Here is a 57135-nt window from a genome sequence, read left to right on the forward strand (position 1 = left end):
CGCCAGGGTTTTATTCCTTATAGCGGCTTTCATGCCGCTTTTTTTTTATATTACATAACCTTTTCTACTTCAAATGCATGTTAGCTAATTTGCCTTTTAAATCTGAAAATGAGTAAGTGATAACCTAATATGTAAGATATTTATCCTTTAATCTTATATAATGCCCTGCAGAATATTCAATTTGCTCTATCTCTTTTGTGGTCAGTTTTCTGATGGCTTTAGTCGGGCTTCCCAAATACAAATATCCACTTTTAAGTATTTTTCCCGGTGGTACAATGCTACCTGCAGCAATCATGACATGTTTCTCTATGTGCGCTGAGTCTAAAATTATAGAGCCCATGCCAATTAAACAGTAATCATCGATAGTACAGGCATGTAATACTGCTTTGTGGCCTACTGTGATTCCTTGCCCTAAAATTAATGGCCTACCGCCTGGAGTATAAGGACCATCATGAGTGACATGAAGCACTGCACCATCTTGAATGCTACAGGAATGGTCTATTTGAATATAATTGACATCACCACGGATAACAGCCATAGGCCATACGGAGACATCATTTCCCAAGGTAACGTCGCCAATAACAGTGGATTGCGGATCAATATAAACTCGTTCACCAAATTTGGGGTGCTTGTTTTCAAATGTTCGAATGGAATCACGCATGTTTATTTACACCATAGTTACAAATTCTTCAGCGCTGGTTGGATGAATGGCTACTGTATTATCAAAGTCTTTTTTATGTGCGCCCATTTTTATGGCGACCCCAAAACCTTGCAACATTTCATCGGCGCTGTATCCGACGACATGCAAACCAATAATTTTCTCTTTTTTACCCAAGGTAACTAATTTCATTGCAGTAGGAGTTTTATCAATACTTAATGCATCATACATAGGGATGAAACGGGTTTGATATATTTTAATTCTATTCTTACCATATTTTTCAATAGCTTCATGCTCGGTTAAACCAACAGAACCTGCTGGAGGATGGGAGAATACTACTGAACAAATATTATCATAATTTAGACAGGCATCAGGTTGATTCCCAAAAATTCGGTCTGCTAAACGCCTCCCTGCCGCTATTGCAACAGGAGTCAATGCGGGAGCATTAGTGACATCCCCAATTGCATAAACACCTTTAACTGAAGTATTTTGGAAAGCATCAACCAGGATCAATCCTTTGTCATCCATGTTAACTTTTATTTTATCAAGATTTAAATTGCCAGTTCTTGGCTTTCGACCTACAGCAGATATGATGACATCAATATTTTCAATAACAGAACCACTTTGGCACAAAATACTTTTTCTACCGTCGCTGTGCAGATGGATCCCTTGGGCTTTATGGTTTTGATGAATACAGATTCCTTGTTTTTGCATAATTTCCATTAAGGTATCACCAATCATATGATCAAAGCGACTTAGTGGTCGAGAGCCCCTCATTAGCAAGTGCGTTTCACTGCCTAACGAGTTAAGGATTCCTGCTAATTCAACACCAATATAACCGCTGCCAATAACCGCTACTTTAGCTGGTAATTTGGTTAATGAAAAAAAACCATCGGAATCAATAGCATGCTTTATGCCATTAATTGCCGGTAAAGCTGGTTCACCGCCAGTTGCGATAATAATATGTTCTGCTTGATAAATGGTATGATCTATTGTGATAGAACTTTGATCGTGAAAAATACCTTTGCCTTGGATAAGAGTAATTTTGTGCTGTGAAAATCGTTTCTCATAATTTTCTCTTAACCGTTCAATATACGCATTGCGTTTATTCACTAGCCGCTTCCAATCCAACTTGGCATTATTTTCGAGGAAAAACCCGTAATCAGGCGACTTATGGAGTGTTTCTGCAATGGCTGAAGCATTATACATAATTTTTTTAGGGACGCACCCTAAATTAACACAGGTTCCTCCCAAGTGGTTTTGCTCAATAACCGCCACTTTGGCTCCGTACTGAGCGGCACGAACAGCACTGGCTATTCCACCACTTCCTCCTCCAAGAACTATGAGGTCAAAATGTTTTGTTTTCATGGTCAATTGATAGGAAAATAAAATAATAGTAGCAGGTCGTCCTTGAGCAACCAAGTGATTTCATAAAAATGAATTTTATAAAAATAGACAATAGCTTGCGATTTCAGTCCGGTGGCTTTAATTTTGGTTGGTCTTGAAGTAATGTATCAAAGACCAACCTGCCGAAATAGTGCAGTATCCGTTATAAACTCCAGTCAATAGGGCATTAGTACTGACAATAGGAATATAATAATAGGATTATTCTTCTAATTTTGTTAAAAGTTCCTTTCTGGTTTTTTCATCAACAAAAGCAGCTTCGATAGCCATACGGGTAATATCATTCATTGTGTCATCGCTATAGCCATAAGATTTTTGAACTCTTTTGTATTCTTGAGCAAGTGTAGTACTCATAAAAGGAGGATCATCGGAGCTAATACTCACCTTAATTCCTGCTTCGTAAAGCTTAGGGAAAGGATGATTATTCATGTCTTTGAATAATCCCAAAAATATGTTACTGGTAGGGCACACTTCCAATGCGATACCCCGGTCTTTAACCATGGCCATGATATCAGGCGAGTCAATCACTCGAACCCCATGTCCAATTCTTTTTATTGGCAAGGTTTTCATTGCTTCTTCCATTCCTTTGGCTGAATCAAATTCGCCAGCGTGGACAGTGCATTCCAGTCCGGAATCTGCTGCTATCTGGTAAGCTTTGGTAAATAATTGAGGAGGAAATTTTGCCTCATCCCCACCTAGTCCAAATCCCGTTACACAAGGAAACTTATCTATTGAAGCTTGCTTTGCAACGCGTTCGCATGCCTCTACACCAAAATGGCGTACAGCAGTAATAATAATACGTCCAACAATATCAAATTGACTTTTAGCATCATCAATCGCTTGTTGAATTGCCGCTAAATGTTCCTTGGAAGGAATCCCACTGGATTGCTCTGCATGATCCGGGGAATACATCATTTCAATATAGATAGCGTGTTCTTGAGCATTTGATTTAAGATAATCAAAGGTAATATCATAATAATCTTGTGGATTTTTAATTACGGATGCCAACGTATCATACACCTTAAGAAAATCGAGAAAGTCTTTTGATAAGTAACTTTTTTCATCTGGTGCAATAAGACCATTAGGGAGAGTTAATTGATTTCTTTTTGCCAGTTTTTTAGCCAGGTCAGGAGAAATAGTCCCTTCTAAATGCACATGTAATTCCGCTTTTTTTAAATTCATGATGTAACCTATTATTGTACTTGCAAGAAGAACAATGGTAACTTAGATAAAAAAACGATAAAATATATTTTTTTAAATAAAGTTATTTTGGATTGAGTATGAACACAGATGATATAAATAAAGCTTATGTCAGTCCTTACGATAAGTTTTTATATGAATTTGACGCAACCCATAAAAAATCAGCATCGCAACTGCAAGAAATTAAAAAGCATGAGCGTCTATTCAAAATGAGAGACGACAAAGACTATAAGATCGATCAAAGTGACATTTGGGAAGGGTTTTAAGCTTCCCAATTTAACAATCCTCATCGTTTAAAACAAACTTGCCATGCTAAATACTGATTCTCTCGGGAAATTGTATTCTGTGATCGAAGTAAGAAAAACCCATGATTTGTTCGAGACTTTCAGTTTAAAATCCATCCAACTAACTTTCTTATTTTGCAGTTGGAGTTGCACTTACATGAGTCTTTTCAGTTATTAGCTTACCCCAACAAAGCATGCAAAAGTTTATAGGATAAAATCGTTAAAATTGAGGCAGCGGGTAATGTCAAAACCCAAGACATAAAGATATTACGGATGACAATGAGATTTAAAGCACCGATACCTCTTGCCAAACCTACGCCTAAAACAGCACCAACCAGTGTTTGAGTAGCCGAAACCGGGATTCCGGTGCTGGTTGCAACTACTACGGTTGTTGCTGCAGAAAGTGTTGCAGCAAAAGCACGGCTGGGTGTTAAAGCTGTAATCGAACTCCCTACAGTTTCGATGACTTTTCTTCCATACATGAGAAAGCCAATTACTACTCCGAGGCAGCCTAATAAAATAATCCAGGAAGGATAATTATCTGCATCAAATATTTGATTGGAGTGCATGACCAGGCTGTGGACAATACTTAATGGTCCAACCGCTAAGGCAACATCGTTGGAGCCATGAGCGAAAGCCATGGCGCACGCTGTCATTGCCATAAGCACAGCAAAATATTTTTCTACCTGAATAAATCGCTCCCTGCGCCTTATTTTATGATATTCTGGAATACGTTTGATAAAGATCATGCCTAGAATAGTAATTACTATACTGGTTGCCAGAGTTACTGCCAAATCCTGTTTTAAATTCAAGTGAATATCAAAATGGTTAAGCCCTTTAAATACAGTGATAAACGATAAGATAAAACCAATTAAAAAAAGATAAATAGGGATATATAGTTTGGCTTTAGTCAACGGGTTGCTTTTTACAAATATCGTTTGCTGTATACTAATGAACAAGGCGTAGGCTGTAATTCCAGAAATCAAGGGGGATGAAACCCATCCAATAGCGATTCGAGTCACCTGATTCCAATGTATTGCATCTGGACCCAAAACTATAGTACCAAAGCCAACCATGGAGCCTACCAATGCGTTGGTTATCGAAACAGGAACTCCCAGGTAACTCGCAAGATTCATCCATATTGTGCAGGCGAACAAAACGCATAACATGCCTTCGATGAGGATTAAAGGTTCATTAGAAAGCTGACTGGTATTGATAATCCCATCTCGCATGGTTTCAGTGACTCCTTCACCCCCTAAAAAAGCGCCTGCAAATTCGAAAATAATAGCAATAAGCATGGCTTGACGGACGGTTACTGCCTTTGAGCCCATAGTGGTACTCATGACATTAGCCAAATCGTTGGCGCCGACCCCCCAGGTCATAAGAAAACAAAGAATAAGAGCAGCAAAAAGTAAGTAAATTGAATAATCCATGAGTGATAACTACCGGGCAATAAGAATTTGAAGTCGACCACCAACTGTCTGGGCATGGTCAGCCAATTCGCCAATCCATTGGACCAGTTTGTATAGAAAGATGACATCTATAGCAGGGAGTTCCTTTTCTAATTCAAAGATTTTATGCCTAATATCGGCAAGTTTTTCATCGCAGTCATGCTCGATTTCGTCTAATTTTACTATCATTTCTTCAACGATTTTGACTTCGCTGCCTCTGAATCCGGTTTCAAGCAATTCATCCAATTCATTAATTGCTGTGCAGGCTTGTTTAGAGGCATCAAGACATCGACTTAAAAAAGGCATAAAAGACGGGATTAATTTTTTAGGTATGTTCATTTGCCTGCTTATAATTAAACCAGCTATATCTTCTGCTTTATTGGCAATTCTATCTTGAGCGCTGAGCAACTCTAATATATCTGTGCGAGCAACTGGTAAAAATAAGCCAGTAGGTAGATGAAGACGCAAATCACGTTTAATCAGATCTGCTTCTTTTTCAATAGTGATGATTTTATCCTTGATCTTGTTTGCAGTATCCCAATCATTTTTGAGCACTGCTTCAAAAAAAGGGTACAACTGTTTGGCACACTGATGTGCTTTACGTATGTGTTGTTCAATGGGCTTTATTGGAGAAGGCCCGAACATATTGAATATACTACCCATAATTTTTGATCTCAGATAACAGAGTTTGAGGATTATACCTAAACTTTTTGAGGAACAAAACTACTACTTATCTATAGTGAGTACAGATTAAGAATTAAAGGAGGGACATTTGTAATCTTGTGAGTCCATCCATTAGTGCTACAATTCAATAAAGGATTATATAACTCAATTGGAACAACAGGAGTGTTTCTATGATTAAGCGGTGGCTATTAGTGATATTGTTAATTTCTGGCAACGCTTTTTCCCAACAGATGATAACCAAGGTCATCGAATTGAATTATTTGCAAGCAGATAAAGTTATTCAATTAATCCAGCCATTATTGCAGACTGATGAGAAAGTGAGTGGATCGGGGCAAACGTTAATTGTCAATGTAAGTCCTCAAACTTTAACACAAATCAGAAATGTATTACACAAGATAGACGTCCCGCCTGTTGTTTTTAACATAACTGTTTACCAAGGGGATCCTGAATGGTTAAGCTCACAAGATGGCAATGATGTTGTTTATAGCACACAACCACAATATGAAGTGCAGCGTAGTCAATCCGTTAAAGTCATGAGTGGGGAATCTGCTTTTATCGCTACCGGTGAACAAGTGCCAGTAGTCACTTCAGTTGGTGTTGGTCTTTTAGCCACAGGAGTGTCTTATGAGCAGCATAATATTCAAAATGGTTTATTAGTACATCCTGTTTTGCAAGGTTCACAGGTCAAATTGACAGTGAGGAAAGTGCGGGAACAGGAAAATGTGGAGAGTGATCAACAATTTGATAATCAACAAATAGATACTACGATCATGGCACCATTGAATAAATGGGTTCCATTAGGTACAGCAGAAGGGGTTCAAAATACAGATTCTTCTTCTACTTCTTATACAGCCGGAAGACCTTTTTCGCAAAATTCAACTTTGTACATTAAGATATCAGTTGTCAAATCCATCCCTTCTGGAGCTACCAAATAAAATCATAGATTTTCTATTTCATAATAATGTTCAATATACAAGTCCTGTTAACATGAAATTCATGGTGGTTCAGTATTGTGAGCATATGCTCGCCCATGTAAGTTTAAATTAAAGACAAAATGCAAAAATTAAAATCACATATGGTATATAATTAAAGTGAGCGGAGAGAATTTTGGGGGGGCTTCTTATGGCAATTATCAGTTCACTAGCCAATCATCTATTGATTGCCATGCCTTCTTTAAAAGATCCAAATTTTGAAAGGTCAGTGGTCTATTTATGTGAACATAACGAGCAGGGGTCAGTAGGTTTAATGATTAACAGACCTTTACAGTTTCCATTATCTATTGTTTTTGAGCAATTGCAAATCGAACCTATTCGCGTAGAAAAAAATGGATTGCCTTTATTGTTTGGCGGACCTGTCCAACCGGAAAGAGGGTTTGTTATTCATAAGCAAATGGGTGGATGGCGCTCCAGCCTGTTTTTACAAGATGAGGTGACGGTTACCACCTCAAATGATATTATTCGTGCCATAGCTTATGACGAAGGGCCTAAAGATGTATTAATTACTTTAGGTTATGCCGCCTGGACAGAGCAGCAACTGGAAAGAGAAATTATGAGTAACACGTGGTTGGTTTGCCCTTATAAATCTGAAATTCTTTATGAAGTGCCCTTTGAAGACCGCTGGGAATATGCGGGATTAACACTGGGTGTCAAAATGAATCAACTCTCTTCTGATGCTGGCCATGCCTAAAGGCGTGTATTTAGGTTTTGATTTCGGTTATAAGCGCATAGGAGTTGCTGTAGGGCAGCGGCTAACTTGTAGTGCTTCTCCTTTATCTACTATAGAAGCCAAGGCCGGAATCCCTGATTGGAATGCCATTCAGAAAGTGATAACCCAATGGAATCCACAAGCTTTAATTGTAGGTCTTCCTACCTGTATCGATGACAGTGAATTATACACAACATCAGCCGCTCGCCGTTTTGCAAAACAATTGTATAAACGATTTACTTTACCTGTGCATTTGGTCGATGAACGACTATCGACAGTGGAGGCTAGAGGGTATTTATTTGAGCAGGGAGGGTACCGTCGGATTAAAAAAGCTGAGGTAGATAGTATAGCAGCTTGTGTTATACTAGAGCAGTGGTTACAACAATCAGAATAACTCAAAGAGTATTATTCTTTGGAGCTAAAATAAAATTTGGCGGGGGAACATGAAGCATTTTCTTGAAATTAGTCAATTGTCATCTGAACAAATTGAATCCTTATTGCAACGAGCTTTATATTTTAAACATAAAAAACAATACCCCTCTTATTCCCAAAGTATTATTGCTAATTTATTTTATGAAAACAGTACCAGAACTCGGGTAAGCTTTGAGTTAGCAGAGCGCCACCTGTCAATGTCTGTTGTGAATCTGGAGCTTCAGACTTCATCAGAAACGAAAGGCGAAGCGATTGAAGATACCATTAGAACGTTGGCTGCTATGGGTATCCAATATTTTGTAATTCGTCATAAGCAAGACGGGCTGCAGCAAAATTTAGCCAATAAATTAGGTGATACAGTTCATATAATAAATGCCGGTGATGGAACTCATGCTCATCCAAGCCAAGCGATACTGGATATGGTGACAATAATCGAACAAAGGCCGCAACTAGATAAATTAAAAATTGCTATTTTGGGAAATATTAAACATTCACGTGTTGCTAACTCTTTCCAATGCATTTGCAGTAAATTAGGGGTTGGTGAGTTAGTTTTAATTTCTCCAGAGATTTGGCAACCATCACAAATCCACTTTGGACGAGTAACTGATAATCTCAAAGAAGGTCTAGCGGATGCGGATGTGATAATTTGTCTACGAGTTCAAAAGGAACGTTTGCTGGAAGATGATCATTTGGATTTGAATTTATATAGAGATAATTTTGCCCTTACTCAAAAAAGCCTGTCTTATGCAAAACCTGATGCTATGGTCATGCACCCTGGGCCTATGAATCGTGGAGTTGAAATTGATAGTGAAGTCGCTGATGGCAGCCAATCCTGCATTTTACAACAAGTGACTAACGGTGTTTATGCAAGAATGGCTATCCTTGAGTCGCTGATAGTGGGTTAAATATCTCTATATCCTGTCATGTGTTTTGTTTAGTTTCTCGCAAATTAGTGATTAATTAAAAAAAACCTTCAATAGACAATTCTTGTTCAGGAGTAAGTGGTTTGCCTATATCAGAAGCACAGGCGTTTATTTTTAATTTTTCTCCTGCTGTGCCGATGCAATAAAGCATAACTCCTTTAGCATTTATCATAAAGACTGTTATTTTCCCATGATCAGATTTTTTTGTTTTCGTAGCATGGACGCTAATTTTATAATTTAAAGGATTGGGGATTTTGTTTAGTTTTTCATTAAAGCAATGAGTAATATTTGAATTGATTTCTTCTGATGCATCATAGCATTGTGACAACAGCGATAACGCAGTATCTGTATATTGATCTGCTATTGCAGATTGCCACGGATAAAATACTAAAAACAGGAAATAAATTAGTCTTGCTATTCGCATGGAATTGTATTTTATTTAATCCATATTGTAAATTATAGTGCTTTTTGTTGGATATGTTCGATAATAACTTTTAAAATTTTTAATTTAACTTTTTCTCATTATGATTTGATAAATTTGTATAGGTGTATCTCGAGAGCAATATAATTTTTTCTGTTTGATAATGCTTTTTGTCTATATTGCAAAACCTGATGGTTAGCCACTCTGAACAATAGACAGGAAACGTCAAAATTATTCAGGTAGATCTATAGATAACATTTGGCCTTGTGTGAGTGGTTTTCCCTGTTCCCCGGCACAGGCATTTATGATTAAAGTTTTTCCTGTGGTTACTATGCAGTAATACATATACCCTGTTTTATCGACCATAAAGACTGGTATTCGTTCATTCGTGCCTTTTTCGTCAGTTTTAAAGTTCATAATCAATTGAAAATCCTCTGCGTTAGGCATAGTCTTGAGTTTTTTGGTAACGCAGGGAGTAAAGTCATTGCTGAGGTTTACTGATTCATCATAGCATGATTTTATAATCGCTAGCGCATTATCAGTAGGTCTATTAGCTGTTGCAAATTGCCATGGTATCATTAATAAAATGCAAGGAAACAAGAGTCGTATGCTTCTCATGATGGCCCCGTAATTTATATTTATGTATAATTATAGGACAACTTTGGTGTATATGATTAATACGGAATTGTTATTTTATACACCCCAATACTTGAGAAGAAATTTTATTTAGGCAAATGCAAGATTTGTTTATAGGATAACGCCTGTTGCAGATGGTTTAGCATGACCTTATTACATTCATTCATATCAGCAATTGTCCTGCTTACTTTTAGTAAGCGATGGTAACCACGAGCAGACAGTTTCAGTTTACTCATCACTTCTCGGAGAAACAATTGTTCTTCTGATCCCAATTCGCAAACCATTTCGCATGTTTTGGAATTTAAATTGGCATTGAGACTATCTTGTCGTGCCATTTGTATTTCATGCATCTTTGTTACCTTTTCTCTAATAGCAGGACTTTGTTTTTCTAAATGGGTATTGGGTTTAATTAACTCCTCTTGAGATAATGCGTGAATGGTAACCTGCATATCGATTCTATCTAATAATGGAGCAGAAAGTTTTGCCAAATAGCGGTTGATTCTATCAGGAGTACATAAGCAATTGGCTTGTGAATTACCCCATTGGCCACAAGGGCAAGGATTCATTGCTGCGATTAATTGAAATTTGGCAGGAAACTCTATTTGTGCAGCTGCTCTGGAAATGCAAATATGCCCTGACTCTAAAGGTTCTCTAAGTGTCTCTAATACTTGCCGATTAAATTCAGGTAATTCATCTAAAAATAATACGCCGTGATGGGCTAATGAAATTTCACCGGGTTTCGGTGGGTTGCCTCCTCCGACTAACGCCACAGGTGAGGCAGTATGATGCGGTGCACGAAAAGGAGGCAAACGCCATTCCCTGAAATCAGGTAATTTGCCTCGAATTGAATTAATGGCTGCGCATTCGAGAGCTTGTGTTTCCGATAACTCGGGTAACAAGGTGCTAAATCTTCTTGCCATCATCGTTTTTCCACTGCCTGGGGCACCACTTAGCAGAATACTGTGTCCCCCACAGGCAGCAATGACCATAGCATTTTTGGCATGATGTTGCCCCTTAATATCAGACCAATCCAATTCATGGTTATTTAAGGCAAGATCTGGCTTGCGGGGTAAGTTCTGTAAGGGAGTACCTTGGCATAGATAATCGCAAACTTCGCGTAAGCTATTGGCAGTAAAGACTTTTGGATGTCCGGTTAAAGAAGCTTCGGCAGCATTGGCATTCGCTATAATCAGATGTTGATTGTCTTTATGTGCTGCAAGAACAGCAGGAATAATGGCAGAGACTCCTCTAAGCTCGCCACTTAAAGCCAATTCTCCAATAAATTCGTGATGCGCAAGATTGGTAAGAGGAATTTGTTCTGATGCTGCGAGTATTCCTAATGCAATAGGCAAGTCAAAACCACTTCCCGTTTTAGGTAAATTGGCAGGACCAAGATTAACAGTAATTTTGCGACATGGAAATTCGAATTGGCTATTTATAATGGCGCTGCGTACTCTGTCTTTACTTTCTTTCACTGCGGTTTCAGCAAGTCCTACCATAGTAAAACTTGGCAAGCCATTTGATAAATGGACTTCGACAGATACGGGTTGTGCGATAATACCAATAGTACTTCGCGTTTTGGTAAATGCGAGATTCATAAGATTTTTTCCTTATTATGTTGGACTTAAGTCAGCCAAATTTCCTATTGACGACTAATGGTTATTATTTTTTAATCTCTTGCCGCTCAATGAAGTCTTCAAACTGATGCTGCAATTGTTCCAATTTTTCTCGAGTTCTGGCAAGCACCTTACATTGCACATCAAATTCTTCACGGGTAACAAGGTCCATTCGACTGAATGTTGATTGCAGTACTTCTTTAAATTTTTGTTGAATGTCTTTTTCAAAATTTTGTAGACTGGTAGGTAAAGTAGCGAAAAGCTTATTGGCTAATTCATCAAATTGCTTGGGGTCGAACATAGTGGCTCCGGATTATTTTTTGAATACAGTCTAGCAAAACTGTTGGATTACAACTATACCCAAGATGTCTTGAAAAGCAATAACATAAAAGTTGCATGCCACTAATATCATGGGTGTCTCTGCATTTAACGCGATGGAAAATATATGAAAATGATCACTGCAATTATCAAACCATTTAAACTGGATGATGTACATGAAGCTTTAATGGAAATAGGAGTGCCAGGAATTACCATATCGGAAACTCGAGGATTTGGGCGTCAAAAAGGTCATACCGAATTATATCGAGGTGCGGAATATGTGGTAGATTTTCTCCCCAAAATTAAAATTGAGTTGGCATTGCCAGATAATATGGTTGAAGCAGCCATAGAAGCCATTTGCAAGTCCGCCTACACTGGTAAAATTGGTGATGGCAAGATTTTTGTTTATGCCTTAGAACAGGTAGTGAGGGTTAGAACAGGGGAAGTCGGTACAGACGCTCTCTAGAATGTCATTTTAGGCCAAGGGGTTTCGCCAATAAATAGCTTTTTGAGTTATCACGGCATCCAGGGGGACATCCCAAGGTCGTGATTCAATATAATCAACTCGTTGAAATTGATAGGCGACACCTAAGAGATGCGCTTTTGATTTATTAGCCAAGGTACGATCATAGTATCCTGCCCCCATTCCCAAGCGGGTACAGTAGGCATCGAAAGCAACCAGTGGCATGATAATCAAATCCAACTCATCAACAGGTAAGGCTAATGCAATATCAACATCAGGTTCAGGGATATCGTACCTGTTCATTTTAAATGAAGTGTTGGGAGTAGCCGGTAAAAATGAAAGAGTAGAATCTTTATTTAATACCGGGAAATAACAATATTTACCGTGAAGAGGTGCGCTTTTCCAGAGAGGTGTTAAATCAACTTCTCCATTAATTGCAAAGTACAAGGCTATTCGCTTTGCTTGCCTGTATTGTTCCAGCGAGCGGATACGAGTACAAATTTGATTAGAAGACGTTGTTCTGTAGGATACAGAAAGCTTCGATCTTACCTGTTTTATGGTATTTCTTAGAGCAATTTTATATTGATCTGACATGATTTAGTATCGCTAATATTCTTTTTTATTATTAGATGGATTGGGCTTAAAGTTCAAGTATTTATAGGTATCAATACATTGTATTCTGCATTGAGTGATTGTAAATGCGCGATGTGATCAGTTTATAGCATAAAATAATTAAAAACTACTAGGCAAAAAATTGAAAATGAGGTATATAGCCGTCCTGGAATCCTGTTCCATTTAAGCAATTATTTAATGTTACTTTTAATTCTTTGAGGGAATGTTATGAGTGACTTGTTTGAAGAAGATGAAGAAGAAGTAATCGAAGTTGTCGACGATTTTGATGATGTTGAAGTGGATACTGAAATTATAGAGGCTCCTGGTGTCAGTTTGGACGCGCGCAGGCGACTGGAAAACATGTTGGAGGAAAAGCGATTGCGAGACGAATTGGATGATTTTGTAGATTATTAATTATGAGATCATAATGCCTACTCGTGTTATTGAAGAAAAAGGAGACGTGACGTTATCATTTGGAATTGATGATCGAATTTTTTTAGGTGAGGGATTATTTGAAACAATTAGAGTCAATAGTTCCAAGCCTTCCTATGCTTATAGGCATTGGGAGCGACTGGGCAATTCAGCTCGTCAATTAGGTATTCCTTTTGAAATTTCATTTGATGATTGGTTTGAGCACCTTATTCAAAAAATCCAAAAAGATAACTTGTACCATGGCGGGATTAAAGCCATTTTGAGTGGTGGTCCTGCCTCCAGGGGGTTGGCAGAACGTGGGCAAGTCAGCCAATTAATTTTTCAGACTTTTAATTATTCAATACAAAAGCATCCTGTTCGGTTAATCAGCGTTAATTGGCTAAGGGATAAGGCTAATCCGCTTTATCGATTAAAATCAGTGAATTATTTAGAGGCAATTATTGCTCAACGCCAAGCGATTGCTGTTGGAGCAGATGATGCTTTATTTTTCAATACAGAGAATCATGTTACTGAAACAACTTGTGCCAATTTGTTCTTGATTGAAAATAACGTTTTATATACTCCGCAAATAGAGGATGGTGTCTTACCCGGCATTACCAGGTCACTCCTCATTTCCCTTTGTCAGCAACACAACATTCCAGTGCAGGAAATATCATTAACGAAAAAAAGGGTTGAGGACGCTGATGCTGTTTTTTTAACCAATAGTCTACAGGGTATCAGAAGGGTTCTCTCTTTGGATAGCATTGTTTTTGAAGTCAATCATCCAATTATCGATAAATTGGTTTTTTTATTAAACCAGGATGAATCTTGGTAAACCTCTCTTAGTTAAAAAGACGACTACCTTTTTTTCATTATTCTGATAACAAGTAAGAAGAAAATCGCTAATCCGGTGAGAAAAACTCCGCCATTTCTATAAAAATGGCCTGGTCTTGTCAAGGCATCCATGCCGGCATAGCCGAAATAGGTATAAATAATTTCTGCAGGAATTAGAAAAATAAAAGTAGTTAGCAAATAAAGACGAAATGATATGCCAGTTACTCCTAAGCCATAGTTGACCAGGTTAAAAGGGACTATTGGAAACAATCGCAAGAAAGCCACAAAAACCCAACCTTTCTCATCTACCCCGGCAATCAATTTGTTTAGTTTTTCACCCTTTTTGGTTGAGAACCAATCGTAAACCAGATGTCTTGTAATTAGAAATGCAAACGCAGCGCCACTGGTAGCACCCAGTAAATTAAGCAAGGTGCCAAATACAGGTCCAAACACAGCTCCGCCTGCGAGAGTTAATACCATTGTGGGCAAAAGCAACAAGGTCGCGAGACAGTAGGTTATCAGGAAAAGAACAGGGGCAAGCCAACCCAGATCGTCTATATAATCAATGATCTCTAACGAATGATTATGAAAGACCACTGCGAAAATAATTAAAACTAATATGGCTAAAATGAAACAGAATGTCTTAATGGTTTTTTGTGTTAAAGTAAAGATGCCCCTCACTTTATTACAGGAATTAAGGACTCGCAAGTCCTCTCTCAATATTCTGGGTAAATTATCATAAAAACAGATGTTGCTTTCGCTTAAATTTTTTAAATGAAATCAACATGATTTCATAAACCCATCTATTCAAATCGTTTTGAATCTTGCAGAATAAAAGTCAATATAGAGATAACTGATGCGACATGATGACAAAAACAAATGAGGAAAATTTGACCTGGAAGGAAAAACAAAAACAGCGGGCTAGGGCATGGATAAAAATTTTTCTGGAGAAATGGTTTCGCATAGAGGTTAAAGGACAATATCAGGCCAACAGCCATTCTGTCATTATTGCCAACAGGGCTTCTATAATTGATGTGTTACTCCTTTCTGTATTTTTACCCGAACGATTAACTTTAGCTTTACATCCTGATATGTTTAAAAAAATATGGGTAAAAACGTTATTGCTTTTTGCTGATGTCATAGTAGTTGATCCAGGCAGCGCTCAGGCAACAAGAATTTTAATAAGGGCGATACGGGCTGGCAAGCGTTGTCTTCTATTTCCACAAGGGCTATTAAGACAGGAGGAAGACAGCTTAAAGGTTTTTGAAGGACCTGGATTGATACTCCAAAAGGTTGGCGCCGAGGTAATCCCTGTTCGTATTGAAGGGGCGGAGCACAGTATTTTTTCTAATAGCAAAAATAAACATCGAATACGGATTTTTCCGAAAATTACTCTTCATATATTACCTGCTCAAAAATTGAGTCAAGCTGAAAATACAGGTGTCGACAGAGAAGGTATCAGTTTACGTTTATTTCAACTAATAAGCGATTTATCATTCGCCAATAGTTTTAAGCCATATGTTTTATTTTCTGCTTTAATTGAAGGAGTAAGTATAGGAACTAAAAACAAAACTAAAATAGAAGACAATAATCGTATTCCATTAACTTACAGACAGTTCTTGGCTCGTTGTTTTATTCTGGGGCGCCAAATTAAAAAGCAAACGGCTGTAGGCGAAACTGTTGGAGTAATGATGCCGACTACTGTAGCTGGCATGGTCACTTTTTTTGCTTTACAAGCTTATAGGCGAATACCTGCCATGTTGAATTTTAGCATGGGTTTTTATAACTTATATTCAGCTTGTAATACAGCAAGAATTAAATCAATTTATACCGCAAGACAATTCATAGAAACTGCCAGATTAGAACCCTTGGTAGAAGAGTTACAACAGGTGGGTATAAGAATTCATTATTTAGAAGATTTTAAATCAACCATTCATTTAGGTAATAAGCTTTCCGGGGTATTCAAAGGCTTCTTTCCCACTCTAAGCTACCGTTTTCTTGGCGACAAAATATCCCCTGATACAACAGGCATAATCCTGTTTACCTCTGGTTCTGAGGGAAAACCCAAAGGGGTTGCTCTTAGTCATGCCAATATATTGGCTAATTGTTGGCAAATGACTTCCAGAGTCGACTTTACTCCACGAGATGTTTTATTTAATTCCTTGCCTATATTTCATTGTTTTGGCCTTACAGCAGGAAGTGTGCTTCCTTTGGTTAATGGTTTGAATTGTTTTTTCTATCCTTCCCCCCTTCATTATAAGGTAATTCCTGGATTGGTTTATCAAACAGGGGCTACTATTTTGTTTGGCACAGATACTTTTTTAACGGGTTATGCAAGGGCCGCGGGCAAATATGATTTCAACAGCGTCCGCTATATCTTTGCTGGCGCCGAGAAAGTGAAACCGGAAACCATTAGACACTGGAGCGAATCGTTTGGGGCAAGAATTTATGAAGGCTATGGTGCTACTGAGGCATCGCCAGTCATATCGCTTAATTGTCCGTTGGCATCAGTACCGGGTAGTGTCGGAATGATTTTACCTTTTATGGATTTCAAAGTAGAACCAGTAGAGGGAATTGTACAAGGTGGGCGTTTAAAATTACGCGGACCCAATATCATGTTAGGTTATCTTGATGAGGATAAACCTGGAGTAATTATAGAACCTGAAGATGGTTGGCATGATACGGGAGATATCGTCACCGTGAATGCGGATGGATTCATTACTATAGCGGGTCGCGCCAAACGTTTTGCCAAGATTGCTGGTGAAATGGTATCTCTTACAGCGGTGGAAGGAATTGCATCTTCAATTTGGCCTGAATTATTAAATGCCGCTGTTGTTCAAAAATCTCCAAGAAAGGGGGAGCAAATTTTCTTATTTACTGAAGCAGAGTATGCAGATAAAGTATCATTTATAAAAAAGGTTAAGGAGAGAGGGCAATCAGAATTGCTGGTTCCTCATATGATTTATCCGGCATGCCAAATTCCTGTCCTGCCTTCAGGAAAAATTGATTATATAGCGCTTGAAAAGCAATTTTCAGAACAGAAAGAAACCATGGAAACAGTATAAATGAAATTGATATGGATAGTATTAGCCCTTATTTTAGCCCTTGTTGTCATTCTTTATTTATTTCCTCAAATCAATTTTCGAGAAATGCCGAAGGGGTTAGTTGAGGGGCAATTGCCAGATGATAAGCCAAACTGGGTAAGTAGCCTGGTTAATGAATCGGATTCTCACTATATTGCTCCTTTGAAGGTTGAGAGTATGCCTCAATTGGTAGCATGCATTGAACGCAAGATCCCGGAATTGAAAATCCAGAAACAGGAGGCATCCTTTCTGGTGGGGTATAGACAAAGCCCTTTTTTCCATTTTGTTGATTGGTTATGCATCCATGCGGATGGAAATGTTATTTCAAGTGCCACCATGGGGTATTCTGATTTTGGCAAGAACAGAGAGCTGGTGGAGAAAATCAGATCCCTGTGTTTATGATTTATCTTAATCAATCCATGTCAATGCACCTTGTCCTGGTTATTGCTGTGTGCTTCAACCAGGACATCAGCAGGGAATAAATCGAATTATCTTTTATAGATTTCAGCCACGGTTTTGGATAAACGCTTAGCAGAATAATTCAGCCAACGAGATTGGGCGATGTATTGTATTCCCTCATTCAAACTAAAGCTTCCGGTCGCGATTCTTGCTTTTATACTGTCAACCCCAAAAACAATTTCACAATCAGTGGGGGTATTCGCACAAGCTGCTTCTACGATATCGGAGTTAATACGAATCGAATTATCAGGGGGAATAGCACAACTGGAAGTCAATTCACAGGAATAGGATCCTATTGTCACATACCCCAGATCATCGGACGTATTAACAACCGTCAGATCTTGAGAAGCAAAGGCATTCAGGCTGCCTAGCGAGAATAAACTTGCCAAAAGTAACCTGTTTTTTTTTCTCACAATACAACTCCTTTTATGTTTTAATGTGTGGTTATTGAGTTCAAAATATTATTTTTTTAGTACATAACTCCCTGGAGCATCCATTATAGGTGCGAATGGCAAGTGATTGATGTCAGGGGAATTGATGAGTCTTCCGGAATGCAATTTAAGCCAATTTAACCATTCTGGCCACCATGAACCGGAGTGTTCCTTGGATTTTTCAAACCATTCCTCAGCAGATAAATTCATGTTGTTATTGGTTCTATAACCATATTTTTGCTGGGTAGGCGGATTGATAATTCCTGCAATATGGCCAGATCCACCTAAAACAAAACGTTTTGGCCCCTTCATTAATTCAAATCCTTTATATGTTGTTTTCCAGGGAGCGATATGATCTTTTTGAGTAGACAGAAAGAAAGTGGGTATGTCGATATTTGTTACGTCAATAGGGGTATGATTAAGGCGAATTTTTCCAGGTTTTATCAAATCATTATGCAAATACATCCAGCGTAAATATTGAGAATGCATGGTTGCGGGCATATTAGTGGAGTCAGCATTCCAATAGAGTATGTCAAAAGGAACAGGGTTTTTACCGCGCAGGTAATTTTTGATGAAAAATGACCATATTAGGTCATTTGCTCTTAAGGAATTAAAGCTGGATGCCATAAATTTGCCAGCCAGATAACCTTTGGATTTCATTTCTTCTTCAAGTTTATTAATCTGCTGCTCATCAATAAAAACAGCGATGTCTCCAGGATCGCTAAAATCAATCATTGCCGCTAAAAAGGTTGCACTACGAATGGAAAGATCTTTAGTTGCCTTATTGTAGGCTAAAAGAGAAGCGAGAAGTGTCCCGCCTATACAGAATCCCAGCGTATTGACTTGTTTGACACGCAATTGTTTTCGGATTACTGAAATGGCTTCTCTGGGGCCCTCATTTAAATAATCATAGAAACTTTTATTGGCATACGTTTCGTCAGGATTAACCCAGGAAATAATAAAAACAGTAATGCCTTGTTCAACCAACCAGCGTATTAATGAATTATGCGGGCTTAAGTCCAAAATATAGTATTTATTAATCCAGGGAGGAATGATAAGTAACGGTGTGGATTTTACTTTTGTTGTTCTGGGGCAATATTGGATTAACTCCATCATGGAATTGCGAAATATGACTTTACCGGGCGTTGTAGCCAGATTCTCACCGATTTTAAATGCTTCCGTATCAGTCATTTTAATGATTAATCTGGAAGATCCTGCTTCGACATCGGAAAGCAAATTATGTAATCCACGTAATAGATTTTTACCATGGCTTTGTAATGTTTCTGCCATGAGCTGAGGATTCGTGTGAATAAAGTTAGCTGGAGATAGGGCATCAAGGTATTGTCTGGTAAAAAAACGTATACGTTTGGCGAGATTCTCATCACCGTATTCCATATTCTCCAGTAATGAATTGATATGCTCATTGGCCAAAAGATAATGTTGGCTTAGCAAGTTAAAAAATGGATTGTTTATCCAATCTTCTCCATTAAAACGCTGGTCATTAATAGGCAGTGGTTTTCCTTCAAGCCAATAATTAAATTGTGCTTGAGCCAGGCCTAAGGCATCTTCGAGGTAATTCAACTGCATTTGCCATACTTTTTCAGGATTTTTTAGAATGACGGCAATCAAATTTTGGAAATGCTCCGTGAGATCAATGTATTGACTAACCAGCGATGAAAGCGGGATGGGTTTTTCTTTGAAATCGGTCATAATCTGCAGGCTTTTTTTAGCTACAGCCTGCATCAGTTCGCTTAGTTCAGTATCGTGAGTCATCCTGGCTCCTGAAAGCAAATAATTGAATTGCCTATTTTTATGGGTTTGTTTCTGTTTATCAAGAGTATTCTATATTAAATTCAGGGCTCATTATAGACATATGAATTATTGATAAGCCCATTCTGTTTATTACTAACCTATTGTAAAAAATATTAAAACGCATGAAATTGCCAGGATAGAATAGAAGATTTTATTTGCTTATTTCCTTATCAATAAGGTAAAATCTGTCTTTTATCGGATATAGAACCAAATTAGTACTATATTTATAATAAGGTAATAGAATTTTGCTTTGGATGATTGTGCCAGAAAAGCTCATTTAGAGGATCAGGTGTTATTGAATCAGTAAGCAATTGTATAATCCTTGTTCTTAATAAGATATTCTTTTCCTCTATCTGAAAATAAGACTTATTTGGTACTAGATTATTCGAGTAGGGGGTGTTATGCTGCGCGTCAGTAAATTGGCCGATTATGGAACAGTTGTAATGGTTTATTTAGCCAAGCATTCGCAGGAATTATGCAATGCGCGAGATATTGCTTTACATACGCATTTAACGGTACCTACTGTTAGTAAAATACTAAAACGCCTGACTAGTGCGGGGTTGTTAACTTCGGTTCGTGGTGTATCCGGAGGATATAGACTGCAAAGACCAGCGACTGAAATTTCTGTGTCTCAAATCATATTTGCTTTGGAAGAGCACAGAGGTTTCACAGAATGCAGTATGCAACCTAATGATTGTTTTCTACAGGGAGTATGTACCATTCAGGGAAATTGGCGATTAATAAGCCATGCGATAGAAACTGCTCTTGATAGTGTCAGTTTGGAGGCATTGGCAAAACCAACTCTTCCAACAAGGGATGTTGAGCGAGTTCGGCAATTAGCAAGTGGAGTAAATCGTGGCTAAAAGCAGTGAGCAACTAAATTCTCTGCTCGATAGAGAATATCAACATGGTTTTATAACCGACATAGAAGTTGAAACTTTTCCTCCTGGATTGGATGAGGATGTCATTCGTCGTTTGTCTGCAATAAAAGGTGAACCTGAGTTTTTGCTCGAGTGGCGGTTGAAAGCATTTCAGCACTGGCTCACTATGCCTCATCCTGAATGGTCAAGTGTGCACTATCCTCCAATTGATTATCAATCAATTTCCTATTATTCCGCACCTAAAAGTAAAAAAGATGCACCCAAAAGTCTGGATGAAGTTGATCCTGAATTGTTAAAAACCTATGAGAAACTAGGTATCCCTTTAAGGGAACAGGAAATGCTGGCAGGTGTTGCTGTTGATGCGGTGTTTGATAGTGTTTCAGTTGCGACTACTTTTAAAGCGAAATTAGCTGAAAAAGGAGTAATTTTTTGTCCATTATCTGAAGCGGTACATCAGTATCCGGATTTGGTCAAAAAATATCTGGGGTCAGTTGTTCCTTATAGGGATAATTTTTATGCGGCTTTGAACTCTGCTGTGTTTAGTGATGGATCATTTGTTTACGTCCCTAAAGGGGTGAGATGTCCCATGGAGCTATCGACCTATTTCAGGATCAATGCTGCTTCTACCGGGCAATTTGAGAGAACACTTATTATTGCTGATGTTGACAGCTATGTATCCTACCTGGAAGGGTGCACTGCTCCGATGCGAGATGAAAATCAATTGCATGCCGCAGTCGTCGAATTGATCGCGTTAGATGGGGCTCAAATAAAATATTCAACGGTACAAAACTGGTATCCTGGGGATAAAGAAGGTAAAGGAGGGATATACAATTTTGTGACCAAGCGAGGGGCTTGTCGGGGTAAAAAATCGAAAATTTCCTGGACACAAATTGAAACAGGTTCAGCCATTACGTGGAAATACCCCAGTGTGATTTTGCAAGGTGATGATTCTGTTGGCGAATTTTATTCTGTTGCGTTAACCAATAATTTTCAACAAGCCGACACAGGCACCAAAATGATTCATTTAGGGAAAAATACGCGCTCAACAATTATTTCGAAAGGGATCAGTGCCGGGCGTGCGCATAATGCTTATCGAGGATTGGTACGCATCGCACCAACAGCCACTAACGCACGTAATTATACCCAATGCGACTCCATGTTAATGGGTAATCAATGTTCAGCGCATACTTTTCCTTATATAGAAGTCAAAAATCCAACGGCACAAGTAGAGCATGAGGCCACTACTTCAAAAATTAGTGAAGAGCAATTGTTTTATTGCCAGCAACGCGGTATCGATACAGAAGATGCGGTTTCTATGATCGTGAATGGATTTTGTAAGCAAGTTTTAAAAGAATTACCTATGGAATTTGCGGTGGAAGCCACTAAATTATTAGGTATAAGCTTAGAAGGGGCAGTCGGCTAATATGTTAAACATTAAAGAACTCAATGTTGCTGTCAATGGACAGTCTATTTTAAAAGGTATTAATCTTGAGGTTAAACCAGGAGAGGTTCATGCGATTATGGGACCTAATGGTTCAGGAAAAAGTACTCTCTCCAAGGTATTGGCTGGGCATCCTTCTTATGAAATAACTCGTGGTGATATATCCTATTTGGGACAAGATTTGTTGCCTATGTCCCCGGAAGAGAGAGCGCGGGCCGGTATTTTTATGTCTTTTCAATATCCGGTAGAAATTCCTGGTGTAACCAATATCAATTTTCTTAAAGCCTCAGTGAATGCGGTTCGCAAAGGACAAGGGAGAAATACCCTTGATGCCATAGAGTTTTTAAGTTTTATTCGGGAAAAATGTCAGCTTCTGGATATGGACGAAAGCTTTTTATACCGAAGTATTAATGAAGGATTTTCAGGCGGGGAAAAGAAACGTAATGAAATATTACAAATGGCTGCTTTGGAACCCAGGCTAGCCATTCTTGACGAAACCGATTCTGGCTTGGATATCGACGCATTACGAATTATTTCTCAAGGGGTTAATGCGATGCGCTCTCCTGAGCGTTCTATTATTTTAGTGACCCATTATCAGCGTTTACTGGATTATATTGAGCCTGATTTTATTCACGTCTTGGCAAATGGCCGCATTATTACGTCGGGAGATAAATCTTTGGCGCTGGAACTGGAGAAAAAAGGTTATAGCTGGCTTGAAGAAGTGGAGCAGTTATGAGTGATATTTTGGATTATTATCAACAGCAAGCCCAATCAGGTGTATCGCAAATACCTTGGCTTGCGCAGTTGCAGTCTAAAGCATTAACTGATTTGAAGCGTCGTGGTTTTCCCGGTCGGTATGACGAGGAATGGAAGTATACTCTTGTTGACTCCCTATTACAGCAGCATTTTGTACCACCTGATCCTACAGTAAAGCCTGCTCTTAAAACCGTCTTTGACGATTCACCAGTCAAAAACCAGTTTTTAATACACAATGGATTCATTTCCCAAGAGAACGAATGGATTAACGATCTGCCTGAGAACGTGTTAATTCTGCCTTTATCTCTTGCTTTAATACATTATGCTGATTTGATTAAGCCCCACCTTGGAAAGATTTTAGAGCAGGAACATGGTTTTCATTATTTAAATACAGCGATGATCCAATGTGGAGTCTTTATTTATATTCCTGCGGGAATTTGCCTGGAACAACCCATTATTTTAAAGCATAGGCAAGATCAAATGAACCAGGCTGTGTACTTAAGACATTTGATCCTTATGGAAAAAGAATCCCAGGCTACTCTTATTGAAGAATATCATGGCGAAGAAAACATTTGCTATTTCACCAACGGCATTACCGAAGTGTTTCTGGAGGCAGGTGCGAAACTTAATCATTATAAAATTCAAAGAGAAAGTAAATCAGCTTACCATTTAGGACATTTATCGGTTAAGCAATCCGCATCCAGTCAATTTTCCAGCCACTCGTTAAGTTTGGGTGGGAAGTTAGTACGTAGTGATATAAGCATATCCATGCATGAAGAACATGCTCAATGCCTTATGAATGGAATTTACGCGCCAGGAGATGGACAACATCTCGATCATCATACTGTAGTGCATCATTTGGTGCCTAATTGTCGAAGCGAGCAAGATTACAAAGGGATTTTAAAGGGGCATTCCAGAGCGGTATTTAATGGCAAGGTTATTGTAGCTAAAAATGCGCAACATACCGATGCCAAACAGCAAAATAAAAACTTGCTTCTCTCTGCAAACGCAGAAATTGATACCAAACCGCAACTAGAGATTTTCGCTGATGACGTGTTATGTTCGCATGGTGCTACGGTTGGGCAACTGGATGAAGAGGCAATATTTTACCTGGCAACACGTGGTATTAGCCGGGATGAAGCTTCTCATTATTTGATCCAGGCGTTTGCCAATGATAATTTGCGCCTTATTCCGAATCGTGATTTGGCTGATTGGATGGGTCATTTATTAACTCAACAGTTGGGGTACGCAAATGAGTACTAATCCGTTATTAATGACATCCTTTGATGTCAACAAAATCAGGAAAGATTTCCCTGTATTGCATCAGAAAATCAATGAGTATGATTTGGTGTATTTTGATAATGCGGCTACTACTCAAAAACCCAAGGCTGTGATTGATGCTATTGCTCAATTTTATGAGAAGGATAATTCCAACGTACATCGTGGAGTGCATGCCTTGAGTGTCAGGGCTACGGAAATGTATGAGGCAGCCAGAGCGAAAGTAAAACGATTTATTAATGCCAGGTCGCCGAGAGAATGTATTTTTGTGCGCGGTACCACTGAAGCCATTAATTTAGTGGCCCAGAGTCTTGTAGCCCCTCGCATATTACCTGATGAAGAAATTTTGATAACGCATATGGAACATCATTCCAATATAGTTCCATGGCAAATGGTCTGTAAGAAAATGGGTTGCAAGCTGCAAGTTGCCCCTATTTCTTTAAATGGCGAGGTAATACTTGAAGAGTTTGAAAGAAAGTTAAATGAAAACACTAAAATGGTTGCGATTAATTACGCCTCCAATTCTTTAGGAACCATTAATCCTGTTAAAACAATGATTAAGATGGCACATGAAGTAGGGGCTAAAGTGTTACTGGATGGGGCACAGGCAACGGCTCACCTGATTGTGGACGTTCAGGATCTGGATTGCGATTTCTATGCTTTTTCCGGACATAAAATGTATGGTCCTACTGGAATAGGTGTTTTATGGGGAAAAGAAGAATTATTAAATAGCATGACTCCTTATCAGGGCGGGGGCGAAATGATCAACTCCGTGAGTTTTGAAGCAACAGAATACGCGGCCATCCCCCAAAAATTTGAAGCAGGCACCCCGAATATTGCAGGGGCTATTGGTTTGGCTGCTGCAATTGATTATATTTGGTCATTGGATTTGGATGCGATAGCGGAATACGAAACACAATTGTTAAACTATGCTACCAAGGCTATTGAAGCAGTAAAAGGGTACAATATTATTGGAACGGCTGCCAACAAAGTCCCCATTATCTCTTTTGTCCACGGAAAAATTCATGCCCATGACATTGGAACTATTCTGGATAGTGAAGGTATAGCGATACGCAGCGGACATCACTGCACTATGCCTTTGATGGATTTCTACGATGTTGCCGCAACCTCTCGTATTTCCATGTCCTTTTATAATACGTTTAAAGAAATTGATTATTGTATGGAAGCCTTACAACGAGTTAAAGAGGTATTCGCATGAGTATGGAGTTACGGGAACTGTACCAGGAAATCATCATCGATCACAATCGTAATCCTCGTAACCACCATGCGATGGAGGATGCGACCACCGAGGCGAAAGGGTTTAACCCTTTATGCGGAGATAAACTGACTGTTTACCTCAAATTGCAGGGTGATTTGATTCGTGATGTCAGTTTTGTTGGATGTGGCTGTGCTATCTCACAAGCTTCTGCATCGTTAATGACTGATGCCTTAAAGGGTAAATCAATTAAAGAAGCTCATGAGCTGTTTCATCGTGTTCATCGAATGCTAACACAAGAGGAAGAAGATTCTTTGGTTTCCATGGATAAATTAACAGTTCTTGCAGGGGTTAAAGCATTCCCCGCTCGTGTTAAATGCGCCACTTTGGCGTGGCATACGTTGGAAGCGGCCTTAAACAAAGAATCAGAAGTGGTGAAGACAGAGTAATTTTATGGCGATAGTGGCAGGACTCATGAAAGAGTTTTTCTCTAAATTGCCGAATAGACCAGAGGCAGCTCATGTTTGGTTTTAAGAAAAAACAGAGTAACGAATCAATAAAGGAAGGCGTTATTAGCGCGTTGAGGGGAGTTTTTGATCCCGAAATTCCGGTCAATATTTATGATCTGGGCTTGATTTATGACATTGCCGTTAATGACGAAGGCCATGTTCATATTCAGATGACGCTAACGACCCCGGGGTGCCCTGTGGCGCAAACCTTTCCCGGTACGGTGGAGCAGGCAGTCAATCAGGTTGAAGGAGTCAGTGATTGTACCGTTGAGTTGGTGTGGGAGCCGCCATGGACCCAAGATCGCATGACAGAGGCTGCTCGTCTGGAGTTGGGAATATTTTATTGATCATGTCTGATAACTCCTGGTTGCCCTCAGCTTCAATTCAATTATTACGTGCGCGAGCTGAGCTAATAGGTAAAATCCGTCAATTTTTTACTGAACGCCAATATCTGGAAGTGGAAACCCCTGTGATGGCGCGGCATGGGGTTACTGATGTTTACCTGAGCAATATCAAAGCGATTTTCAGAGGTGAAACATGCTATTTACAAACTTCCCCGGAATACCATATGAAACGGCTGTTAGCTGCTGGCAGTGGGCCTATTTTTCAATTAGCGCGAGTTTTTCGCGATGACGAGTTAGGGCGTTGGCATAATCCGGAATTTACTTTACTTGAATGGTATCAATTAGATATCAATCACCATGTTTTGATGGATGAAGTGGATTTATTATTACAAATTATTCTTAAATCCCGGCCTATGATCAGAAAAACTTATCAACAGGCTTTTGAAGAGGCTTGCGGTATTGACCCTTTTTCTACATCCATAGAACAATTCAACAAGATATTAGCACAGCATGGTTTGGATGGTGTCTTATCTCCGCACGAACAAGACAGGGATCAATATCTGTTTTTATTAATGAGTCATGTTGTGGAGCCTTTTTTGGCACAAGAGCCAAGCCCTGTTGCTGTGTATCACTTCCCTGCTTCCCAGGCTGCCTTGGCGCAAGTCAAAGAGGGCGTGGCTGAGCGCTTTGAAGTGTACTATCAGGGAGTTGAACTGGCTAATGGTTTTCATGAGTTGACTGATGTCGAGGCGCAAAAAAAGCGTTTTATGCTGGATCAGCAACATAGAAAGCAAAAGGGATTGACGGCAATGGAAGCCGATGCCTATCTTTTGGAAGCCCTGGAACATGGGTTACCACCTTGCAGCGGGGTGGCTCTTGGGGTTGATCGATTGTTGGCGCTCGCCTTAAAACAGCCAAGCATAGAAAAAATTCTCTCATTTGATTTTTCAAGGTCTTAAGTCATAGAAAATTAAATATTAGCTCGTCATTATGATATTTTTGCAGACATAATCACTAAATCCTGGTTATGTTTAGACTGGATAAAAAAACGTGACTTCATGTTTGTTATAAAACAGATTGATTACTTTGGAATTAGGTATAGATTGAAATCGTTTGATTGTGTTTAAGTCAGTTTGTCCCTGTAGTTTGATAGTAAAAATCAACTGTTTTGCTTTTTTTGATGCTATCCATTTTTTGATGAGGGTGTAAGCTCTGTCAGGATAGCAGGCAACATCGGAAAGTACCCAGTCATAAGACTCTGTGAGTTGTTCGGGATCTAGGGCAAAGGCGCTTTTCTTTAAAAAACTGACTCTGGGAAGCGCCATGATTTTTGTATCCAGTTCTGCTTTGTCGACCGAAGTGACTTGGGTTCCGAGTGATTGCATCACATATGTCCAACCTCCCGGGGATGCGCCCAAATCTAAAACTGTTTCACCGGGGCGAGGGTATTTATTTAACAGGAACAAGGCTTCCCATAATTTTAAATAAGCCCGGTTTGGGGGATTGACTTTGTCTTCAATAAAATAACATTGTCCATCCGGCCATTTTTTTAGTCGTTTGGCGCTAAAGAGTAGAGTGTTTCTATCAAGAAGGCTAAATACGCCTATGAGTGGAATGTCATGGGCGACTGGAAAATGGGACATGAGTGGTGGGTATTTGCGAAGTTGTTCCTCAATCAAGCGCGATCGGCGAATTTCAGTAACGGGGTGCAAATACCAGAATTTTCCGGCTTGCCGCAATATTTTTGCTGCTTCTGAAATGGATTGAAAGGTTACTGTCTCAGGTTCAAGCCATACATCCAGTGCAAAACAAACATCAAGTTTCTGATGAGGAGAAAAAATGAGAGAATCTATTTTATTGGATACTTCGCCTAACTCCTCACAAAGTGTTTCTATAAATTCTGGTTTTGACACATAGACAGTAGAGAAATGATTGGGCAGTTCCATGATAGATAGTGCTCACAGGTTAATGGCGACAAAGTCAAATGTCGTAATTTAGGCGATTTTGTATTCTTTTTCTATATTTTTGTCTCGATTAGCGCTTGACCTGGCCTCCTGAATAACTTGCCTTGTTTATTTTACTGTCGCAAGCCAAACGTTTCAGCAACGCTCATTCACTGTATATAAACTCCGTGCCCCAAAACATTCTCACTTTGCCCCAAAGCAAAACAATCAGCTTATGCGTGAGATGCATTATTTACTATCGTCCATCAGGGTTATTTCAATGCGTTCAATGGATTTGCCGGGATGCGAGCGTTTGAGACGAATAAAACCCACTTCTGAAGTGGAATGAACATGTGTCCCTCCGCACGGTACTTCAGCAAAGCCGTCTATTTTCCAAAACCGACGTTGATTTGTCACATCATGGTATCCTTTATGGATAACCAGATCTTGTCTAATGATGGCATTATATTCATCAAGCAGCTGGTCAAAAATAGAAGCGATATTAAAATTTGCTTTAAAATCTATTCGAGCTTTGAATTCTGAAATGTGGGCTCCAACTTTTTCAAGCATGCTGGTTCTGGTGACAAGCTCCAGAATCAGTTCCGCTGCAAAATGAAGACGCATCAGCCGGTGTCTTCGAGGCCAATCTATAGTCATTGTGACTGGGTCATTGAGGACAAGATTATGGCCCTCGGGCAAGGTATAATAAATAAGATTTCCATCTATTCGTAAACGGAGTACTTCAAGGCCATTGATGAATGCTCTGTCGCTTTCCTGTCCTCCTGAAAATGAAAACGCGATGGTTTTTTCTAATAGAATCTCGTTGCCATTAATCGAGGTTACCTTGGTATCGAGTGTATACTGATAAGGATTAGACCAAAAAATTTTTTCCATGATTACACTCCTGTCAATGAAGTCTTTTTCATAAACTCTGGAGCTGGATAAGCTCTTGTTTTGATATGAATCAATATAATAAGCAAACTGCCACATAAGGCACAGAATGGAATGAGTGACAAAGCCCATTGATATGAGTCGATTTCATATAATTTAAGTCCATTAGCGCTCATTTGCCCGCCCCAGTTGCTATTCATTAATTTACCAATCAAAGTGTGGAAAAAAGACCCACCTAACATATTGATGCAATTCAAGAAGGCGATGGTGACGCCTAAATATTCATAGGGAACTAAAGCAGAACCTGCGGCGAATACAACAACCTGATAGCAACACAACAGGCCAATTGCAAAGAAGAGGGTACCCAGCTGCCACCAGTAAGGGGTCGAGGAGTAAAGAAGTATCAGGAATAAAAATGCCAAACCAGCACCACAGGCAGCTATTACAAAGTAGTTTCCTAGTTTCTGACTGAGGAAAGCGAGTAATGGACCACCAAATATCATCCCTAGAAAGATAAACGAGATGAGAAAGGCGGCATCAGTTTTGTTCATTGCGTATTTGGCGATAAGATAAGGTACTCCCCATACGTCTGCGAATCCTTCCAAGGCTCCAACCATTAATAAATTAGCAAGAGCAAGAGCCCAGATGATCCAAGAAGAAAATAAAAAGGAACAGTGAGACAAATTCATCGTTTTTGTTTCTGAGTGAGTATTATTTGAGGGAGAGCGCAAGATCAAAAGCGCGCAGCATCCTAAGAGGATGGAGAAAATCGCCAAAGCCAGACCAACCTGTTTTCCATTAAAACTTTGTATCAGGTGGGCAAGTGGTTTCCCTCCATAGATCGCCCCCAATAAGCCCACGCTAAAGGAAAGCCCGATCATTTTGGAATACTGTGAATGGCTGAACCATTCTGATACCACTTTGGAGACACCGAGGAAGCCAGCCGCAGAGCCTACGCCTATCAAAAACCTGCCTAAAAGGGCCCAGTAAAAATTATTGGTACCTATGAAAAGTAAAGTTCCAATGCCACATAACATTGCAAAGGCAAATACAATGAAGCGAGCCCCAAATTTATCCAGCAGCAAGGCCACCGGGATTTGCATTCCAGCGTATCCATAATAATAGAATGCGGCTATAAGGCCAAAGCTTGCGGCATCAATTGAAAATTGCGCCATAATGTCTTGCATGGTTAACCCAGGCCAAAGACGTAATAAGAATTGAAAAGTAAAAAAAGATAATGGCAATGCCCACATCACCAACGAGACATAAGTATTCCTTGATTTGAAGCCGTATTGATTCATGATGCCCTCCAGTTGAAACCAGTTAATGCTAACTCTTTGGAAGCCTCCCTAGAGAGGCAGAGAATTAGCAATAGCTGACCGCTCTAGGGGAAAGAGGGCAAGATAATAATAATGATTGAATGGTTATCGGTAGACACAGAATCACCGCAAAGTAAAACATTGGCATAAGCATTTGCAAACAATTCATGGCATGTTTTGCTGTGTGGATGATTCATAATCTTTTCAGGTTGAGTTAATTTCATCTTTTGATAAATTAAATTAACAAATTGTGTTTCTATTTGTCAATAGGGGCGCTGTTGTTTTCAGGTATTGGATGTCATTTTAAACTCGCCAGGACTGAGGTATTCTATTAACATAAAGGATTGAATCACAATTGTAGAGGAGTTAATGTTTTTAGTGAAGGTACGAGTGAATCTGAAATTAAATCATAAAATGGAATATTTTTAATGTATAACATTCTGTTAATTTTTATTGCATTCCTGTTGGTGCTTCTTAATGCCTTTTTTGTATCGGCCGAATTTGGGATGGTTAAACTCAGAACTACGAGAATTCAAGCCATTAAAGAAAGTTACGGATTAAGAGGCCGTATTCTTGAGCAGGTTCACCAAAATCTGGATGCGTATTTATCAGCATGTCAGTTGGGCATTACTCTTGCCTCATTAGGATTGGGTTGGATTGGAGAGCCTGCCTTTGCGGAGTTATTGGGACCATTATTTGTTGCTTTGGGTATTTCATCGGTGCATTTAGTCACTATATCCTCTTTTTTTATTGCATTTTTTCTTATTTCTTTTCTTCATATTGTAATCGGTGAGCTCATGCCCAAGTCCATTGCCATTCGGCAATCTGAATTGATTTCAATATGGACAGCAGTCCCTTTGTATTGGTTTTATTGGATAATGTATCCCGCCATTTGGTTGTTAAATACCTGCTCCAATTTTTTTCTCAAACTGTTTGGCATGGATGTAAAAAACGAATACGAAGGTTTTTATTCCAGTGAAGAGCTTAAATTAATTTTAAGTGGGCAGCATCTTCAATCGGAATTAAAGGAAGACGAACGTGAAATCCTGGAGCATACTCTCGATTTGGCTGAGTTAAATGTCACTGAAGTGATGCGTCCTGAAGATGAAATGATCATAATAGATATCAATGATCCATTCGAAGCGATTAAAAATAAAATTTTAAAATATCGTTATAGTCGTTATCCTGTGTATGATTCCAAGACTAAGGAAATGATTGGTGTTATCCATGTTAAGGATTTATTTGCCGATCTGTTGCTCCAGAAAGACATCAATACTTTAAAGCCTTATGTACGACCAGTACTTAAAGTCAGCCATAAATTACCCGCTATGGACTTGCTTCGTAAATTCCGAGCAGGTATGCCTCATTTTGCTTTGGTATACAAACACAAATCGAGTTTACTTGGATTTGTAACTCTGGATAATTTGCTCCATATTCTGATTGGGCGGATTAAAGACGAGTTTCATAAAACCCATGACGATTGGGTAAAAAATGTGGACGGTACTATAACGACAAAAGGAGATTGCTCCCTTTATTCTTTAGAACGGGCTCTTGATTGCGATATTACTTTATCGCCAGATGAAGAAGACCTGAATACACTATATGGACTTATCATTACTCGCCATGGAAAATTGCCCAATGAAGGTGAAATTATTCAATTTGTTGAATTTGATGCCTTGATTGAAAAGGTACAGGATTCTTTTATAACCAAAATTAAAGTTTTCCCCAAGATCAAAAACCAGGAATAACATTTGCTCTGTGGTATAAAAGGCCAACTGGAAGCCTTTTATACTGCGCTTATTTAATCCAAAGTTGACATATCGATAACAAATCGATATTGCACATCTCCTTTTAGCAGTCTTTCATAGGCAGAGTTTACTTCATGCATTTTTATTAATTCAATGTCTGCGGTGATCCCATGCGCCGCGCAAAAATCCAAAACTTCTTGTGTCTCTTTAATTCCACCAATTAATGAGCCGCTAATGCTCAGTCTTTTTAAAATAACAGGAAACATCGGAACTTCAAGAGGATCCGACGGAAGTCCAACCTGGGTTAGTTTCCCATCTACTTTAAGAAGGTTTAAATATTGCCCAAGATCATGCTTGGCTGAAACAGTATCAAGAATAAAATCGTATTGATTGGCTAGTGTTTGCATGGCATTGTTGTCAGTAGACAAGACAACATTATTGGCACCCAAATCTTTTGCTGCGTTTATTTTATTTCCCGAAGTTGTAAAAACAGTCACAAAAGCTCCCATGGCACGGGCTAATTTAACAGCCATATGACCTAGCCCTCCCAGACCGACGATGCCTACTTTACTCATTTTACCTACTTTAGCCCGTTTTAAGGGGGAGTATGTTGTTATTCCAGCACAGAGCAATGGTGCTGCGGCAGCAGGGTCGAGAGATTCATCAATTTTTAATACAAAATCTTCAGTAACGACAACATATTTGGAATAACCACCGTAGGTCACACCGCCTAGCTGATTGTCTTGACTATTATAGGTAAAAGTCGCTCCGGTTTTACAATATTGTTCTTCATTCTGATGGCAATAGGAGCATTGACGGCAGGAATCAACCATGCAACCAACGCCCACCAAATCGCCTGCTTTGAATCGGTGGACTTGATGTCCTACTTCCTTGACTCGTCCAATGATTTCATGTCCTGGAACCATAGGATAAAATGCTCCTCCCCAGTCATCATTGACTTGATGCAAGTCTGAATGGCAGATACCACAAAATAAAATATCAATTGCTACGTCCTTTGCGCCAACAGAACGGCGTTCAAAAGTAAAAGGCTTTAAAGGAGCTCCTGCCTTGTAGGCAGCGTACCCAATAGTTTCCGACATTTTTTGTCCTTAAAAAAATTATAATATCTCCTCCTAATAATAGGCGAAGTCCCAAAAGCATTAGCTGATTGGCTTTTTAATCTATCTGCAAAATTGTTCTAGCCAACATTGTCCATAAGGATCACAAACTTCCATTTCCTCACAGGACGGTACATAATACCTTTGAGCTGGTACATTGATCACCACATTCGGTATAATTACGTTGGGAACAATGATGTTTCTTGCTCCATTATAGTAATAAGTTCTATCGTAGTAGCCATAGCCCCATGGGTTATACACTCTGATATCATCTCCGTAATAGTGAACATTTCCTCCAGCAACACCGATAGTGATTCCTGGACCATACCAGGCATGATTGATGGTGCTGGCAAACAGTCCTAAAACTAATAAAAATATCTTGACTATATTATTCTTGTTCTTTTGCATTTTGCTATCTCACCAGGGACTGAAACGAAAGTAATTATCATAATGAAATTGTTGAATTTTGCCAAATAGATTGAGTTTTTTTTAATACGTGAGATCGAAATTTTTTCAATGTTTATTTTGATTAATAATTGCACATTATATTCTATAATTTTATATATATATAATATCGTAGTAGAAGACTGGAAATAAAATGCACAAGTTAATTGAGCTGCAAGGCGTAGGCCCAAAATATGCTGAAATGTTAAAGCGAGTAGGGATTGAAAGTCAGGACGATTTGTTACGTGTTTGCAGTAGTCGCAGAGGACGTTTTAGGGTAGCTGAGCAAACAGGAATCAGTCATAAATTGATTTTAAAATGGACCAATCAAGCTGATCTTGCGCGCGTGAATGGCATTAATGAAGAGTATGCCGAACTTCTGGAGCAGGCTGGTATTGACTCAATTCCTGAGTTAGCGCATTGTAACCCTGAACAACTTTATAGCTCCTTGAAAGAGAAAAATGAAAAGTGTCATTTAGCGCTACACATACCTGGATTATCTCAAGTCGTAACCTGGGTTGAACAAGCAAAAAAATTACCAAGAGCAGTTTATCATTAAAGCCAATTCATAAAGGATAACCTGGATCAGCATTGTTATTTTTTAAGTTTTTTTGCCATGATTTGATCAAATAATTTTCGTTTTTCTTCAGTCAACTCGGCACGACGAATAGTCATCATTTCTTCAATAGTCCCTTGCACACAATCGGGAGTTAAACGATCGGTAATTAACACTCCATTGAGATGATCAATTTCATGTTGTAAAACACGGGCATAAAAGCCATTTTCGATTTGTTGATGAACTTTCCCTTCTTCATCATAGTACTTTAGTTGAATTTCATCATATCTTGGCACTTTTCCAGCTTTACTGGACACCGAATAACAACCCTCAAAATCACTAATAATACGAGTGTTTGGCAAAGGTTCGTAATTCGGATTGATTAAGATATGCATCGGATAAATTTTTGCATTATTACGCAAAAGCTGAGCTTCTTCAGGGATATAAACCGCGATAATTTGTTTGGCGGAATTGACCTGCGGTGCTGCCAAACCAACTCCTCCCAATGCATATAATTTTTTTTTCATTGCTTCAATTAATTCTTTATCTTCTTGATTCAAGGGAAATTGAATATTTTCAGCCCGGGTTTTTAGCATGTGATGGTTTTCTTTTTTTTCTATAGTAATAATTTCTAAAGCCATGACTTGTGACATCCCTAATAAAAAGCTTATGAACATAAGAAATTGTTGAGATTTCTTTTTTATTTTCATTAATTTGGTGGGTAGCAAATACACTATTATTGATTTTCCCAATTGGACAAGAAACTATCATGACTTCGATAAACCCCAATCTCTTTGTTAAGAAAAGTGTTTAATTCAGTCATTTAGTTTATCTAAACTCCCTTAGTAAAAACATTTTTTGCCTCGACCTTGGGATTTTTCGTAAGTCCTAATTATTTTATATTGTTTTAAAAATACTTCAATTCTGCAAAACAAATCGATGTATGTTATAAAGTAAGGTCGGATTTTCAGAGGAGGTATGGATGATTGATGTTGGAAAAATTATAACCGACTTAGCTTGGCCTATCAGTATGTTGATAGCCTGGTTTGCAGGAGAACTTGGATATCGATGGGCAAAATTGCCTCATATTAGTATCTATGCGATAGTAGGATTTTCACTCGCATCAACTCAAATAGGATTATTGCCGTCTATTCAACCACCATCTATTTTACTTTTAGCCAATATTGGTTTTGGGCTAATCTTGTTTGAATCAGGCTACAGAATTAATTTACGTTGGTTAAGTTATAATCCCTGGGTCGCGGTATCCAGTATTACTGAGGCCACTTTAACTTTTTGTCTGGTCTATATTGTAGTGAAATCCGTTGGGTTACAAACTTCGACCTGCCTTTTATTGGCATCGTTGTCAATGGCGACTTCACCAGCCACTGTAGTCAGGGTGATCAATGAACAACGTAGTGCAGGTCAAGTGACAGAACGTGTTTTACATCTTTCCGTAATCAATTGTGTGTTAGCGGTATTTTTATTCAAAGTAATTATTGGTTTAGTTGTTTTTAGAACTTCAGGAAACATTTGGGAAGCAGTGTATGCCAGCTTAACGGTTACAGCCATTTCAATTATTTGGGGCATCATTTTTGGAGTGATAATGCCTATTATGCTTAAAACGGTTAAAAGTACTTGCCAAGACAATACGTTGGCATTTGCCTGTGCTGTGATACTGCTGGTTATTTTAACCCATAACCTAAAATTGTCTCCAGTGTTAGCTACATTGACATTTGGGCTGGTTTCCCGCCATGGACGAATGGTATTCAATCCTTCACAACCAGGATTTGGCACATTAGGTGATTTGTTATCAGTACTATTGTTTCTATTTATTGCAGCAACCATAGAATGGCAAAGGGTTGTAACAGGTGTCTGGATAGGATTATCAATTATAACGATAAGATTCATAGCAAAAATTGCAGGGATTAGTTTATTTGCTCATATCAGTGGTATTTCATTTAGGAAGGGCGTTTTGACTGGTTTGGCTATGACACCTATCTCTGTTTTCGTCATTTTGATTCTCGAACAGAGTCGATATGTTGGTATTAATTTGGTAGATACCTTGGCCCCACTAGCTATGGTTGCCCTGATTTTAGAAATATTAGGTCCAATAATGGTTCAACGCGCTTTAATTAAAGCGAACGAGATCCCTGCAATGAAGGAGTTTTGAAATGCCTTTACAACCATTCAAAACATCGAATTTACTGACTATGGGTGTTGAGCTGGAATTACAATTAATCAGTTTAAGTAATTTTGACTTGACTGCGGCCAGTCCTGATATATTGGAACTTTTAGGACGCTCGTCTTTTCCAGGCAGTTTTACGCCGGAAATCACAGAAAGTATGTTAGAAATAGCGACAGATGTGCATGAAGAATATGATCAATTACTGAAACAACTGTTTCATATACGTGATGCTCTGGTTGCAGTCGGAGATCGATTAAATGTTGGCATTTGTGGTGGAGGAACTCATCCATTTCAAATGTGGTCTGATCAGCGAATTTTTAATAAAACCAGATTTATAGAGGTGTCTGAATTATATGGCTATCTAACCAAGCAGTTTACTATTTTTGGGCAACATATTCATATTGGTTGTGAGGACGGTAATCAAGCGCTTTTTTTACTTCATTCTTTAAATCGTTATATACCTCATTTTATTGCATTGTCTGCTTCATCTCCCTTCGTTCAGAGTAAGGATACCTTGTATAACTCTGCTCGATTGAACTCGGTGTTTGCCTTCCCATTAAGCGGACGGGCTCCCTTTGTATTAGACTGGGATGAGTTTTCTCTCGGTTATTTCGAAAAAATGGAGCATACTGGTATTGTTAAAAGCATGAAGGATTTTTATTGGGATTTAAGACCGAAACCTGAATTTGGAACAATTGAAATGCGAGTGTGTGATAGTCCCCTTACGGTTGAGCGAGCAGCCGCTTTAGCTTGTTATATGCAAGCGCTTTGCAGTTATTTATTGGAAAATAAAGAATCTCCTCCTCACGAAGATGATTATCTTGTGTACAATTACAATCGTTTTCAAGCCTGTCGATTTGGTCTGGATGGAACTCTGGTGCATCCAAAAACTTATGAGCAAATTGTGCTTCGAGAAGATATTTTAACGACACTACGTCGATTAAAGCCTTATGCTAATCGATTAAACAGTACTTTGGCTTTAGAGCATATTTATGAAATCACTCACAAAGGCAGTGATGCCAGTTTTTTGAGAGAAAAATATATAGAAAATAGAACTCTTGAAAGTGTTGTCAATGAATCATTAAAGCAATTCAGGGATACTAAATAATCAACCAGGATTGTAAAAAATCAAATAAGCTATTTTAGGCTACAAAATAGCTTATTGTTTTTCCTAATCTTCTTTATACCCCATGGCGACTAATATACAAGCTCCTCCGGAAATGACATTAAGCTTGTGATCCAAACAATATTGAATGGCCGAGTCACTCTCGGCTCCCGGCTGCATCCATATGTGTTTAATTCCTTTTTTGAAGGCTTCCTTTACAACTTTTTCAGTGATGGATGGAGGAGTGATAATAGAAATACTATGCACATCATCAGGTAAATCGTTTACTGAATGAATAACAGGCAAGCTTTCAATCAGCGTTTCATGTGGATTTACAGGATAGACTTTTTTGCTATTCTGAAGATAGCATCGCAATACTTTGTTGCCGTATTTTGCTCTATTGGAGGAGGCGCCAACTACAGCAAAAGCAGGGGATTGCAAGAATACTTCTATCTGTTGATTAATCATGGGTAAATGGACTCCTTTAAATGGTATTTCCAGTATCTCTCATTAAACCAGGACTTACGAAACACTCCAATCTCTTCGTTAAAAATGTTTTTAATTCGGCCATTTAGTGTATCTAAACTCCCTCATTAAAAACATTTTTTGCCTCGACCTAGGGGGGCGTAAGTCCTGTAAATATGGTTTATTTCATTTTTTTAATAAAATATTGACCCTCACGTAACGTGATAGATTATAATCATTTTGTTTTTTAGAGTTACAAAATGAAATTTTATAAGATTAAAGAAATCAGCAAACTGACTTCATTAAGTATTCGTACCTTACAATATTATGATGAAATTAATTTACTAAAGCCATCAAAACGGTCAGAGTCGGATTACAGACTGTATTCATCGGATGATTTATTACGCTTGCAGCAAATAACTACATTGCGGTTCCTGGGATGTTCACTTGCTTCAATCAAAAAAATTATCCAGCATCCTGATTTTAATCTAAAAACTTCACTTGCTCTACAGGCCAAGGCTTTGGAGAAAAAGGCGGCACAAATTAATGAAGCGTCTTCTTTGTTAAACTATATTGCAACGCAAATTGAAGCCGGGCAAGCAATCAATTGGTATAGCACAGCGCAAATTATTACTATTTTGGAGGCATCAATAATGAATAAGGAACTAGAAAGTACTTATCAGAATATAGCAAATCAGTCGGAGCTTGGGCAAACTTCAAATTATGATGATCACTACAATCCTGAAAGATTGTATCCTATCCCCAGGGGCCCAAAACGCCAGGAAATTAATTTGGATCCCAACTCCATCACTTTCCATGGTTTTGATTGCTGGAATCATTATGAGGTGTCCTGGTTAAACCCCAAAGGGAAACCTGTTGTTGCTATGGCTGTTATTTCTTATGATTGTCATTCTCCATGCATTATTGAATCAAAATCATTAAAACTCTATTTTAACTCGTTGAATAACACGATTTTTCCTGATGTTGAAACGGTTGTTCAAACTATCCGCAAAGATTTGAGTCAGTGCATTGGCTCTGAAGTAGCTGTTAATGTGTACCCGTTATCGGAAATCGCTAATCAAACTATTTATGCTGCATTCAGCGGTATTTGCCTTGATGGGCTTGATATTGAATGCTCTGTCTATCATGTGACCCCTGGTTTTCTTTCAACTTCACCTGAAATAGTTGAAGAAGTACTGTATTCTGATTTGCTCAAGTCAAACTGTCTGGTCACTAATCAGCCGGATTGGGGAAGCGTTCAAATTGCTTATAAAGGTAAAAAAATAAATCATGAGGGCTTGCTTAAATACCTGATTTCATACAGAAATCATAATGAATTTCATGAGCAGTGCATTGAACGCCTATTTGCCGACATTATGCGATTTTGCCAACCTGAATCATTGACTGTTTATGGACGATACACAAGAAGAGGAGGTCTGGATATCAATCCCATCAGGTCAACAGAGCCTTGTGGTTTTGATGGGCAAAATATTCGTTTAATACGCCAATAAAAGAAGGTACTTATCCCCTTAAGGGATAAATTTTAATCCCGCCTGGGAATTTAATAATGAATTTTCAATACATTATATCTTTCCTATGCTAAGATTGCCTGGAAATTTGTACCAATTCAGGCATAAATCTTAAACTTAATTCCACAGATTTACTCATCGCTGTTCGATTGGTCCATCGCTGAAATCCATAGACTAAAGAATAAAAACTTGGTTTTGGAGTTTATTTTGATTGACAGGACTTACGAAAACCCCAAGGTCAAGGCAAAAAATGTTTTTAATGAGGGAGTTTAGATAAACTAAATGACCGAATTAAAAACATTTTTTAACATAGAGATTGGGGTTTTTCGTAAGTTCTGATTGATAGAAATCATGCATTAGGGAGGATTCATTAAATATGAAGAAATATCATCAATTACTTATGGGAATTACTTTACTGTTGTTTGGTGTATGCAATTATGCCGGTGATGCGGGAGCAATTGAAAACAACGACCTTTTCCGAGTTTTCATTCCTAATTTAAAATCCGGGTATGAATTTTCTGCGACTGCTTTTTATCTGCAACCGGGAGCGAATAATTTAGGTTGGGGTGTGATTACTACAGTACTGCCAATACCATCGCCTAATTGGCAGGTCGTTACTTTTAATCCAGATTATCAAGTTGGGTTTAATCTGGGAGGGCGTTATGTATTTGCCAATTCTGGAAGCGATTTGCAGTTAAACTGGTCACATCTGCGGACCAATGATACTGATAATGTCTTTGTGAATCCTACATCGCAATGGATCTCTCCTTTTTCTCAGACTGGTACTCCTCCTACTCCTTCTGGTCAAATCACAGGAGTGGCTTTATTAAAGCTTGCACATGCCAGTCTTGACTTTAATTATGACGCGGTTAATCTCGATGTAGGAAAATTTATTAACTTCGGTTCCAAATTACAGACAAGACTTTTTACAGGATTAAGCAGTGCCTGGATCAAAGAAGAGCTGATATCCACTTTTCGTGGCTTTTCACTCCCTATACTTTCATTAAATAATACATCCACTTACAAAGGTGTCGGGCCGAGATTAGGATTCAATAATAGTTATAATATTTCTCATGGGTTCAATTTGGTTGGACAACTCGCCGGCTCGGTCTTGTATGGCAGAATGCAACCGGCTCAATACCAATTCACAGGAACTTCTCAGCAATTGATTATCGCTGGAATCTATGTAAATCGTGAAGGGCTTGCTAATCCCAGTGTCAATCAACTGGTTCCAGCCCTGGATGCCAAAATTGGGTTAAGTTATCTTTACTCATTGAAACAAAATTGGGATTTGAATTTTGAAGCTGGCTATATGGGGGCCTTGTATTTTAATCCTTTATCCAGTTATGAAACAAATACCAATGTTATTGCTTTGGATACTGGTTCTTTGTCTACATCGAGCGCCAAACACACACAAAGTAATTTTTCTGTAGGCGGCCCTTACATTACCCTCAGCTTAAGAACCTGAACGGAATTGTTTCAGTATCATGGCTTGCTCTAACAACATATTGAAAACTGAATTTCCAATTTATTGTTAGAGCAGGGCATGATAGATAATTGGGTTTTTTTAGAAAGACCCCCGGCCGGGATCCTGGTAAAAAAGGGTCATGTTCAAATTTCAATCTTTAATACCATGCAAGCATAATTATTTTTAGATAATCTGGATATCAAATCCATCAAGCAAATGAATCGCATCTGGCAAACTGAACTTTGCTTTTCTAATATCATTTTGAGTTGGATCAATGGAATAGCTGTGGGCTTCTGTAAAATCAGCCGCATACAATTTTGTGTGGACAAATTGGCTTTTCTCAAAATCAGTTAGTTTAAAGTTGGCGCGCCTTAAATCCGCTTCTCTAAAATCAACATCATGTGCAATACATGCTTCAATCACCAGTTCTTGCAGTTCCAGGCTATAAAAACTTGAGTGCGATATAATGGAATTGTAAAACTGAAACGGACTCGATAGTCGAATATGTGGCCAGTTCAACATAGTCCAATTAACACCTGTGACTTTTGATTTGAAAAAAGTAATGTCGTTAAATGATGAAGCCTTAAATTGAACCGCACTTAGATTGCAACTATTGAACTCACAGTCAACAAATTTACATCGAATGAACTGAGATTCAGAGAAATTTGCACTGATAAATCGGCATCTTTCAAATAGCTTATCCTCAATTATTGTAGAAGGATAACTTAAGCTAGAAAAATTTTGCTCATAAAATTCGGTATTGCTTGAAAAAACAGTAGGTTCCACTGAACTAGGCCTCTAACTTAATATAATCAATAATTTTTTGAACAGACTCATCGACGGTATATCTTGAGGTATCAACCAACATAGATATTGACTCCCAAGGTTCATAATCTCTATTTAGAACATCGTTCCATGTAGGTAACTTATGACCATCTATATCTGCTACTCTCCGTTCTACCCTGTCTTGATGTTCCTTTTTATCAGAACAAATTAATTCAATTTCAACAAAAACAGTATTTGCTTCTTTCGCAACTTGGCGCCAATCATGGCGCGTAATGGCAATGGGATTAACTGAATCAGCAATAACATCTAAGCCCAAGGCTAAATTTTCTTTCGCGATAGCATAGCTTAATAAATAACCCTCAGAACCTATTACTAATGAATCCGGGTAACCCTCTAAATTTTTTAAAGTTTGTTCAATAGTATCCACTCTTAAGTAAACGGCCTTTAAGCGCTTGGCCACTTCTTTTGAAACTGTTGTTTTACCAGTTCCTGGCAGTCCGCCAAAAATAATTAACATTATAATTCCTGTACTTGTGCGGATAAAATTCGTCTTACCGATGTTCGACCAATGCCAAGTCTTTTAGCAATTTCAGACTTGCTCAATCCAGACTCAAATAAATGATTTATTTCAGATTCATACTGTTTTATTGTTGTAGGTCGACCGTGGTTTTTTCCTTTTTGTCTTGCATGAGCAATACCTGATTTGACTCGCTCACGTAGAATTTCTCTTTCAAATTCTGCAAAGATTGCAAGCAGCCCAGCCATTGCTCTTCCGGTAGCAGTAGTAAGATCCAATGCCTCCGTCAAAGAGATAAAGCCAACACCTAATTCATTGAGTTCATTAAGGGTGCGAAATAGGTCATTTACAGAACGACCCCATCGATCTAATTTCCATACAATAATAACATCAACTTGCCTCCGCTTAGCTTGATTGATAAGTTTGTCACGTAGAGGCCTGTTATCTTTTGCTCCTGATCCAATTTCTGTAATTTCACTTTCTATATGCCATTCACGTGCCTGAGCATATTTTTTCATTGCGTCAATTTGTAGATCTAACGTCTGTTGATCATGCGTTGAAACTCTGGCATAAATTCCTGCTTTCATACCTGGCCAAAAACCCATTGAAATTCGTTCATCGAAAACCCTTTAAATATAAGGATCAAAAGTCTTGATTTTCACCTGGCCATAAACTACTGTTTTCGGCCGCCACAAAAGATACCTTAAATTCACAATGACTGCAATTCACGACACCGCTTATCCAAGATTGAAACCAAATCCTGACGAACAGGAACTCAAACAGAATTTTTTGCCAATAAAAGCAGAGCTTGAATTACTCAATAAAAGCACCAGTGAGAAATCACCTCATAGCCGACTTGGTTTTATGCTTTCACTAAAATGTTATCAATGTTTAGGCTATCACATTCCAATCAACACAATTCCGAAACCGATTATCGAATATATTGCAAACTGCATTGATATCAAAGTGGATAAAATAAAGCTACAAAATTACATGCAGCTCAAACAACGCAAGCGCCACAAAACAGTTATACGCAAATTTCTGTCCATCAATGAGTGCAAGCAGCAACGCAAGTCAATAATGAAGTCTGCTGGCTTAAAATCTGCGGCTATTAAAGAAAATTTAGCTGATATTATCAATGATATGCTCGAAGAACTCATCAAAAACAATTTTGAAATTCCGGCATTTTCAACATTGCTCAGATTGGCACGTGCTGCTCGAACTATAGTTAGCTCGGTACTGTATCAAAAAGTTAGCGACCAACTTACCGATGAGACTAAACAATTTTTTGATAAGTTATTGCTATCCACCTCACCAGTCCATGAGTTCACTAGTGGCTGGGAATATCTTAAACAAGAAATGAAAAAACCATCTGTCACAAACATTCGAGAATTTACCGATTACCTGGATCAGTTACGTAAGTGGCGAGATGAAAGCCCAATTGATCTTTCTGATATTCCTGAGCACCGTTTAGATCAATATGTTGCTGAAGCAATGGCTTTAGATATTGCCGATATGCGCCGTATTAAAGAAGCCAAAAGATATGCTTTATCAGCCATGTTGTTATATCATCAGTACGCAAAATCACTTGATAGCATTGTCACTGTGCTGACACGCTGGCTGCGTAAAATAAAAACTGATGCAGCGGAAGCGCTACAGGAAATCAGAAATTCCAACCAAAAAATAACAGATCAACTTATTGGCAGCCTTAAACAAGTACTCGTCGCAAGCAAACAAACTGCCCGAACACCGGAAGAAAAATTAGTGCTTATTGAGCAAAGTTTGCCAAATGATATCGATGCTTCAATTGAAGCCTGCGAACAATATCTGGCTTATGCTGACGATAACGATTTACCTTTAATGTTGAAGTATTATCAAGCAAAAAGACATACTATGTTTCGTTTACTGAAGCAGATAGAGATCAAATCAGCTTCAAAAGATGTGCTAGTAGAAAAGTTAGTTGAATTCATATTGGTACACCAACGAAGCCATGGAGATTATGTTGAAATCAATCCAGAAGAGTTTAGAAATTTAGAATGGCTTGATGACCAATGGTTTCAGTTCATTACCGAGGGCAAGACCAAGCGTTACACCAATCAAATTCGAACCGTTAATAAACAGAAGTTAGAATTGGCTATTTTTAGATTTGCCATGGATGAAATTAACTGTGCCGATGCCTTTGCTCTTAACAGCTATGAGAACGATGATCCCAATAAACAATTTATTCCATGGGACGAATTTTACCAAAACCTAAAGCCTTATGCTGAGCTGATAGGTAAGTCTGACGACCCCCTGCTATTTGTAAAAGAACTAAAGGTAGAGCATCAGAAAGCTGCTGAAAAGGTGAATCAAAATTTTGTCGATAATGAATATTTGAACATTATCAACGGTGAGCTAGTATTAAAGCGAGCTATCAGTAAGAAAGTGAGTCAGCAACAAGAAAAATTTTCAAATTTGGTAGCATCCAAAATGCCATTGACGGATATCGTCTCTGTACTTACTGACGTGGAAAATTGGCTTGGTATCAGTCGCCATTTAAAGCCCTTATCAGGGTACGAACCCAAAATAGATGATTATGATTTGCGGTTTATTGCTACCAGTTTCGCATATGGTTGTAATGTTGGCCCAGTTCAAGCTGAACGATGCTTGAAAAAGTATTCACGTAAACAAATTGCTTGGCTATTCAATCACCACATTACTGAGCTCCGTCTCAATAAAATTAGTGAAGTCATTATCAAGGCATACAAACAGTTTGAGCTGCCTTATATTTGGGGCAATGGTGAAAGTGCTTCTGTTGATGGGACTTATTGGGATATGTATACCAATAATTTACTGGCAGAGCACCATATTCGCTATGGAAAATATGGAGGGATTGGCTATTATCACGTTTCTGATCAGTATGTTGCTTTGTTTGGAAACTTTATCCCGTGTGGTGTTTATGAGGCCATTTACATTTTCGATGGGATTTATGAAAGTGATGAAGCCTTACGTCCAGATACAATCCATGGGGATACACATGCGCAAAACGAAGTGGTATTTGGGTTTGCTTATTTGTTGGCAATAACACTTATGCCCAGAATACGTAGTTTCAAGCATCTCAATTTTTACCGACCAGCTGGAATGAATGAAAAATCATACCAACATATCAGTGATATTTTTACATCGAAAGAGCCCAACTGGCAACTCATAGAGTCAATGTACTACGATATGTTGCGCGTTGTTATGTCAATCCAAAGTGGCAAAATCAAAGCGTCAACTATATTGAAAAAGCTGCGCTCCAATAGCAAGAAGAATAAGCTGCATCAAGCGTTCCGTGAATTGGGACGAGTGGTGCGAACCATTTTTCTTTTAAATTATATTACTGATGTTGCCTTCGTAAAAAGATTCAAGCAGCTACTTGTAAAAGTGAAGAGTTTAATGATTTTATTGACTGGATCACCTTTGGCAAAGACGGCGTTATTCACGAAAACAATAGTATAATTCAGCAAAAAATTATTGCGTTTGGCAGGATGGTTGCTAATGCTGTGATGTTCTACACTGTTGCCAACACAACCAATGTTTTGAACCAGCTTTCTGCTGAAGAAGTCAAATATAGTAAGGATGATTTATCGATTTTATCAGCGTATTTCAGGGAGAATATTAATCGCTATGGTGTTTTTGATTTGTCCAGGTCACGACAGACAATGCCATTACAGTTTGGTATTAATAGGGATTAAAAATTGAACATGACCCTTTTTTACCAGGATCCCGGCCGGGGGTCAGAAACATTCTCAGGAATTTTTATTCTTCTTATTTGGCTCGAAAACAGGTGACGATGTGATCATTTACCATACCAATGGCTTGCATGTAAGCGTAGATGATGGTTGAGCCAACAAAGCTCATCCCTCGTTTTTTTAGATCTTTCGATAACGCATCTGATTCTTTACTGGTTGCTGGTATCGCTCTTATGCTTTCAGGACGATTTATGATAGGTGTCCCATTAACAAACTGCCAAACGTAAGAATCAAATGATCCATATTCTTGCTGAATAGACAGAAAAACCTTTGCATTCTTTCTGGTAGAAAAAATTTTAAGTCGGTTACGGATAATTTCAGGATTAGTTAGTAAGGCACTTAGTTCATCATCTGTCATTTGAGCTACGGCTTGCGGGTTAAATTGTCTGAAAGCTTTCCGGTACCCATCGCGTTTTTTTAGTATCGTTTCCCAATTTAACCCCGCTTGAGCACCCTCCAGAATGAGCATCTCGAAATGTTTTTCATCATCATGAACAGGAATTCCCCATTCAGTATCATGGTATAGCTCATAATGGGGTTTGTTTTGTCCCACCCACTCGCATCGGTTTATAATGATATTTTGACTCATAATGTAATTTTTAAATTGGCTTAAAACTATTTAATCCTGATAATGCTGGTATTTATAGCATTGGTCTACTATTCTTTGTGAACTATTCATTATGTTGTATTCGTTGTCAAGTAATGAAAGTTGTGAGGAAGTAGCTGGTTAACCGTATCAGGCCTTCTAAATAACTTCAATGCAACTCATTGATTTTAAGATTAAAGTTATTTAGAAGGCCTGAGTATAAATCAAATTGTTCTAAAAAAATCAAATTATAGGAGATTCTTATGACACAAGCTGCGTTTGGAGAGTTTTGTTGGAATGAATTAGCTACTTCAGATGTTAAAAAAGCAAAGGATTTTTATGGTAAAGTCTTTGGTTGGCAATTTAGAGAGATTGAGTCAAAGGAAATGACCTACACTCTAATTCAGTGTAATGATAAGGAAATGGCAGGTATATGGCAAATTCCCAAAGATCAGCAAAGTCATATTCCCCCTCACTGGATGGCTTATATTTATGTCCAGGATGTATCAGAGGCTTTAAAAAAAGCAAAACAACATGGTGCTCAGGAAGTGAAAGGAATAACCCAGGCTGGTGAAATGGGACGTTTTGCTATTATAGTCGATCCGACTGGTGCACATGTCGCTCTATGGGAGTCCTTTGAATAATACATAATAGACCTCTTGCATAACCTGATTATTTTGTTTTAGAGCAAGGAGCAAACGTTTTGAGGAGCGGAGTTTACATGGAGCAAATGAGCAAGAAACGTTTGCAACGCAGCAATAAAACGAAAGATACAGGTTATGCAAGAGGACTAATGTAGTTTGTAATGAATTCTTAGAGATTAAAAAATTGTAAAGGCCATTGGGTTTATTCGGGGAATGGTTTTATGAAAAGGGATTATTATTGGGAGGGTGGATTCGATTTTTCTGTTGTTTTCTCTTTCACGGGGGAGTTCAATTGATGTTTGACAAGTAACTCGGTTTGATGGCATGGAGAATAACCCTGTCGAGCAATTTGTTTAAAAATTCTATTACAGGTCTCATAAAGCTCATGATACTTGTTTTGAGAATCCGTTTCTTTTGAACTCAGGTAATTGGCAGTGGCTTGGAACAAGGTCAAACTTGAGATGAATTTACGATCATCAGGAAAACCACCCATCAGATGAGATAGAGGAATGTTCTTTAATTTTTCCTCTGTGAGTTTTATTAACTCAAAATAGCGCTTGAACAGTTCAGGATCTTTTAAATAATCACATGCTTCACTAAAATCTTTAATTCCATACAGCTTGGCAGACGGGCTTTTGCCTAAATTTTCCAATTGAGGAAAAATATACCAGATCCAATGGCTGCTTTTTTTTCCTTCTTGTATTTCTCTGAATGCGTGATCGTAGCCATAAGTATTGCTATTTTGGGCATTGTGAAAACGGTCAAGTCCTTTATTTCCAGCCATGGATTTTTCTCTTAATTGAATTGATTTTTATATTCACTCACCAGGTATGATGCTTTAATTGCTTATTTATAAATCAATTATAACAAAGTTATAAAAATTTATGATATTTGTTAACGAGTTGGTTTTGGTATGGAATCAAACGTTGTGGGTGCTTTTTCATTGGTTGTTTCAGCGGCTTTCTGTTCTGTTACTTTTATCTGCTCTCGAGAAGATGAACCAAATAAAGTAAATCTGGAGTCTAATGAGCTCACAGTACTTTCAGTTGGCGACAAAGCAGGCTTTTTATCGTGAACTGTTAATAAACTTTTCACCTGTCTTGCAGGGTTTGAATGACTGGCTAAATCAAGATTTAATTGTTGCTCATAAACACTTAATGCTTCATCCAAAACTGCGTCTTGGTGTTTCGCAGTTTCTTCTGCTTTTAATTGAGCATCCTCTGTTTCAGCCATTTTTTCAGCGGTCCACTTGATTAAACCAATGATTGCCATAACACTACCTACTGCAAACATGACAGGAACCATAATCGGGGGGGCAGCAATCACGCCAGCTACCACAAGTAAACCGGCTATCGATATTAAAGTACTGGCCGCTGCTATAGCAAAGGTACTGTAACTTAATGGCAAATTAATGGTAGATTTCAAATTGTCCCGTTCTATTTTAGCAAGCGGGGCTATGATTTCTTCTATGCTATCGTCAGTTTTAGTTATTTCTTTTTGTAATGATTTGATTTCATTTAAGAGCTCTTTTTGCTCAGTGCTTTTTATAATTGAATTGATTAAAGCAATTTTATCTACAAGGGTTTTCAATTGCTCAGCGCGTTTAGTATAGAGTTGATTTAGTTTGTAAGCGTCGCTCTCTTTATTGTTTCCAGGGATGATATTTTTTTTCCTAAGTACTGCATTAATGAAGTTCAACTCTTCTTTTAATTGTTGTTGTTCCATTTTATTGGGATAAGATTTCTCAAGTTCATGTTGGAGTTCTATGGCACGAATTTCGAATAAGTCATTATATTTATCATTGTCTGGTTCTATACGTTTCGCTACAAGATTTATAAATTCTTTTTTCATTTTGTAGGAATTTGCCAATTGAAATTTTTCAGCAATTTTTCCAAAGAATCCGAAACCCTCCATGATAGTTACTGTGGAGGCGATTATTGTTCCAATAATCGCGGCAGCCAGTCCACCGAGCGTGATCGCTGTAATAGAAAGAGCGATAATAGCAGCAATTAGAATGGATGATACAATTTTTTCGGCTATCGGTTTTTCCGGATCACTCACAATAGAAATTGATTTGGCTAGTGTGGCCACCAGCTGCAGTATTCCGCCTACCAGTGGAATTTGTCGATAGGCGCTTAAGAAAGAATTAATGACATTAAACACATGGCTAACCCCCGTTGTTATGGTTGATGCTGTGGCTGTTCCAGCATGAATTTGCTCGCCTAACGATTTGGATTGTGCAAGTTGATCCTGAAGATTCTTTTTAAGAGTTTTCATCTTTTCTGACAATGGGATGGGAGTTCGATATTTTTTGGCCATAAAAAGAACCCTAAAGACACATATAAAACTATATGAATTATTTTAATACATAATTTTACTTGTTAATTTTACTTTTGGGAAGATGTTTGTTTAAAGTTTAAACAAAAAAATCCAGAAAATAAGACCTGACTTATATTATTTTTATTGCTTCAGCTAGGCTGTTTTAATTATTGCTGGATAAAATTTTATAATGGATAGTATATTTTGTTTGCCAGTGTGAGGAAGGCACTTGCTTTGAATTAATGGAAAATGAAATAACTTTTTTACCTGCCAGGTAATTATTCTGGCTAAATAACAATCCAAATTCAGCGCTGTTTTCTATGAAAGGCGATAATAGAAAACCGGATTTTGCCATATTGGCAATGAGCCTGTATTGTCTTAGGGTACCATTTTTTAATTCCAAATTAGCTTCAAGCTGATGAGGCTTAAAAAAGGTAGCCGCTAACATCCCCCAAAATGTTGGTTCAATATCTATTTCGACAAAAAGAGGTATATCGGTATCAGGTATTTTAACTTGTTCTCCAAGCGTGTGAATTTCTGTTTTTAATGGCACTAAAGAAGTAAGAGGTTTATTGACTGGTTTTTTTCTTAAAAATAAAAAATCATTATCTAAACGCACCGGTTGATAATGATTAATCAGGGTTGGCCAACTCATACCGTCTTCCATTGAAGGAATTCTATTGTCAATGGGTTCCACTTTAAAAATGATGTTATCCGGTTTGTTCTCACTCAAAAGGTAATTCTTATTGATTTCTGCCATGTTTGCAGTAAAAACAGAATAGCTCTGAAAGATTGGCCTTGGTGACCATTGCATTCCTGATGCGATTAATGACGTTTGATTATAGGAATAAATGTCGGTAGTACCTGGCAATATGGGAAAATTATCCTGGGTTTTCAAATAATTCATAGTTAATGAAAAATTTTCTTTTAACCAATTCTTGTTTTGAATTCTGTTTTTAAGACCATAATAAGCGGCGGTATAGGTGGAAATGAAATTATCGCGAACGGATATTTTGGTATAGTGCCCGTTGATATAACTCGCTGTATAAAGGGATAGAGCTAATAATGGGACTGTTACTTTGTTGTTGGAATTTAAATACGGCAATAAAAAAGAGGCAAGCAAAACAGAGGTGCCGGCAATAAAAGCATGACCAAAATGTCTTGTGAACCCCGTTTTATAAGACAGGAAAAGAAAGACAAAATAGGTACAAAATAGGAATGCTTTGGATAATGGTGAGAGCTTTTTTTGCAGGAGGATGGATAAGAGAATGCAAAAAGAGGTAATCCCAAATACTATTAGTTCTTTATTGTCTCCTTCGGTTGCCATGGCTTCAGTAAAACCTGAGGCAAGCGAGATAGTGTTACTGATATAAGATGGCAGATGGAAAATAGACTGCCCGGATGCTATCCAAAAAAACAACATGGAAACTAGTGGAGATGCCAGAGCGAGCAAAGCAAGTGTGCGCTGTTTATAAAGGCTCAAAAAGAAAGAACATAAAAGCATGGTAATGATGCTTAATATTAAAAGAGAGCCCTTGATCAGAGGAAATAAACCGAATGGGGTAAAAAGCAAAGCAAATAAAGTGAAGAAATTGCTTTTTAAGAAACTCTCTTTTCCATGAATTTCTTTATGAATGAGTAATCCAATAATTAACGAATAGGAAAAAAATAACGAATCCCGAGCATAAATCATACTGAAAAGAAGTATTGCAAAAGCGATACTCCAACGCCATTTAATGCCTTGCATCAAAAAAATAATAGCTATCCAGTAACACAGAGCTAAATACAAACTTCCACCAACCATCATGAAATCGGTAGCAGGGTGGTAGAATTTTGTATAGATGGAAGAATAAGGTCCTAAGGTAAAAAAAATGTCTTTGCCAAAGGCCAAACCTTGGGCAATGGCTTGATTGAGCCCTACTGCCCAAGAGGCATCAAGCCCAGGGGCTGGCATTTTGGGTGAGAGTGGAATAAAAACTGCGATTATAATAATGAGCAAAGCGAATTTTAATAACCAGTTCAAAACGAGTGGAATTATTTTGAGGCTTGAAAAAACGTTCGTTTGATAAGGAAGATGGGCTTGGGCTCTAGTCATTTTGTTATAGGCATATCATATTAAGCATCATATCATAGCATTCCTTGCTGCTGAATTGACAATGCCTTTATCGCTTACTTTCCTTCCCCTAAACAAAATGAGCCACAGTACCCACTCACTCTACGTTTATCTCAAATAAACATAATAGACATTAAATAACAGGAACAAACCTATAATAAAGAATATTACAGCTGCTATTTTTAGTCTCATTGGATTATCGACAAATGATTGGCCTACCTTAACTGCGGTATCTGGGCATAAAAATCTGATTAAACCACCAAGCAAGACTAACCATGCAAAAAGAGTAATAACAACAGGCCAGCCCATAACCCAGATATTATGACTGACGACTAAAAGCAACCCTATAATCAAGGTTACTATAGCCATAATCAATTGCGATCCGCGATGAGCTATAATCTCTGCCATAGCTGATTTTGCATGCTCAGTATGGAATAATAAGAATAAACTTACTATGATTAAATACCAGCCAATCACTGTGGCTAGAAATGTAGTTAACATCTTCAAACTCCTTACAATGACCTCCTACTATAATTATAGCAATTTTGTGAGCTATGTGTCGGAAAGTTAAAGGAAAATTGAGGAATTAGCGGAATGATACGGTTTTATTTTATTTGAAAATGGAGAGTAATCTAACATGATGAAAAAAATTAATTTATTCAAATTGCTTATGATCTTTATTCTGGGTACAAGCGCACTTCAGGCAGCTGGATTATCAACTCAACGTATTGAACAATTATCTAATGCCAGGGTAACGGTGTGGAAAACAATTATCTATCCCTCTTCAAAACAAGTTTTGCCCATGCACAGACATGATAACGATCGGGTTTTGGTCGCGTTGACGGATGGGACATTGAAAATTACAAACAACAAAGGAAAAGTACACTATTTAAAATTAAAGAAAGGTAAGGCGTATTATCTTACCAAAGACGTTCCTGACGAATTACATAATGATGAAAACGTAACTAACCATCCAATTCAGGTAATGGTAATTCAGTTAAATGATAAAGCATGATTCGGGGTAAGTGGCTAATCTGATGTTGTATTAATTCCTGGTCGGGAAAAACAATTTTAGTAAGTGTTCTTGGAGCTTACCGATGCCATCGTGATATCAGATCACATTATCAGCTAATTGGAGAGTTACTTCCGTCCTTGTTGCTTATTATTTGTGCTATCATTTAATCATTGCTTCATTCAGTGACAGGATTTCGAGAATGCATACTCAACGTGGATTGGAAGTAACGACAGGCTCTATAGAGGCATTAGATAGTATCAATTATTTTCATGAACAAGTATTAAGTTCCGGTCAAAACGCAATCCAAATTCTGGATTCAGCAAAAAAACATACTGACAATTTATTAATTCAAACTTATGCGGCTGCTTTTTATTTGTATGCACAAGAAGATGCAGCGAATGAACAAGCCAGCAATTATTTGCAATCAGCATCCAGGTTATTAAAATCAGCGAATGAACGTGAAAAATTAATTTTTGAAGCAGTAACGAATTGGTCTAAGCGAGATTATGCCAATGCCATTAGTTTGTTAGTTACTCTGCTTGAAAGGTATCCCAGAGATACTCTGGCGCTTAAATTTGTGGAATGGCTTTTTTATTGTACGGGACAGGCTTTTAATGCCGAGTATTTTCTTAAAGTATGTGATAGGTGCGCTCCCGAGAATCAGGATGAGTCACATTTTTTAGCGATACATTCCTTTGCTTTGGAGTTATGCAGACAATATTCCAAAGCCAGGGAAATGGCTGAAGAGGCTATCACAATGAATTTGCTCACTCCTTGGGCACATCATACCTTGGCTCATGTGTATTTATTAACAAGTGATATTACTGGTGGTATCAATAGACTTCGAGATTTACAAAAAACCTGGGAGGACATTTTACCTTTGTTGAAAGGTCATAATACCTGGCATTTGGCACTATTTCATTTGGCAAATCGTAATGAAGAGGAAATTAAAAAATTATACCCCCATATTGCAGGGGCAATGCCTGATACTGTACTTGAGCAGTTGGATACTATTTCCCTGTTATGGCGTATGGATATGGCAGGTTTACCGCAGGACAAATTATTAAATCAGATAGTAGAGCATCTGGGGGCTCATCCTTTGGAATATTATACAGGGTTTACTAATGCTCATTTTATTTATTGTCTGGTGAGGGCAGGTTATAAAAACGAAGCGGATGAGTCGTTGAAAAGAATGAAGTCTTATGCCTGCTCACCTTCTTCTGATGCTCTATGGGGCGATGTCGTTTTACCTTTGTGTCAGGGTATTTATGCCTTTGCCGATGCAGATTATAAGACTGCCTTGATGTTGATGGAGCCGGTGATTGGTGAATGTGCACAATTAGGTGGAAGCGATGCACAGATAGAGCTTTTTTTCCAGACTTACTTGTTGGTGTTGATACACACTAATCAAAAGGACAAAGCGTTACAATTTTTTACTGAACATTTAAAGTATTACAATAATACGCCATTGAGCGACTGGTGGTTCTAATTGGCTAATAAGGCTTAGGTATATATAGCATGGGTCAGCCAATCCATTCATTCAGCCTGCATACAGGTTGGTTTGTTAATTTTACCTGATGCAGGTAGTTTGATTCCTGCCATGCCGCAGTCGTCTGTTCTTAAAAAAGTGATACCTAATGTTTTCATGCTTTGCAACGTTTTGACGTGTGGAAATTTGAAGCGATTATCAAATCCCAACGATGCAATCGCATAAAGTGGGTTTACTTCCAGTAAAAATCGATAAGATGAAGAAGTCTTACTCCCATGATGAGGAACAACTAAAATTTCAGATGCCAGCTCACTGCCGTAGTTTCTTACCAGGTAGTCTTCAGCCGCTTTTTCAATATCTCCCGTTAATAAAACTCTGCCAGCTGAATTACTTACTTGTAAAATACAAGAGTTGTTATTTTTTTTAGTGAAAGACTCTTTGATGGGTAAAAAACGAAAACTTACCCCATCCCATTGCCATTGAGGGTATGAATGACAATTGCTTCCACGCTTATAAAAATAGGGATCATTCACTATTAATTGATTGACTTGCATCTCTTTTTCAAGGGAATTTAATCCACCTTTATGATCTTTATCAGGATGGCTTATCACAATGGTATCAATGGTTTTTATTTCAGCTGATCTAAAAAAAGGTATTATTGCCATTTGCCCTAAATCACTGCCTTGAAAAAATGAATCTCCCGTATCGTAGAGTAAAACATGATGTTGCGTTTGTATCGCAACAGCCAGCCCTTGTCCAACATCCAAAACATTAATTAATGCTTCTCCTGGGTAAATTGCAGTACGGGGCGGAAATAAGGGAATGATAATCCAAAGGATAGCCAAGTGTTTGAATGGCTTGACAGGTAATAATACTCTTAAAAACAGACCTGCTGTCATAGCGAGCATCATTGTTCCTGAGGTGATGGACCAGGTGATATTGATCCCTGCTATTTGCTCAACATACGTCAACCCTTGCAGTAACAGGGCAACAAGCCAGGCCAATGGTTTCATTAATATCCATGACCAATCAAATGGACTCATAATCATAGTCATTAAAGCCAAGGGTACTATCAGAAAGCTGACTAAAGGTATGGCAAATAAATTGGCAAGAAATCCATTGATAGAGCCATAGGAGTACCAATGGAGCGTTAAAGGCATCAATCCAATAAGGCAGCTTAATTGTAATGCAAGTGTCTTTTTATAGTTTTTCAGTGGCCAACGTTGGTGAGTCAATAGAAGACAAGCCACCGCAAGAAATGAAAAATAAAATCCTTGCAGGAATACAGCGTGGGGTTCAATGCACAAGACTAAAAATAAGGCATATCTCCATATTTGCCATGGCGTAAAGCGTTGTTTTCCAATGGCGTATATTGTGTAAAGTTCACAACCAATTAAAGCACGCTGTACAGGAGGCTCAAACCCTGCTAAAAAAGCATAGGGCAAGGCGGCTAGTAATCCACCGATACTCGCTATGGTATTGGCTGGTAAGAATAAACAACAGCGATAGCTCATTGACCACATCCATCTTATCACGATAAAGAAAATGCCAGATACCAGAGCGATGTGCTCTCCTGATATCCCAAATAAATGTATTGTTCCCGTTCGTCGGAATAAATTCCAATGTTCTGAACTGATATGGTGAGTTACATTTAACGTCAATGCTTCGATAATGCCTGCTGTTTCCATATCAGGTGCCAGTTTGGTCAGAGCATCCCCTATTTTTTCACGTAGTGTTAACCAACTGAAAGAGGGGGGGTGATTGTTAATTAATTTATTATTCCCATAACGAATATAACCAGCCCAATGGATATGACGAGCCGCCAGGTAGCGTACATAATTAAAACCTCCGGGGTTGCGGAAATTACGAGGTTTTTTTAGTTTTACGGAAAGTTGCCATCGCTGACCGGCTCGTAAGATAGGTGGTTTGTTGTACCAGTTTAATTGGATTAAGCCTTGAGCAGGATTATTATTAATTTTTTCAATTGCAAAATGGAATTGGGTTTTGTTAGGACGTTGCATGGGGATGGAAGCAATTGTTCCTTCCAATTGGACTTGAGTGATTACTTGCGTATCAGGCATTCCCTTGGGTGATACAATCCACTGGTGAATCAGGGCAAAGCCCCACCCGGCCAGGAAGAACAGGACAATTGGATATCTTGGTGTGATATAAAAGAGTAAAGGAATCGCAATAGTTAGATAAATATTATCGGTATAGGCATAAAGTACGCCTATTAAAAAGCAAAAAATTTCCATTTCAAATTAAGTTGGACTTTCCCTTACTGGCCAATCTACTCGAATTGAATCGTTTGTGTAAAGAATTTTTTACTGAGTTAACCGGGATTCCAGCATTCTGGCTGGGCATTAGCAGAGGAATCTACTGCTGTTTTTACATTCGCTTGATTGATTGACATGCTGGCACACTCGGTATCTTTGGCTTGGGTTCCGACAGGGGTTGCCGTTAAGGTATACGTTGTAGCTGTAAGGTTTGAAATATTGATCGTATAGTACCCATTTGGTGTTGTTTGCGGAAATGCCGGTAAGGCGCCACACGCCGCAGCATAGGAAAAATTCTGTGAATAACAGCGTTCTAAAATGATTTGATCTTGTGTCAATGTAGCATGGGCATCGGCACGACGGGACTTTTGGATATATTGTAAATAGGATGGATAGGCAATTGAAACCAGAATTCCCATAATGACCATGCTGATCAGAACTTCAACCAGGGTAAACGCAGATTGTCTCATGCGCTTATTCTTCATAAAATGTCGATTATTGAGCATTTGGGTATCCTCTATTGAATTTGCCACCAGCCTACTTTTCTTGGTGTAATGTTAGGAGCAATTACCGTAGTTTGTGTTC

57 protein-coding genes and 4 pseudogenes (1 of these 61 only partly in view) are annotated in these 57135 nt (G+C 38.3%); 29 read left to right on the forward strand and 32 right to left on the reverse strand.

Going from position 1 to position 57135, the window contains the following annotated elements; genetic code table 11:
• Positions 1-124: 124 nt before the first annotated feature.
• From CC34_RS0115460 to CC34_RS0115470, 3 genes are all read right to left on the reverse strand, one after another.
• Entirely contained in the window at positions 125-661 is a 537-nt protein-coding gene (locus tag CC34_RS0115460) for a gamma carbonic anhydrase family protein (RefSeq protein ID WP_027228397.1), read from the reverse strand.
• A gap of 6 nt (positions 662-667) precedes the next feature.
• Positions 668-2026, reverse strand: a complete 1359-nt coding sequence (gorA, locus tag CC34_RS0115465; protein ID WP_027228398.1) for a glutathione-disulfide reductase — start codon at positions 2024-2026, stop codon at positions 668-670.
• 237 nt (positions 2027-2263) lie between these two features.
• Positions 2264-3244: an adenosine deaminase gene (locus tag CC34_RS0115470; protein WP_027228399.1), complete on the reverse strand. Its 981-nt coding sequence runs from the start codon at positions 3242-3244 to the stop codon at positions 2264-2266.
• 98 nt (positions 3245-3342) lie between these two features.
• On the opposite strand from CC34_RS0115470, the gene CC34_RS0115475 reads away from it, so the two are divergent.
• The gene (locus CC34_RS0115475; protein WP_027223632.1) at positions 3343-3528 is read left to right on the forward strand and encodes a CBU_0585 family protein; all 186 of its coding nucleotides are present in this window, start codon (positions 3343-3345) and stop codon (positions 3526-3528) included.
• A gap of 197 nt (positions 3529-3725) precedes the next feature.
• Here the strand turns inward: CC34_RS0115475 and CC34_RS0115480 are convergent, their stop codons facing one another.
• Both CC34_RS0115480 and CC34_RS0115485 read right to left on the reverse strand, forming a co-directional pair.
• Positions 3726-4979 carry an inorganic phosphate transporter gene (locus CC34_RS0115480; protein ID WP_027228400.1) on the reverse strand — a complete coding sequence of 418 codons (1254 nt, stop codon included), beginning with the start codon at positions 4977-4979 and terminating at the stop codon, positions 3726-3728.
• A 9-nt stretch (positions 4980-4988) separates the two neighbouring features.
• Entirely contained in the window at positions 4989-5660 is a 672-nt protein-coding gene (locus tag CC34_RS0115485; RefSeq protein ID WP_027228401.1) for a TIGR00153 family protein, read from the reverse strand.
• Between the two features lie 191 nt (positions 5661-5851).
• On the opposite strand from CC34_RS0115485, the gene CC34_RS0115490 reads away from it, so the two are divergent.
• From CC34_RS0115490 to CC34_RS0115505, 4 genes are all read left to right on the forward strand, one after another.
• Positions 5852-6616: a type II/III secretion system protein gene (locus CC34_RS0115490; RefSeq protein WP_027228402.1), complete on the forward strand. Its 765-nt coding sequence runs from the start codon at positions 5852-5854 to the stop codon at positions 6614-6616.
• 187 nt (positions 6617-6803) lie between these two features.
• Positions 6804-7367: a YqgE/AlgH family protein gene (locus tag CC34_RS0115495; protein WP_027223636.1), complete on the forward strand. Its 564-nt coding sequence runs from the start codon at positions 6804-6806 to the stop codon at positions 7365-7367.
• Complete coding sequence (gene ruvX / locus CC34_RS0115500; RefSeq protein WP_027228403.1) at positions 7360-7779, forward strand: Holliday junction resolvase RuvX; 420 nt, start codon at positions 7360-7362, stop codon at positions 7777-7779. The genes CC34_RS0115495 and ruvX overlap by 8 nt, the downstream gene beginning before the upstream one ends.
• A gap of 49 nt (positions 7780-7828) precedes the next feature.
• Complete coding sequence (locus CC34_RS0115505) at positions 7829-8722, forward strand: aspartate carbamoyltransferase catalytic subunit (protein WP_027228404.1); 894 nt, start codon at positions 7829-7831, stop codon at positions 8720-8722.
• Positions 8723-8777: 55 nt separating this feature from the next.
• On the opposite strand, the gene CC34_RS0115510 is transcribed toward CC34_RS0115505, so the two are convergent.
• The 4 genes from CC34_RS0115510 to ubiK all read right to left on the reverse strand — a co-directional run bounded on the left by CC34_RS0115510 (position 8778) and on the right by ubiK (position 11714).
• Positions 8778-9164 (reverse strand): hypothetical protein, encoded by a 387-nt coding sequence (locus CC34_RS0115510; RefSeq protein WP_063720024.1) that lies wholly within the window; start codon positions 9162-9164, stop codon positions 8778-8780.
• A 228-nt stretch (positions 9165-9392) separates the two neighbouring features.
• Positions 9393-9779 carry a hypothetical protein gene (locus CC34_RS0115515; protein ID WP_011945755.1) on the reverse strand — a complete coding sequence of 129 codons (387 nt, stop codon included), beginning with the start codon at positions 9777-9779 and terminating at the stop codon, positions 9393-9395.
• A gap of 104 nt (positions 9780-9883) precedes the next feature.
• A complete protein-coding gene (locus CC34_RS0115520) occupies positions 9884-11395 on the reverse strand; it encodes a YifB family Mg chelatase-like AAA ATPase (RefSeq protein ID WP_027228406.1) in 1512 nt (503 codons plus the stop codon).
• Positions 11396-11459: 64 nt separating this feature from the next.
• The gene (ubiK, locus tag CC34_RS0115525) at positions 11460-11714 is read right to left on the reverse strand and encodes a ubiquinone biosynthesis accessory factor UbiK (protein ID WP_027228407.1); all 255 of its coding nucleotides are present in this window, start codon (positions 11712-11714) and stop codon (positions 11460-11462) included.
• A gap of 144 nt (positions 11715-11858) precedes the next feature.
• Between ubiK and CC34_RS0115530 the strand changes: the two genes are divergently transcribed.
• The gene (locus CC34_RS0115530; RefSeq protein WP_011213200.1) at positions 11859-12197 is read left to right on the forward strand and encodes a P-II family nitrogen regulator; all 339 of its coding nucleotides are present in this window, start codon (positions 11859-11861) and stop codon (positions 12195-12197) included.
• Between the two features lie 9 nt (positions 12198-12206).
• Here CC34_RS0115530 and CC34_RS0115535 read toward each other — a convergent pair whose 3' ends face one another.
• Positions 12207-12788, reverse strand: a complete 582-nt coding sequence (locus CC34_RS0115535; RefSeq protein WP_027228408.1) for a 5-formyltetrahydrofolate cyclo-ligase — start codon at positions 12786-12788, stop codon at positions 12207-12209.
• A 246-nt stretch (positions 12789-13034) separates the two neighbouring features.
• On the opposite strand from CC34_RS0115535, the gene CC34_RS0115540 reads away from it, so the two are divergent.
• Together CC34_RS0115540 and CC34_RS0115545 are read left to right on the forward strand one after the other, a co-directional pair.
• Entirely contained in the window at positions 13035-13220 is a 186-nt protein-coding gene (locus tag CC34_RS0115540; protein ID WP_010946331.1) for a PA3496 family putative envelope integrity protein, read from the forward strand.
• Positions 13221-13233: 13 nt separating this feature from the next.
• Entirely contained in the window at positions 13234-14052 is an 819-nt protein-coding gene (locus CC34_RS0115545; protein ID WP_027228409.1) for an aminotransferase class IV, read from the forward strand.
• Positions 14053-14075: 23 nt separating this feature from the next.
• Here CC34_RS0115545 and CC34_RS0115550 read toward each other — a convergent pair whose 3' ends face one another.
• Entirely contained in the window at positions 14076-14759 is a 684-nt protein-coding gene (locus CC34_RS0115550; protein WP_050598247.1) for a TVP38/TMEM64 family protein, read from the reverse strand.
• A gap of 155 nt (positions 14760-14914) precedes the next feature.
• Between CC34_RS0115550 and CC34_RS0115555 the strand changes: the two genes are divergently transcribed.
• Both CC34_RS0115555 and CC34_RS0115560 read left to right on the forward strand, forming a co-directional pair.
• Positions 14915-17116 (forward strand): AMP-binding protein, encoded by a 2202-nt coding sequence (locus CC34_RS0115555; RefSeq protein WP_028378182.1) that lies wholly within the window; start codon positions 14915-14917, stop codon positions 17114-17116.
• On the forward strand, positions 17117-17536 hold the full coding sequence (locus CC34_RS0115560; RefSeq protein ID WP_010946335.1) for a DUF1499 domain-containing protein: 420 nt from the start codon (positions 17117-17119) through the stop codon (positions 17534-17536).
• An 86-nt stretch (positions 17537-17622) separates the two neighbouring features.
• On the opposite strand, the gene CC34_RS0115565 is transcribed toward CC34_RS0115560, so the two are convergent.
• Both CC34_RS0115565 and CC34_RS0115570 read right to left on the reverse strand, forming a co-directional pair.
• Complete coding sequence (locus tag CC34_RS0115565; protein ID WP_027228412.1) at positions 17623-18006, reverse strand: hypothetical protein; 384 nt, start codon at positions 18004-18006, stop codon at positions 17623-17625.
• A gap of 48 nt (positions 18007-18054) precedes the next feature.
• Positions 18055-19797, reverse strand: coding sequence for a PHA/PHB synthase family protein (locus CC34_RS0115570; protein ID WP_027228413.1), 1743 nt, complete (start codon positions 19795-19797; stop codon positions 18055-18057).
• A gap of 440 nt (positions 19798-20237) precedes the next feature.
• Here CC34_RS0115570 and CC34_RS0115575 point away from each other — a divergent pair, with 440 nt between their 5' ends.
• The 8 genes from CC34_RS0115575 to epmA all read left to right on the forward strand — a co-directional run bounded on the left by CC34_RS0115575 (position 20238) and on the right by epmA (position 27220).
• Positions 20238-20699 (forward strand): SUF system Fe-S cluster assembly regulator, encoded by a 462-nt coding sequence (locus CC34_RS0115575; RefSeq protein WP_027228414.1) that lies wholly within the window; start codon positions 20238-20240, stop codon positions 20697-20699.
• On the forward strand, positions 20692-22140 hold the full coding sequence (sufB, locus tag CC34_RS0115580) for a Fe-S cluster assembly protein SufB (RefSeq protein ID WP_027228415.1): 1449 nt from the start codon (positions 20692-20694) through the stop codon (positions 22138-22140). Before CC34_RS0115575 ends, sufB begins: the two co-directional genes overlap by 8 nt.
• Before the next feature lies 1 nt (position 22141).
• Complete coding sequence (sufC, locus tag CC34_RS0115585; RefSeq protein WP_014326641.1) at positions 22142-22894, forward strand: Fe-S cluster assembly ATPase SufC; 753 nt, start codon at positions 22142-22144, stop codon at positions 22892-22894.
• Positions 22891-24177 carry a Fe-S cluster assembly protein SufD gene (sufD, locus tag CC34_RS0115590; RefSeq protein ID WP_028378183.1) on the forward strand — a complete coding sequence of 429 codons (1287 nt, stop codon included), beginning with the start codon at positions 22891-22893 and terminating at the stop codon, positions 24175-24177. The genes sufC and sufD overlap by 4 nt, the downstream gene beginning before the upstream one ends.
• Positions 24167-25411, forward strand: coding sequence for an aminotransferase class V-fold PLP-dependent enzyme (locus CC34_RS0115595; protein WP_027228417.1), 1245 nt, complete (start codon positions 24167-24169; stop codon positions 25409-25411). Before sufD ends, CC34_RS0115595 begins: the two co-directional genes overlap by 11 nt.
• Positions 25408-25857: a Fe-S cluster assembly sulfur transfer protein SufU gene (gene sufU, locus CC34_RS0115600; RefSeq protein WP_027228418.1), complete on the forward strand. Its 450-nt coding sequence runs from the start codon at positions 25408-25410 to the stop codon at positions 25855-25857. Before CC34_RS0115595 ends, sufU begins: the two co-directional genes overlap by 4 nt.
• Before the next feature lie 71 nt (positions 25858-25928).
• Complete coding sequence (locus CC34_RS0115605) at positions 25929-26264, forward strand: SUF system Fe-S cluster assembly protein (protein ID WP_027228419.1); 336 nt, start codon at positions 25929-25931, stop codon at positions 26262-26264.
• A 2-nt stretch (positions 26265-26266) separates the two neighbouring features.
• Positions 26267-27220: an elongation factor P--(R)-beta-lysine ligase gene (gene epmA, locus CC34_RS0115610; RefSeq protein WP_027228420.1), complete on the forward strand. Its 954-nt coding sequence runs from the start codon at positions 26267-26269 to the stop codon at positions 27218-27220.
• Positions 27221-27292: 72 nt separating this feature from the next.
• Here the strand turns inward: epmA and CC34_RS0115615 are convergent, their stop codons facing one another.
• The 3 genes from CC34_RS0115615 to CC34_RS0115625 all read right to left on the reverse strand — a co-directional run bounded on the left by CC34_RS0115615 (position 27293) and on the right by CC34_RS0115625 (position 30396).
• Entirely contained in the window at positions 27293-28207 is a 915-nt protein-coding gene (locus CC34_RS0115615; RefSeq protein WP_027228421.1) for an SAM-dependent methyltransferase, read from the reverse strand.
• A 246-nt stretch (positions 28208-28453) separates the two neighbouring features.
• Positions 28454-29098 carry an alanyl-tRNA editing protein gene (locus CC34_RS0115620; RefSeq protein ID WP_028378184.1) on the reverse strand — a complete coding sequence of 215 codons (645 nt, stop codon included), beginning with the start codon at positions 29096-29098 and terminating at the stop codon, positions 28454-28456.
• Between the two features lie 2 nt (positions 29099-29100).
• Positions 29101-30396 carry an MFS transporter gene (locus tag CC34_RS0115625; RefSeq protein ID WP_028378185.1) on the reverse strand — a complete coding sequence of 432 codons (1296 nt, stop codon included), beginning with the start codon at positions 30394-30396 and terminating at the stop codon, positions 29101-29103.
• A gap of 446 nt (positions 30397-30842) precedes the next feature.
• Here CC34_RS0115625 and CC34_RS0115635 point away from each other — a divergent pair, with 446 nt between their 5' ends.
• Positions 30843-32162 carry a hemolysin family protein gene (locus CC34_RS0115635; protein WP_027228424.1) on the forward strand — a complete coding sequence of 440 codons (1320 nt, stop codon included), beginning with the start codon at positions 30843-30845 and terminating at the stop codon, positions 32160-32162.
• 53 nt (positions 32163-32215) lie between these two features.
• On the opposite strand, the gene CC34_RS0115640 is transcribed toward CC34_RS0115635, so the two are convergent.
• Together CC34_RS0115640 and CC34_RS0115645 are read right to left on the reverse strand one after the other, a co-directional pair.
• Complete coding sequence (locus CC34_RS0115640; protein ID WP_027228425.1) at positions 32216-33262, reverse strand: NAD(P)-dependent alcohol dehydrogenase; 1047 nt, start codon at positions 33260-33262, stop codon at positions 32216-32218.
• Positions 33263-33343: 81 nt separating this feature from the next.
• Entirely contained in the window at positions 33344-33688 is a 345-nt protein-coding gene (locus tag CC34_RS0115645) for a hypothetical protein (protein WP_027228426.1), read from the reverse strand.
• A gap of 190 nt (positions 33689-33878) precedes the next feature.
• On the opposite strand from CC34_RS0115645, the gene CC34_RS0115650 reads away from it, so the two are divergent.
• A complete protein-coding gene (locus tag CC34_RS0115650) occupies positions 33879-34283 on the forward strand; it encodes a DUF4332 domain-containing protein (RefSeq protein ID WP_027228427.1) in 405 nt (134 codons plus the stop codon).
• Between the two features lie 35 nt (positions 34284-34318).
• On the opposite strand, the gene def is transcribed toward CC34_RS0115650, so the two are convergent.
• Positions 34319-34921: a peptide deformylase gene (gene def / locus CC34_RS0115655; protein WP_027228428.1), complete on the reverse strand. Its 603-nt coding sequence runs from the start codon at positions 34919-34921 to the stop codon at positions 34319-34321.
• 341 nt (positions 34922-35262) lie between these two features.
• On the opposite strand from def, the gene CC34_RS0115660 reads away from it, so the two are divergent.
• On the forward strand, positions 35263-36450 hold the full coding sequence (locus tag CC34_RS0115660) for a cation:proton antiporter (protein ID WP_027228429.1): 1188 nt from the start codon (positions 35263-35265) through the stop codon (positions 36448-36450).
• Position 36451: 1 nt separating this feature from the next.
• Positions 36452-37573, forward strand: a complete 1122-nt coding sequence (locus CC34_RS0115665) for a YbdK family carboxylate-amine ligase (RefSeq protein ID WP_027228430.1) — start codon at positions 36452-36454, stop codon at positions 37571-37573.
• 63 nt (positions 37574-37636) lie between these two features.
• On the opposite strand, the gene CC34_RS0115670 is transcribed toward CC34_RS0115665, so the two are convergent.
• Complete coding sequence (locus tag CC34_RS0115670) at positions 37637-38038, reverse strand: CoA-binding protein (RefSeq protein ID WP_027228431.1); 402 nt, start codon at positions 38036-38038, stop codon at positions 37637-37639.
• Positions 38039-38295: 257 nt separating this feature from the next.
• Here CC34_RS0115670 and CC34_RS1000000117655 point away from each other — a divergent pair.
• From CC34_RS1000000117655 to CC34_RS0115680, 3 genes and pseudogenes are all read left to right on the forward strand, one after another.
• Positions 38296-38448 (forward strand): annotated as a pseudogene (locus tag CC34_RS1000000117655) (MerR family DNA-binding transcriptional regulator); the annotation flags it as partial.
• Between the two features lie 240 nt (positions 38449-38688).
• Positions 38689-39546 (forward strand): NADPH-dependent 7-cyano-7-deazaguanine reductase QueF, encoded by an 858-nt coding sequence (gene queF, locus CC34_RS0115675; protein WP_027228432.1) that lies wholly within the window; start codon positions 38689-38691, stop codon positions 39544-39546.
• Between the two features lie 394 nt (positions 39547-39940).
• Positions 39941-41032, forward strand: a complete 1092-nt coding sequence (locus CC34_RS0115680; protein ID WP_027228433.1) for an Lpg1974 family pore-forming outer membrane protein — start codon at positions 39941-39943, stop codon at positions 41030-41032.
• A gap of 183 nt (positions 41033-41215) precedes the next feature.
• Here the strand turns inward: CC34_RS0115680 and CC34_RS1000000117820 are convergent, their stop codons facing one another.
• The 4 genes and pseudogenes from CC34_RS1000000117820 to CC34_RS0115695 form a co-directional block, all read right to left on the reverse strand.
• Positions 41216-41554, reverse strand: a complete 339-nt coding sequence (locus CC34_RS1000000117820) for a pentapeptide repeat-containing protein (protein WP_229309721.1) — start codon at positions 41552-41554, stop codon at positions 41216-41218.
• A 57-nt stretch (positions 41555-41611) separates the two neighbouring features.
• Positions 41612-41818: pseudogene (locus tag CC34_RS1000000117825) on the reverse strand (pentapeptide repeat-containing protein); the annotation flags it as partial.
• Positions 41819-41822: 4 nt separating this feature from the next.
• The gene (locus CC34_RS0115690) at positions 41823-42335 is read right to left on the reverse strand and encodes a P-loop nucleotide/nucleoside kinase family protein (protein WP_027228435.1); all 513 of its coding nucleotides are present in this window, start codon (positions 42333-42335) and stop codon (positions 41823-41825) included.
• Complete coding sequence (locus CC34_RS0115695) at positions 42335-42940, reverse strand: recombinase family protein (protein ID WP_229309722.1); 606 nt, start codon at positions 42938-42940, stop codon at positions 42335-42337. The genes CC34_RS0115690 and CC34_RS0115695 overlap by 1 nt, the downstream gene beginning before the upstream one ends.
• A 109-nt stretch (positions 42941-43049) precedes the next feature.
• On the opposite strand from CC34_RS0115695, the pseudogene CC34_RS0115700 reads away from it, so the two are divergent.
• Positions 43050-46051, forward strand: a pseudogene (locus tag CC34_RS0115700) (Tn3 family transposase).
• 73 nt (positions 46052-46124) lie between these two features.
• On the opposite strand, the gene CC34_RS0115710 reads toward CC34_RS0115700, so the two are convergent.
• Entirely contained in the window at positions 46125-46697 is a 573-nt protein-coding gene (locus CC34_RS0115710; RefSeq protein WP_027228439.1) for a DNA-3-methyladenine glycosylase I, read from the reverse strand.
• Between the two features lie 260 nt (positions 46698-46957).
• Here CC34_RS0115710 and CC34_RS0115715 point away from each other — a divergent pair, with 260 nt between their 5' ends.
• Positions 46958-47338: a VOC family protein gene (locus CC34_RS0115715; RefSeq protein WP_010946356.1), complete on the forward strand. Its 381-nt coding sequence runs from the start codon at positions 46958-46960 to the stop codon at positions 47336-47338.
• Between the two features lie 238 nt (positions 47339-47576).
• Here the strand turns inward: CC34_RS0115715 and CC34_RS01000000116705 are convergent.
• The 4 genes and pseudogenes from CC34_RS01000000116705 to CC34_RS0115735 form a co-directional block, all read right to left on the reverse strand.
• A pseudogene (locus CC34_RS01000000116705) lies at positions 47577-48122 on the reverse strand (DUF1810 domain-containing protein); the annotation flags it as partial.
• A 110-nt stretch (positions 48123-48232) separates the two neighbouring features.
• On the reverse strand, positions 48233-49657 hold the full coding sequence (gene sidA, locus CC34_RS0115725) for a T4SS effector SidA (protein WP_028378186.1): 1425 nt from the start codon (positions 49655-49657) through the stop codon (positions 48233-48235).
• Positions 49658-49820: 163 nt separating this feature from the next.
• Positions 49821-51752 carry a hypothetical protein gene (locus tag CC34_RS0115730; RefSeq protein ID WP_027228442.1) on the reverse strand — a complete coding sequence of 644 codons (1932 nt, stop codon included), beginning with the start codon at positions 51750-51752 and terminating at the stop codon, positions 49821-49823.
• Between the two features lie 126 nt (positions 51753-51878).
• Positions 51879-52271: a hypothetical protein gene (locus CC34_RS0115735; RefSeq protein WP_027228443.1), complete on the reverse strand. Its 393-nt coding sequence runs from the start codon at positions 52269-52271 to the stop codon at positions 51879-51881.
• A gap of 136 nt (positions 52272-52407) precedes the next feature.
• Between CC34_RS0115735 and CC34_RS0115740 the strand changes: the two genes are divergently transcribed.
• Together CC34_RS0115740 and CC34_RS0115745 are read left to right on the forward strand one after the other, a co-directional pair.
• On the forward strand, positions 52408-52785 hold the full coding sequence (locus CC34_RS0115740) for a cupin domain-containing protein (protein ID WP_027228444.1): 378 nt from the start codon (positions 52408-52410) through the stop codon (positions 52783-52785).
• Positions 52786-52984: 199 nt separating this feature from the next.
• Complete coding sequence (locus CC34_RS0115745; protein ID WP_027228445.1) at positions 52985-54274, forward strand: tetratricopeptide repeat protein; 1290 nt, start codon at positions 52985-52987, stop codon at positions 54272-54274.
• 47 nt (positions 54275-54321) lie between these two features.
• Here the strand turns inward: CC34_RS0115745 and CC34_RS0115750 are convergent, their stop codons facing one another.
• From CC34_RS0115750 to CC34_RS0115760, 3 genes are all read right to left on the reverse strand, one after another.
• A complete protein-coding gene (locus CC34_RS0115750; RefSeq protein WP_028379724.1) occupies positions 54322-56529 on the reverse strand; it encodes a DNA internalization-related competence protein ComEC/Rec2 in 2208 nt (735 codons plus the stop codon).
• 77 nt (positions 56530-56606) lie between these two features.
• Positions 56607-57056, reverse strand: coding sequence for a type IV pilin protein (locus CC34_RS0115755; RefSeq protein WP_027228447.1), 450 nt, complete (start codon positions 57054-57056; stop codon positions 56607-56609).
• 11 nt (positions 57057-57067) lie between these two features.
• Positions 57068-57135: the final stretch of a pilus assembly protein gene (locus CC34_RS0115760; protein WP_028379725.1), read on the reverse strand. It continues 3442 nt past the right edge of the window; the window shows 68 of its 3510 coding nt (coding positions 3443-3510); its start codon lies off the right edge, out of view — the gene reads right to left on this strand; its stop codon occupies positions 57068-57070.

The organism is Legionella pneumophila subsp. fraseri (assembly GCF_000586315.1).
Lineage (GTDB): Bacteria > Pseudomonadota > Gammaproteobacteria > Legionellales > Legionellaceae > Legionella > Legionella pneumophila_B.

What these genes read in the sequence shown, in the direction of transcription:
- CC34_RS0115745 (WP_027228445.1), top strand. Translation starts at nt 52,985, where the DNA reads ATGCATACTCAACGTGGATTGGAAGTAACGACAGGCTCTATAGAGGCA.
- CC34_RS0115515 (WP_011945755.1), bottom strand. Translation starts at nt 9,779, where the DNA reads ATGAGAAGCATACGACTCTTGTTTCCTTGCATTTTATTAATGATACCA.
- sidA (WP_028378186.1), bottom strand. Translation starts at nt 49,657, where the DNA reads ATGGCCAAAAAATATCGAACTCCCATCCCATTGTCAGAAAAGATGAAA.
- queF (WP_027228432.1), top strand. Translation starts at nt 38,689, where the DNA reads ATGAATAAGGAACTAGAAAGTACTTATCAGAATATAGCAAATCAGTCG.
- CC34_RS0115555 (WP_028378182.1), top strand. Translation starts at nt 14,915, where the DNA reads ATGATGACAAAAACAAATGAGGAAAATTTGACCTGGAAGGAAAAACAA.
- CC34_RS0115480 (WP_027228400.1), bottom strand. Translation starts at nt 4,979, where the DNA reads ATGGATTATTCAATTTACTTACTTTTTGCTGCTCTTATTCTTTGTTTT.
- CC34_RS0115625 (WP_028378185.1), bottom strand. Translation starts at nt 30,396, where the DNA reads ATGAATCAATACGGCTTCAAATCAAGGAATACTTATGTCTCGTTGGTG.
- CC34_RS0115530 (WP_011213200.1), top strand. Translation starts at nt 11,859, where the DNA reads ATGAAAATGATCACTGCAATTATCAAACCATTTAAACTGGATGATGTA.
- CC34_RS0115640 (WP_027228425.1), bottom strand. Translation starts at nt 33,262, where the DNA reads ATGTCGGAAACTATTGGGTACGCTGCCTACAAGGCAGGAGCTCCTTTA.
- CC34_RS0115470 (WP_027228399.1), bottom strand. Translation starts at nt 3,244, where the DNA reads ATGAATTTAAAAAAAGCGGAATTACATGTGCATTTAGAAGGGACTATT.
- CC34_RS0115520 (WP_027228406.1), bottom strand. Translation starts at nt 11,395, where the DNA reads ATGAATCTCGCATTTACCAAAACGCGAAGTACTATTGGTATTATCGCA.
- ubiK (WP_027228407.1), bottom strand. Translation starts at nt 11,714, where the DNA reads ATGTTCGACCCCAAGCAATTTGATGAATTAGCCAATAAGCTTTTCGCT.
- CC34_RS0115670 (WP_027228431.1), bottom strand. Translation starts at nt 38,038, where the DNA reads ATGATTAATCAACAGATAGAAGTATTCTTGCAATCCCCTGCTTTTGCT.
- CC34_RS0115755 (WP_027228447.1), bottom strand. Translation starts at nt 57,056, where the DNA reads ATGCTCAATAATCGACATTTTATGAAGAATAAGCGCATGAGACAATCT.
- CC34_RS0115485 (WP_027228401.1), bottom strand. Translation starts at nt 5,660, where the DNA reads ATGGGTAGTATATTCAATATGTTCGGGCCTTCTCCAATAAAGCCCATT.
- CC34_RS0115620 (WP_028378184.1), bottom strand. Translation starts at nt 29,098, where the DNA reads ATGGAAAAAATTTTTTGGTCTAATCCTTATCAGTATACACTCGATACC.
- sufU (WP_027228418.1), top strand. Translation starts at nt 25,408, where the DNA reads ATGAGTATGGAGTTACGGGAACTGTACCAGGAAATCATCATCGATCAC.
- CC34_RS1000000117820 (WP_229309721.1), bottom strand. Translation starts at nt 41,554, where the DNA reads ATGTTGAACTGGCCACATATTCGACTATCGAGTCCGTTTCAGTTTTAC.
- CC34_RS0115560 (WP_010946335.1), top strand. Translation starts at nt 17,117, where the DNA reads ATGAAATTGATATGGATAGTATTAGCCCTTATTTTAGCCCTTGTTGTC.
- CC34_RS0115690 (WP_027228435.1), bottom strand. Translation starts at nt 42,335, where the DNA reads ATGTTAATTATTTTTGGCGGACTGCCAGGAACTGGTAAAACAACAGTT.
- CC34_RS0115730 (WP_027228442.1), bottom strand. Translation starts at nt 51,752, where the DNA reads ATGACTAGAGCCCAAGCCCATCTTCCTTATCAAACGAACGTTTTTTCA.
- CC34_RS0115510 (WP_063720024.1), bottom strand. Translation starts at nt 9,164, where the DNA reads ATGCGAATAGCAAGACTAATTTATTTCCTGTTTTTAGTATTTTATCCG.
- CC34_RS0115715 (WP_010946356.1), top strand. Translation starts at nt 46,958, where the DNA reads ATGACACAAGCTGCGTTTGGAGAGTTTTGTTGGAATGAATTAGCTACT.
- CC34_RS0115535 (WP_027228408.1), bottom strand. Translation starts at nt 12,788, where the DNA reads ATGTCAGATCAATATAAAATTGCTCTAAGAAATACCATAAAACAGGTA.
- def (WP_027228428.1), bottom strand. Translation starts at nt 34,921, where the DNA reads ATGGCTTTAGAAATTATTACTATAGAAAAAAAAGAAAACCATCACATG.
- CC34_RS0115595 (WP_027228417.1), top strand. Translation starts at nt 24,167, where the DNA reads ATGAGTACTAATCCGTTATTAATGACATCCTTTGATGTCAACAAAATC.
- CC34_RS0115605 (WP_027228419.1), top strand. Translation starts at nt 25,929, where the DNA reads ATGTTTGGTTTTAAGAAAAAACAGAGTAACGAATCAATAAAGGAAGGC.
- CC34_RS0115660 (WP_027228429.1), top strand. Translation starts at nt 35,263, where the DNA reads ATGATTGATGTTGGAAAAATTATAACCGACTTAGCTTGGCCTATCAGT.
- sufC (WP_014326641.1), top strand. Translation starts at nt 22,142, where the DNA reads ATGTTAAACATTAAAGAACTCAATGTTGCTGTCAATGGACAGTCTATT.
- CC34_RS0115505 (WP_027228404.1), top strand. Translation starts at nt 7,829, where the DNA reads ATGAAGCATTTTCTTGAAATTAGTCAATTGTCATCTGAACAAATTGAA.
- CC34_RS0115740 (WP_027228444.1), top strand. Translation starts at nt 52,408, where the DNA reads ATGATGAAAAAAATTAATTTATTCAAATTGCTTATGATCTTTATTCTG.
- CC34_RS0115545 (WP_027228409.1), top strand. Translation starts at nt 13,234, where the DNA reads ATGCCTACTCGTGTTATTGAAGAAAAAGGAGACGTGACGTTATCATTT.
- CC34_RS0115645 (WP_027228426.1), bottom strand. Translation starts at nt 33,688, where the DNA reads ATGCAAAAGAACAAGAATAATATAGTCAAGATATTTTTATTAGTTTTA.
- CC34_RS0115460 (WP_027228397.1), bottom strand. Translation starts at nt 661, where the DNA reads ATGCGTGATTCCATTCGAACATTTGAAAACAAGCACCCCAAATTTGGT.
- gorA (WP_027228398.1), bottom strand. Translation starts at nt 2,026, where the DNA reads ATGAAAACAAAACATTTTGACCTCATAGTTCTTGGAGGAGGAAGTGGT.
- ruvX (WP_027228403.1), top strand. Translation starts at nt 7,360, where the DNA reads ATGCCTAAAGGCGTGTATTTAGGTTTTGATTTCGGTTATAAGCGCATA.
- CC34_RS0115615 (WP_027228421.1), bottom strand. Translation starts at nt 28,207, where the DNA reads ATGGAACTGCCCAATCATTTCTCTACTGTCTATGTGTCAAAACCAGAA.
- epmA (WP_027228420.1), top strand. Translation starts at nt 26,267, where the DNA reads ATGTCTGATAACTCCTGGTTGCCCTCAGCTTCAATTCAATTATTACGT.
- CC34_RS0115540 (WP_010946331.1), top strand. Translation starts at nt 13,035, where the DNA reads ATGAGTGACTTGTTTGAAGAAGATGAAGAAGAAGTAATCGAAGTTGTC.
- CC34_RS0115665 (WP_027228430.1), top strand. Translation starts at nt 36,452, where the DNA reads ATGCCTTTACAACCATTCAAAACATCGAATTTACTGACTATGGGTGTT.
- CC34_RS0115635 (WP_027228424.1), top strand. Translation starts at nt 30,843, where the DNA reads ATGTATAACATTCTGTTAATTTTTATTGCATTCCTGTTGGTGCTTCTT.
- CC34_RS0115650 (WP_027228427.1), top strand. Translation starts at nt 33,879, where the DNA reads ATGCACAAGTTAATTGAGCTGCAAGGCGTAGGCCCAAAATATGCTGAA.
- CC34_RS0115570 (WP_027228413.1), bottom strand. Translation starts at nt 19,797, where the DNA reads ATGACTCACGATACTGAACTAAGCGAACTGATGCAGGCTGTAGCTAAA.
- CC34_RS0115735 (WP_027228443.1), bottom strand. Translation starts at nt 52,271, where the DNA reads ATGTTAACTACATTTCTAGCCACAGTGATTGGCTGGTATTTAATCATA.
- CC34_RS0115750 (WP_028379724.1), bottom strand. Translation starts at nt 56,529, where the DNA reads ATGGAAATTTTTTGCTTTTTAATAGGCGTACTTTATGCCTATACCGAT.
- CC34_RS0115495 (WP_027223636.1), top strand. Translation starts at nt 6,804, where the DNA reads ATGGCAATTATCAGTTCACTAGCCAATCATCTATTGATTGCCATGCCT.
- CC34_RS0115680 (WP_027228433.1), top strand. Translation starts at nt 39,941, where the DNA reads ATGAAGAAATATCATCAATTACTTATGGGAATTACTTTACTGTTGTTT.
- CC34_RS0115475 (WP_027223632.1), top strand. Translation starts at nt 3,343, where the DNA reads ATGAACACAGATGATATAAATAAAGCTTATGTCAGTCCTTACGATAAG.
- sufD (WP_028378183.1), top strand. Translation starts at nt 22,891, where the DNA reads ATGAGTGATATTTTGGATTATTATCAACAGCAAGCCCAATCAGGTGTA.
- CC34_RS0115710 (WP_027228439.1), bottom strand. Translation starts at nt 46,697, where the DNA reads ATGAGTCAAAATATCATTATAAACCGATGCGAGTGGGTGGGACAAAAC.
- CC34_RS0115695 (WP_229309722.1), bottom strand. Translation starts at nt 42,940, where the DNA reads ATGGGTTTTTGGCCAGGTATGAAAGCAGGAATTTATGCCAGAGTTTCA.
- CC34_RS0115575 (WP_027228414.1), top strand. Translation starts at nt 20,238, where the DNA reads ATGCTGCGCGTCAGTAAATTGGCCGATTATGGAACAGTTGTAATGGTT.
- CC34_RS0115490 (WP_027228402.1), top strand. Translation starts at nt 5,852, where the DNA reads ATGATTAAGCGGTGGCTATTAGTGATATTGTTAATTTCTGGCAACGCT.